Here is a 57,124-nt window from a genome sequence, read left to right as displayed (position 1 = left end):
TACAGCGCGCCGGTTTCGCCGAAATACGGATGCGCGACCCGGTACGCAACCCAGGGCAGCAGCAGGTTGACGAAGAGTTCGAGAATCAGGCCGGCTCGCGGTTTCACGGTACGCAATCCCACGCAGGTTGGGGCGAACGCGCGGCGGGCGTGGTTGCCCGCGGTTGCCCCGCAAAGGGTTCGGTCCAGTATATCGAAGAATCGCGTCGGGATGCGATGCCGCAGCGGCTGCCTGCACCGGTGCGTGCGTCACGCATTCTCGGCCGCTGGCAGCGTGATCGCGACTGTTCCGGCGCTAACCCTGCCCATTGCAGCGATCGTCGAAACGCATCGTTGCGCAACTTTCCCTTTACTTGAAGTGAACTTCAATTTGTATCATGTGCGCCAGTCCGATCGCGGCCGCGTGAGACATCCCATTGCACGCGGCGGCCCCCACGGAGAGGGAAATGACCGAATCGCCTGTCGCGGCCGCCGTCGCCGGTGCGGCGATCGGCCTGGCGCTGCTGCGCGAACCGATGGGCCGGCGCTGAGCGAGGCGCCGCTGCCGTTCAACCTGCACGTCAATCCGCCAAGCATGCCGAACATCATGGAAAGCCTGATCTGCGAAGAAGACCTGTCGTGCGATGCGCCGTCGTTCGGCGAACACGATGCGACGCCGCTGCACGTCGGCGGCGTCGCGCATCCGCTCGTGGCGATCGGCCGCGCGCCGGGTCCGGAGCACGCGTCGGCCGCGGTGTCGCCGTTGCGCCCGCAACTGTTCGTCACGGTGCTGGAGGCCGGTGATGACGGGTTGCTGATTCGATGGGTCGAGAGCGGCCGTTGCCATTACGGCGAGCAGCGCTGGCGCCTGCGCGTCGCGTTGCAGCCAGGGCGCTGCGCGATCTCGGGGCGGCCGATCGAGCCCGGCGAGCCGGTGTTCCGGCCGGTGCGGCGGCCCGTGCCCGCGAATGGCGATGAAATGATCTGCCCGGCATCGGTGCCGAGCGCGGCCGGCGCGGTGGCGACGGACGTCGCGTCCGTGCACGACCGTGCGCGGGATCCGGCCGACGTTCTCGACTGAACGCCGGCCGGCCGCGGATCCGCGTTACTTCTTCAGATCCTTCCGGTACTGAATGAACCCCGCATGGTTCGCGAGCCTGTCGTACAGCGCGCGTGCGGTCGTGTTGGTTTCGTGCGTGAGCCAGTACACGCGGCTCGCGCCGGCTTAGCGGGCATGTTCGTACACGGCCTCGATCAGCGCGCCGCCCGCGCCTTGCCCGCGTGCGTCCGCTGCGGTGTACAGGTCCTGCAGGTAGCAGTACGGCCCTTCGGTCCAGCACGAGCGGTGGTAGATCGAGTGCACGATTCCGACCAGCGCGCCCGATGCGTCGAATGCACCGAGCACGAACATCGGCTCGGCGGGATCCATCAGGCGCGCCCACGTCGTCGCGAACACGGCATCGCTCAGCGCGGTGTCGTAGAACTTCTGATAGCCCTGCCACAGCGGACGCCATTCAGCTTCGTCGGCGGCGACGAGCGGGCGCACCGTGACGCGCGTCGCGTCGTTCGCGCGGGCCGCCGCGTCGCGCGCGTTCGCCTGCGCGTGACGGATCGCGATGAGCGACTGGCGCTGCCCGCCCTGTGCGTCGAAGTTCTCCGGCGCGAGCCACACTTCGAACGCGGCGCGCACGGCCGGCCATTCGCCGTCGGTGATCGAATACCACGCGGTGTCGCGGCTGCGGCCCTTGTAGACGATCGCCTGCCGGAACGTGCCTTCGTAGCGGAAGCCGAGCCGCGCGGCCGCCTTGCGCGACGGCGCGTTCAGGTCGTCGCACTTCCATTCGTAGCGCCGGTAGCCGAGCGTGTCGAACGCGTACTTCATCAGCAGGTACTGCGCTTCGGACGATACGGGCGTGCGCTTGAGCAGCGGCGAGAACGTGACGGAGCCGACCTCGATCACGCCGTTGGCCGGATCGATGCGCATCAGCGCGAGCGTGCCGACGGCGCGGCCCGTGGCAATGTCGATCACCGTGTAGTGCAGCGGGTCGGCGCTCGCCTGGGCGCCGCGCGCGTAGTCGCGGTAGCTCGATTCGTCGGCGTACGGGCCGTGCGCGAGATAGGTCCAGTCGCTGCCGTCGGGCGCCTGTGCGTAGGCGGCGTACAGGTCGGCCGCGTGGCGCTCGGCGTCGAGCGGTTCGAGCCGGCAGTAGCGGCCTTCGAGCACGATGCGCTCGGGGCGCGGGCGCGCGGACCAGTCGGGAACGGGGTGGCCGATGGGTTGCCGGAAGGCGTTGGTGAGCGTGGACAAGGTCGATCTCGCTTCGGTTGGCGGCCGGCGACATGCCGGCATGCAGACGATCGTAGTCGCGGCGAGGTACCATGAGAAGCGCCAGAGATCGGCAAATTTATGGTGCCACGATTCGGGCGCCACGCGCCACTCGCCACTAGCCGTGCGCCACTCGCCGTGCGCCACGTTCCGACACTTTCACGCTGCGATGTTCCGATGACGACTGCCATTCCTTCCGGCGACTCTCTGTTGCTGCCGCTCGACGCGCCGCTGGCGCGCACGCCGGGCGCGCCTTCGCTGCAGCGCCAGTTGCTGCGCCGCGTGCGCGACGCGATTCTCGGCGGCGCGATGCCGGCCGGCACGCGGCTGCCCGGCACGCGCGCGCTGGCCGAGACGCTCGGCGTGTCGCGCAACACGACGGCCGCGGTCTACGAGCAACTCGTCGCCGAAGGCTTCCTGCAGTCCGACCGCCGCGGCACGCGCGTCGTCGGGCTGTCGCGTCCGGCGCCGCCGCGCCGGCGTGCCGCGCCGCCGGCGGTTGCGCAGCGGCTCGGCCGGATTCGCCCGAGCCTCGTCGGCAGCGGCGAATCGGAGGGCTTTCGGCCGGGCGTGCCCGCGCTGTCGCATTTCCCGGTGGATGCGTGGCGGCACGCGATCGACCGCGCGCTGCGCAGTGCCGCCCGCGACTTGCTCGCCTATGGCGATCCGCTTGGCGAACGCGCGCTGCGCGAATCGATCGCGCGCCACCTGGCCGTGACGCGCGGTGTGCGCTGCGATCCCGAGCAGATCGTGATCACGGAAGGCGCGCAGGGCGCGATTGCGCTGTGCGCGCAGTTGCTGACGAATCCGGGCGAGACGGTATGGGTCGAGGAGCCCGGCTATCGCGGCGCGCGCACCGCGATGCAGGCGGCCGACCTCGATGTCGTGCCGATGCCGGTCGACGCGGAAGGGCTGCGTGCGGAAGAGAACGACTGGCGCGAGCGGACGCCGCGCCTCGTCTATACGACGCCGTCGAACCAGTTCCCGACCGGCGCCGTGCTGTCGATCTCGCGGCGGCTCGCACTGATCGATGCCGCGCGCCGGCATCGCGCATGGATCATCGAGGACGACTACGACAGCGAATTCCGTCACACCGGCGAGCCGATCGGCGCGATGCACGGGCTCGCCCCCGATTCGCCGGTCGTCTATCTCGGCTCGTTCAGCAAGACGATGTTTCCAGCGCTCCGTATCGGCTTCCTCGTGCTGCCCGAGGCGCTGCTGGCCGCCGTGCGGACGGTGTTGCCGGAGATGCTGCGCGGCGGGACGCGCCACGTGCAGCTCGCGCTGGCCGATTTCATCGAGACGGGCGAATACGGCCGGCATCTGGGGCGGATGCGCCGGCTGTATCGCGATCGGCGGCGGTCGCTGCTGGCCGCGCTCGACGGCAGCCTGAGCGTGCCGCATCAGGTCGAGGGCGGGCCATGCGGACTGCATCTTGCGCTGCGGCTGCCGGCGCGGTACCGCGACCGCGCGATCGTCGACGCGGCGCGCTCGCACGGCATCGGGCCGTTTCCGCTGTCGGGTTTTTCGATTCATGCGGAGTCGGCGGCCAACGGGCTCGTGCTCGGCTTCGGCAATACGTCGGCCGATGCATTCGAGCCGATGTTGCGGACGTTGTCGGCGATTGCGGAGCGGGTCGGCGGGGAGTGAACGGTCGCCGGACTTGTGCGGATTGACGAATCGCGCACTTTGTCCGGAACGAGCGCCGTCGCGGCTCCGCGGCCGCCGTACCACCCGGCATGCGGGTTTCGATTCGTATGTTCGAACGGCCGTGTGGACTATAAATGGATGCGTGTACCGGTGCTTGTCGGGTGCCTGCGCGTCTCGCGCAAGTCGGCGCCGCGACTGCCGGGGGAGGTGCACTGTGGTTCGCCAGACGCTTGCTCGCGCCGTGCTTCGCACCGCGTTGATCGGGGGCGTGTTCGCGGGTTTTTTGCTGTCGCCGCCAGCCGCCATTGCGGCGACCCTCGCGCCGCCCGTCAAACCGGCCGCCGTGAAGGAAAGGCCGGCCGCCGCGCCTTACGCGATGCCGGTCGATTTTCCGGCCATCGTCGATCGTTACGGACCCGCGGTCGTGACGATCATGACCGCGCTCGATCAGCAAACCGGCGGGCCGTCCTTCGCGATCCTCGATACCGACGATCCGCTCGCCGCGTTCTTCCGGCGCGGTGTGCCGCCGCCCGCGCAGGGCTTGCAGCCGCCGACGCCCGACCCGGTGCTGCGCGCGGTGTCGGGCAGCGGCTCCGGCTTCATCGTCAGTGCGGACGGCCTGATCCTGACGTCTGCGCACGTGGTCGACGATGCGAGCGACGTGACGGTGCGGCTCACCGACCGCCGCGAATTCAAGGCGACGGTGCTGGCCGTCGATTCGCAAAGCGACGTCGCCGTGTTGCATGTCAGCGCGACGAAGCTTCCGTTCGTGCGCCTCGGCGATTCGGCGAAGGTGCGGGCGGGCGAACCGGTGATGACGATCGGCGCGCCGGACGGATCGGGCAACACGGTCACGGCCGGCATCGTCAGCGCGACGTCGCACCGGCTGCCGGACGGCAGCGCGTTTCCGTTCTTCGAAACCGATATCGCGCCGAATCCCGACAACTCGGGCGGCCCGGTGTTCAATCGCGCGGGCGACGTGATCGGCATCGCGGTGCAGGTCTATACGGGCACCGACCGCTACGCGAGCATGACGTTCGCGATCCCGATCGCGTTCGCGGCAAAGGTGCGCGCGCAGCTACAGACGCAGATGCAGGCGCAGCAGGCGCAGCAGGCGCAGCAGGCGCAGCAGGCGCCGGCGCAGGGCGCGCCGTCCGGCAACGCGTTCGGCATCGACGTGCAGGATGTCGGCATCGGGCTGGCCGCGGCGTTCGGACTGCCGCGTCCGGCGGGCGCGCTCGTCAACGGCGTCGCGCCCGGCTCGCCGGCCGCCGCGGCCGGCGTGAAGCCCGGCGACGTGATCGTGAAGCTGGGCGACAAGGCGATCGGCCGCTCGGCCGAACTGAACGACCTGGCCGCCGCGCTGTCACCCGGCGAGAAGGCGTCGCTGCGATTGATCCGCAAGCGCGCGCCGGTGACGCTGACGATCACGGGCGCCGACGACGGGGCGGGCAATGCGGGCGCGACAGTCGGGATGGCTGCACCGAAGGCCGTTGCACGGCCGGGGCCGGGGCCGGGGGCGGCGGCTGCGCCGGCTGACGGTGGCGACCGTCTCGGGCTGACGATGCATGCGCTGAGCGACGACGAGCGCCGCGCGACGGGGCTCGCGGTCGGGATGATGGTCGACGCGGTGCACGGCCCGGCCGAGCGCGCGGGCATCCAGCCAGGCGACGTCGTGCTGGAGATCAACGACACGCTGCTCGAGACGCCGGACGACGTGCAGTCGCTCGAAGCGAACGGCGGCAGCGTGATCGCGGTGCTGATCCAGCGCAACAACGCGAGGAAGTTCGTGTCGGTGCGCGTACGTTAGGGCGTTGACACGCCTGACATCGTCCGATATCGCTGGCAGTCAGTCAGGCATTCAGGAGCCATTCCGCATGAAAGCGGCATTCTTCATCGTAGTAGTACGCAGGCGCAGGGTCCGGTAGCGGCACCGCGCCGGCACCCATGCGCCCCCGACTCGTTCGGGGGCTTTTTGGGGGGCTTCGTAGATTTACGGGGATATCTGTCGGTTAACGACCCGTTCCTGCCCCTCAGCTAGTTTCTGCGAATGTCACCACCGCGCTCCGGAGCGGCCGTTCCGCCCCCGCTGCCCCGTCGGATTTAACTGGAGGGGTCCGGGGTACCTTGCACAAGCTCCTTAAAGATGTCGGGAGGGAAAGCCGGGCGAGGTGCCCGGTTTCCCAGCTGCTTTCGCGGCCTGCTGAGTCACCTGTACCGGATTATGTAATCGACATTGATGTTCATTGGGCGGGACTCGGCGTCACCGCCCGTGACGACGACGTGGCTGTGGCTGCCCGCTACCGTGGAGGAGGTCGGATTGTTATTGTTCTCAGCTAGGTCCACGCCCATGACCACGTCGATGACGTGGGTGTCGGTGGGAATACCGGTGACCTGATGGGTATGGTCCCCAACCGGCGTCGTCGCGAAAGGCGTCTCCGGCTGGCCGGTCAGCGACTGCGCCGTCACCGTTCCGATCGTCTTGCTGCCGCCGGCCCCGACAACGAAATAACCGCGCAGATCGGGCAGGGCGAATGTCAGGTTATCCTGACCGTAGATGCCGTCGATCAGGTTGTATAAGGCTTTGTAGTTCGGGTCGCTCTTCTTGAGGCGCTGCCCGATGCATGGCAGCCAGCCGGCAGCGAGCAGATTGCTAAAGATGTCGATCGACGTGACATCGCCGCCGAATGCCAGGATCGTCCCGATCGGCGGCGCATCAGGGATGACATCGTCGGCGATTATCCAGTCGAGATAGATGTTCACCGGGCGCGTTTCCTTGTCGCCACCGGTGACGCTGTGCGTATGGGTGCCGGCGCTGGTCGTGTTCGTCCAGTCGTCGGTCCATTTCATGCAATAGTAGGCGGCCGGCCCTGACGCGCCCCACGCTGCGTGATGATCATTAGCGGGCACAAGGGTCCGAGCATGGGTATGCTCTCCAGCCGTGGCGACAACCAGAGGGTTCTGGCCTGAACCGGTGGCAAAGCCTTGGGCAGAGCCAACCCCATCTCCGGTGTTCCCGCCCGTCATCAGGGCATAGCGGCTCGCGGCGTTCGGGTCGCGGCCGGTGTTGTGGCTGGTGCCCCGCAGGAATTGGCCACGCAGATTGGGAAGAGTGAGGACTGTTACGCCATCGCCGCCGAAATTTGAGCCGATGGCATTCGCCAGATTCGTGCTGTTGGACCCGATCGCTACGGCCTGCCCATTGCAGTAGAGCCAGCCCGCCGGCGACTGCGCGGCGGCGCTGGCCCCGAAGGCGCCTAACGCGCCGGCCGGCGTCTGGGCCGCCGGTGTCCCGCTCGTAGCTCGGATGATCCAATAGAGCGCGACATTGATCGGTAGCGTGACGGGATCGCCGCCCGACATGCTGTGGAAATGCTCGCCGGCGGCATCAATGGTGACAGTGGTTGCCGAACGCGCCATGCGGTCAGTGCTGCCGGACCAGGCCTCATGCCTCGCCGAGGTCAGATGCTGGTAAGCATGATAGTGGTCGCCGTCCTGGGACAGAACCCACTGATTCTTTGGAAGCGCGGTGGCGCTCTGTTGGAGCGATCCCACGGCGTGGCCGGTGGCACCGCCGGACTCGGCGGCGGTGCGGCTGCCACCGTCCGGGTCGTCGTTGCTCGAATAGTTTGTTCCCCTGGGTAGGCGGTCCGTCAGCTTCGGAACGTTGAAGCTGGTACCGGCGCCGCCATGCGCCGAGCCAATCGCGGCATAGAGTTCGGGATATTGCGCCTGGGTGTAGGAAGCTCCGTCACAGGGCACCCAGCCAGCGGCGATTAACGCGGCTTTCGCGGCGGAATTCGAAAGGTCGCCTGCAAACATTGCGACGCATCCGACAGGTACGTTATTGGTTGACGTCATTATTTGTCTCTCTGTTGAAGGAACACGAAGTCTTGGGGTAACCCAAACGCCACAGCTCCATGATCGTCTTACCAAGCTAACTATTGTCCGGGTGAGCAATCCGTCGAAGGTGCGCCACCGTTATGCAAGGCTATTAGTCATACAATAGGATAAAAATGTAAAAGATCTCCCTTTTTTACGCTTCGTGCAGCCCGCGTCAGCGGGCAATATCCGCTGCCGGCGCTGTGCAAGGTCCTGTCGGTCAGCCTGAACGGCCCTCGCGGATGGAAACGCGGCGGCATGCCTGAGCGACGGGCAACAAGTTGATTCGGACTCGCCATGCCGAAGTCAAGGGCGCCAGGGCCACCGGGCTAGATGAGGCTGCCGCCCGCCTCCGATTCCCACAGAACGTAGAGTGCACTCGCTGCCCAGCAGGCGGGAAGCACCCTAACTGTGTCAATTTCCAACTTGTGGGCACGTTTTGCATTTGCGTATCCGATTTTTCTCGTCCCTTCGCCAAAATGACGGGTCGCTGCTTATCAAGAGACGTTCGTCAGTCGACTGCAAAGGACCGCTCCTGGCCGAACGCGGACAAATGGTAGCGCGCTCCCCGGAAGCCCGCGATGAGCTTTTTTTGCATTGCGCGGCCATGCGGCGCGCGCGCGGAGGGCATTCGCTTGCAACCGAACCTGCCGATCGATTCCTCTGCGGCGTCACCGCGACACGCGACGCTGATCCTGCTGTGCGCGTTCTCGGTGCTGCCGCTGAGCCTGTATCGGCCGTCGCTGCAGGCGATCGCGCTGGCGGCCGCCGTCTGCGTGCGCGTGTTCGATGCGCGCGACGCAGCGCAGTGAACGCGGGTGCGGCCCGCTACCGTGCGGCGCGCGATTGGCGGACAATCCTTCGAATGCCGGGACACGACAAACCATCCGCGACGCGTATTTCCCGACGCGCGCGACGGGCGACTGGATGAGGATGCGATGACCGACTTTTCCGATTTTCAGCGGGAAATCGCCGACGCCGCGCGGGCGACGTTCAAGGCGCTGCGGGCGTTGCACCCGGACGAGCATTTCTACGCGTTCGCGCTTTATACGGACAGCGGCGCGATGACGGTGGTGCCGGCGGCCAATTCGATCGAAGGGCTGAGCCGGGTCCGCGCGCAGCAGGCGGTTGCGGACGACGATCCGGATCCGTGGTACGCGTGGGGCTTTTCCGAATGGGCGTACGCGGCGGCGGAAGCGTCGCCGTTCAATGCGATCTGCGGCAAGCTGGCCGACGAAGTGCTGAGCCCGCAGTTTGTCCGGTCGAGGTTCGCGGAATTTTCCCGCCAGCTTCACACCGACATGATCGAGGCGTTGCGGCTGCTCGATCGGGACGGCCTGTTCGGCTCGGGCGACGCAAGGGAAGCCATCACGCTGTTCGTGTCGATCAGCGACGACGACGCGGCCGAGGCACTGGAAAACGAATCGGCGAAAGCGCTGAATCCACCGGCCGTCGTCGACAAATTCCTGCGCCGGTACGACTGAACAACCGGAATGCCGTTGCGGCTGGCCAGAGCCGCAATGCGCAACGCGCAACGCACGGCGGGCGCTGCATCCGCCCGCGTGCATGCTTGTTCGACCCGTTACGGCTTTGCGCCCACGACGAACTCGAAGGTCGCGACGCCGTCGACGCCGCCCGTCACGCGGTCGCCCGGCTGCAGCGCGCCGACGCCGGCCGGCGTGCCGGTGAAGATCAGGTCGCCGGCCTTCAGCTCGACCGAGCGCGACACGTATGCGATGACGTCGGGCACGGCCCAGATCATGTCGGCCAGATCGCCTTGCTGGCGCGTTTCGCCGTTGACCGCGAGCCAGATGCGGCCGGCTGCCGGGTGGCCGGTGGCCGTCGCCGCGCGCAGCGCGGTCACGGGGCCCGACGCGTCGAAGCCCTTCGCCCAGTCCCACGGACGGCTCAGCTTCTTCGCTTCGGCCTGCAGGTCGCGGCGCGTGAGGTCGACGCCGACGCCGTAGCCCCACACGTGCGACAGCGCGTCGGCCGGGTCGATCGACCGGCCGCTCTTGCCGATCGCGACGACCAGCTCGATTTCGTGATGGAGATCGCTCGTCAGCGGCGGGTACGGGACGGTACCGCTTGCCGGGACGATCGCGTCGGCCGGCTTCGTGAAGAAGAACGGCGGCTCGCGGTCGGGATCGGCGCCCATTTCGCGGGCGTGGTCGGCGTAGTTGCGGCCGACGCAGAATACGCGGCGCACCGGAAAGCGCGCGGACGACTGTTCGACTTCGACGGAAGGACGCTCGGCAGCGTCGATGACATAGGCAGACATCGGATGGCCTCGTTCGGTAGGAAGACGGATGCCGGCGCCCGTGCGGCGCACGGGCCGGCATGCATGCAACGATACCGGACGCGCGTGCGGCCGGATGCGACGCAAGTGCGTTTTACCGGGACAAAACTACGCGTCGACGGTTGCGGGCGCGTCGTCGCCGTCCGGCAACGCGGCGTTCGCGTCGCGGTACGCCTTCGGCGACACGCCGACCCGCGCGCGGAAGCGCCGCGCGAAATACCCTTCGTCGCGAAAGCCGACCGAGCGCGCGATGTCCGCGATGCGCCGGCTCGTGTGGGCCAGCAGCGATTGCGCGAGCGCGATCCGGCGCTCGGTCACGAGATCGGTGAACGTGCTGCCGGTTTCCTTGCGGACCAGGTGCGCGAGGTAGTTCGGCGACAGGAACGCGGCCTCGGCGGTCGCGGCGAGCGTCAGGTCCTCGCGGGTCAGGTTCGCGCGCACGTGCCGCAGCACGCGCGCGAGCGCGTCGCGCCGGCCCGCGCGCTGGGCGCCGCGCTGCGCGAGCTTGTCGAGCGCGCCCGCGTACTGCGTGCAGACGAGCCCGATCAGTTGCAGCAGGTAGCCGCGCAGCAGTGTGGTCGAGCCGAACGTGCGCACGCGATCGGTGTCGAGCATGCACAGCGCGAGGCGGCGCGCTTCGTCGTACGTGTCGCCGGTCAGGATGAAGTCGAGGTGCTCCTGGAAGCGGAACGGCGTCAGTTCGGGAAAGCGGTGCGCGGGCACGTCCTCGAGGTCGAGCGGATCGACGTCGAGATCGGCGCGCAGGAACGCCTGGCTGAAGTTGATGACGATGAAGTGCGCGCCTTCGGGATGCGGGATCAGGTGCTCGCGGTGCGGCAGCACGAAGGCGAGCGCGCCGCGCGGAAACGGCCGCGTGACGCCGCCGATCCGCTGCTCGGTATCGCCGCCGAGGTTGAACTGGATCTGGAAATACGCGTGCCGGTGCGGCTCGGTGATCGCCTGGCGCGACGCCTGGTCGCGGATGTAGAAATCGAGCCGGTCGCTGCGTTCGGGCATCCCGTACAAGCGCGGCGGGGCGGTGGAGGGCATGAAGGATTCTGCGGTTCGTGACGCGGTGGAGCCGCGATGGTACAGCGAACCGGGCGCGGCGGGGATGGGCGGGGCCGCGCCCGATCGCGATCAGGCGTCCGGATGGAAGCCGAGATAACGGGTGTGCGGGCCTGCCACGCTGGTGGCGAGCCGGCTCGACGCGTCGACCGACGCGAGCGTTGCCACCGTCGCCGCCCGGTTCGACACCAGCGTCCATGCGCGCGTGTCGTCGTCGGCCGCCGTCGACGCGGCGCGCACGCCCGTCAGCGCGGCGAGCAGCGTCGCGGCGGGCGGCGCATGCACGACGTACCCTTCATTGGCGACTGCCGCCGTGTCGATGCCCAGCGCCGCGCACAGCCGCGCGCGCAGCGGCGTCTCGGCCTCGCTCGCCGCACGCGAGCGAGCGATGTCGTCGCGCGTCGCCGCGTCGACGAGCGTGCCGCCACGCATGAGCGGCGCGTGTTGCCACGCGTCGGGCGGGCATTGCTTGCCGCCGGGCATCAACGGCACGAACGGATTGACTTCGGCCGGGTAGATCCGGCACACGAGCGGGCGTTCGTCGTAGATCCCGCAGCGCAGGTCGTCGCGCAGGTTCGGGCACGGGCCGGCATGCGACGCGGTGAGCACGGTCGTGATGCGCACGGGCAGCGAACCGCTCGTCGCGGGCGTCGATCGCGCCCGCTTGTACGCGGCGAACGCGTCGCCGGACTCGGGTTCGACCGGCCACGGCATGGCGTCGCACAGCAACTCCACGTGCCCGCCGCGCCGCAGCCACGCGATCGCCTCGTCGAGTGTCAGCGGAATGCGCAGGTCGTGGCAGCATGCGCCGCAGCCGGTGCAGGCGAAGTTGATGTCGAGGTCTGTCGAGGTAGCGTTCATGGCGGTGTTGCCGGGGCATCGGGCGTGTCGTGAAGCATCGCGATGCCGCCGGCGAAGTCGTTCATCGGTCGAGCAGCGGTGCCACCAGGCGGCGGAGTTCGGGCACGACGTCGGCGTCGAACCACGGATGGTGCTTGAACCACGCCTGGTTGCGCGGCGACGGATGTGGCAGCGGCAGCACGCCGGGGCCGTAGTCGCGCCATGCGTGCACGGTGTCGGTCAGCGTCGCCTTGCGCGCATCGCGCAGGAAATGCCGCTGCGCATACTGGCCGATCAGCAGCGTCAGCCGGATCGACGGCAACTCGGTGACCAGCCGGTCGATCCACAATTGCGCGCATTCGGGGCGCGGCGGGTTGTCGCCGCTCGCGCCGCGTCCCGGGTAGCAGAAACCCATCGGCACGATCGCGAAGCGTGTTTCGTCGTAGAAGGTATCGGCATCGACATCGAGCCAGCCGCGCAGCCGCTTGCCGCTCGCGTCGTCCCACGGGATGCCGCTTGCATGGACGCGCGCGCCCGGTGCCTGCCCGACGATCAGGATCCGCGCGTCGCGATGCGCGCGCACGACCGGCCGCGGGCCGAGCGGCAGCTCGGCTTCGCATGCACGGCACGCGCGGATTTCGGTAAGCAGCACGTCGAGCGGCGCGTGCGTTCGTTTCGGCATCGATTCGGATCGGGGACGGAGTGGCAAGGCAGTGTCGTCCGGGCGGCGCATGCCGGAACCCGCCGGGTGGCCCGGATCGGCGTGGCGCGGCCCTGGCGCGCGCGCCGACTGCGTCGCACGGCGCGCATCACGCCCGCGACGGGCCCGCCGTGCCGCCTTCGGCGACCGCAGCATCATACAACGCGGTCTGCGCGATTGCCGCGGCGATCTCCACATCGTCGCGCGGGCCGTCGAGCATGCCCCAGCGCCGGTATTGGGCCAGGAACCACCGGCCGTCGAGCGGATCGGGCCGGTTCACGGCGCCGCCGTCGTGGAAGCGGATCGGCAGCGGCGGCTCGGCGAACGGCCCCGCGCCGTAGTCGCCGAGCAGGCGCGGCGCGATCAGCCGGGCCGGCACGCCGAGTGCGTCGGGCGACGCGAGCCAGTCGGCCGCCTCGACGCGGTGCGCGGCGCTGTCGAGCCACGCGCATGCATCGACGAGCGTGCGGATCAGCGCGCGTGCGGTGGCCGGATACAGCGAGACGAAGTCGCGCCGGGCCGCGAGCACCTTCTCCGGATGATCGGGCCAGATCTCGCTCGTGACCGCGACGGTGCGGCCCGCGTGGCACGCTTCCGCGACGGCATGCCACGGTTCGCCCGCGCAGAAGCCGTCGAGCTCGCCGCTCGCCAGCGCGGCGACCATCTCGGGCGGCGGGATCACGACGCTGCGCACGTCGCGCAGCGGATCGACGCCGTGCGACGCGAGCCAGTGGTTCAGCCACATCGCGTGCGTGCCGGTCGGGAACGTCTGCGCGAGCAGCGGCTTGCGGCCGAGCGTCGCGAGCGCCGCGCGCACGTCGCCGTGTTCGCGATACGCGTCGGCGAGGCCGCGCGACAACGTGATCGCCTGGCCGTTGCGGTTCAGCACCATCAGCGCGGCCATGTCGGTCTGCGGGCCGCCGATGCCGAGCTGCAGCCCGCAGACGAGCCCGTACAGCGCGTGCGCGGCGTCGAGCTCGCCGCTCAGCAGCTTGTCGCGCACGGCGGCCCACGACGGCTGGCGGTTCAGTTCGAGCGTCAGGCCGTGCGGCGCGCCGAGGTTCAGGCGCTGCGCGACGATCAGCGGAGCCGCGTCGCTCAGCGCGACGAACCCGAGGCGAAGATGCGCGCGTTCCGGCGCGGCGGGAGGGGAAGTGTTCATGGCATTCATTGAGGTGACGCGTCGAGCAACTGCCGCGCAACGTCGACGATGCGCAGGCCCTGATCCATCGCGCGCTTGCGCAGCGCTGCATACGCATCGTGCTCGGACAGCTTGCGCTGGTCCATCAGCACGCGTTTCGCGCGGTCGATCAGCTTGCGCTCCGCGAGTTCGCGCTCGACGTCGGCGAGCCGGCGGCGCAGCGCATCGTCGTGCGAGAAGCGCGCGAGCGCGACTTCGAGAATCGGCGCGAGGCGCTCGGCCGACAATCCTTCGACGAGATAGGCGCTGACGCCCGCGCCGACCGCTGCGCGGATCAGCGCCTGGTCGCCGTCGTGGCTGAACATCAGCACGGGGCGCGGCGCGGTCGCGTTCATCACCGCGAGCTGCTCGAGCGTGTCGCGCGACGGCGAATCGGTATCGATGATCACGACGTCGGGGCGCTGCTCCTCGACGGCCGCCGGCAGGCGCGCGGGTGTCGCGACGTCGTTCAGCATCTCGTAGCCGAGGCGCGCGAGCGCGTCGCCGAGCTCGCCGATCGGCTTGTCGGTGTCGGTGACGAGCAGCACGCGCAGGCGGGCGGACAGGGTGGGCGAACTCATGAGGCAAGCGGGTGCGGCAGAAGGCCGGCGCGACGCGCGAACGGCGTGTGACGGCCGAGTCGAGATGGGGGCCGGATACCGCGCGTGCGCGACCGGCGACCGGCGCGAACGCGGCCGATGGATTCGGAAGAGGCTGGCGGCCGGCGCCGCGTGATGCAGCGCATGTTATGCGGCCCGGACCAGCGCCGCGTCGCGCGTGGCATCGTCATGCTGCGCGGCCGCTTCGCCGATCGCGCCGCCGACGAGGATCACGGCCGGGCTGCCGAGCCGCGCTTCGTCGATGCCGCGCGCGAGATTGCCGAGCGTGCCGGTCCAGCGGCGCTCGTCGGGCGTGCCGGCCCATTGCACGGCCGCTGCCGGCGTCGACGCCGGCAGCGCGGCGAGCAGGCCCGTCGCAATGCTGTCGACGCGGCTCATCCCCATGTAGATCGCGAGCGTGGTGTCGGTCGCCGCGAGTCGCGACCAGTCGGGTTCGCCGTGATCCTGCCGGTGCGCGGTGACGAACGTGACGCCCTGGCAGTGCTCGCGGTGCGTGAGCGAGATGCCGAGGCTCGCGGCGGCCGCGAATCCCGACGAGATGCCGTTGACGATCTCCACCGGAATCGCGGCGGCGCGCAGCGTCGCGAGTTCTTCGCCGGCGCGCCCGAACAGCAGCGCGTCGCCGCCTTTCACGCGCACCACGTGCGCGCCGCGCTGCGCGTAGCGGCGCATCAGCCGCTCGATGAACGCCTGCGGCGTGGAGCGGCAGCCGCCGCGCTTGCCGACGCGGATCACGCGCGCCTGCGGCGCGAGTTCGACGATGCCGGGCGCGACGAGATCGTCGAGCAGCAGCACGTCGGCGGCGGCCAGCGCCTTAACGGCCTTCAGCGTGAGGAGATCGGGATCGCCGGGGCCGGCGCCCAGCAGCGTGACTTTGCCAGTCGTCATATCGTGTTCCATTGCCGCGTGTGTGCGGCCGTCGATAGCGCGTGGTCTGCGCGGCGGCGGCGGGCGGTCGAAACAGTCCGGCATCCGGCCGTGCCGCGCACGGGGGGACGTCGTTGTCCTGAGGGGCCCGCCGTGATCGACGGGCGTGGTTTGTGGGGACAGCCCACCGGCGCCGTTGCCGGTGTAATGCATGAGGTTCAGCAATATCCGGGCCAACCGGTGCACAGCGCGGCGGGAGCCTGGCCTGATGGCCGCGCGCATGAATGCGGACGCAGCGCGCGCAGAGATGCAATGCCGCATCGGCGTGCATCGTGCCCCGTCAGTACGCACCGCGATGTCGCACGGCGACAGTGCTGCAGTGCTCCACATCTGTGCCTCGCTGCATCGCGGCGCATCGTGCCCCGTGTGACGGAACGCCGCGCGTGCTGGCCGGCGAGCCTTGCGCGGTGGGGCTGGCGGCACGATTCGGGCGGACATGGCACGGCGCTTGCGTAAGTTGGTTCGGACGCGTCAATGGCGATTCGTCCGCAGTACCGATTACAGACGCGCCCGGCAACGGGCTTCATGGGCAACGGCGTCCTACGCATCGGGTCTCGACGAGACCGGGTGCGCAGGACGCCGTTTTTCGTTTGGCGGATGACATGACCGACAAAGCTACCCGTATCGATCTCTTCAGCCTCCGCACCGCGCCGATGCGCGTGTTCCACCTGACGTGGATGGCGTTTTTCGTGTGCTTCTTCGCGTGGTTCGCGTGCGCGCCGCTGATGCCGCTGATCGCACGCGAATTTCATCTGACGGCGGCACAGGTCGCCAACATCAACATCGCCGCGGTGGCCGCGACGATCGCCGTGCGGCTGCTCGTCGGCCCGCTGTGCGACCGCTTCGGCCCGCGCCGCGTCTATGTCGGCCTGTTGGTGCTCGGCGCGATCCCCGTGTTCGCCGTGTCGTTCACGCACGACTACCTGTCGTTCCTGATCTGCCGGCTCGGCATCGGCGCGATCGGCGCGGGCTTCGTGATCACGCAGTACCACACGTCGGTGATGTTCGCGCCGAACGTGGTCGGCACCGCGAATGCGACGACGGCCGGCTGGGGCAACGCGGGTGCGGGCGCGACGCAGGCGCTGATGCCGCTGCTCGTCGCCGCCGGCCTGATGCTCGGTTTCGGCGAAGACTCGTCGTGGCGCGTCGCGCTGGTCGTGCCGGGCGTCGCGATGCTCGTGATGGCCTGGGCGTACTGGCGCTTCACGCAGGACTGCCCGCAAGGCGACTTCGTCGCGCTGCGCAAGGAAGGCGTAACGGTCGACAGCGGCAAGAAGGGCGGCTGGGCGAGCTTCGTCGCCGCATGCGGCAACTATCGCGTGTGGATGCTGTTCGTCACGTACGGCGCGTGCTTCGGCGTCGAGGTGTTCATCCACAACATCGCCGCGCTGTACTACGTCGATCACTTCAGCCTGTCGCTGAAGGATGCGGGCCTCGCGGCCGGGAGTTTCGGGCTGCTCGCGCTGTTCGCCCGCGCGCTCGGCGGCTGGCTGTCCGACAGGATCGCCGCGCGCCGCAGCCTCGACGTGCGTGCGGCGCTGCTGTGCGCGCTGATCGTCGGCGAAGGGCTCGGGCTGATCTGGTTCTCGCATGCGCAAAGCGTCGGCATCGCACTGGTCGCGATGCTGACCTTCGGCCTGTTCACGCACATGGCCTGCGGCGCGACCTACGCGCTGGTGCCGTTCATCGACCGCAAGGCGCTCGGCGGCGTCGCGGGGATCGTCGGCGCGGGCGGCAACGTCGGCGCGGTCGCCGCGGCCTTCCTGCTGAAGGGTGTCGGCGACGTGCAGCACACGCTGAGCCTGCTCGGCCTCGCCGTCACCGCAACCGCACTGTGCGCGATGGCCGTGCGCTTCACCGAAGAACACAAGGCTCGCGAGGCCGAGCTGCGCGACCGCGCGCTGGCCGCCGCCGCGAACGCCGCCAACTGATCGAGCGAAGGAAACGTCATCATGAAACTCATCGTCATCGGTCACGGGATGGTCGGTCACAAGCTGCTCGAATGCGTCGCGGCGGAAGCGGGCGCATCGGCGGCGCTGCAGGTCACCGTGCTCGGCGAGGAACCGCGCCCCGCCTACGATCGCGTGCACCTGTCCGAATTCTTCGCGGGCAAGTCGGCGGACGACCTGTCGCTCGTCGAACCCGGCTTCTTCGAGCGTCATCCGCAATTCGACCTGCGCCTGAACGCGCGCGTCGCATCGATCGACCGCGCCGCGCATACGGTCACGCTCGCGTCGGGTGAAACGCTCGCGTACGACAAGCTGGTGCTCGCGACGGGCTCGCGCCCGTTCGTGCCGCCGATGCCGGGGCACGATCGCGCCGGCTGCTTCGTGTACCGGACGATCGAGGATCTCGAAGCGATGCAGGCGTGCGGCACGCACGCGAAGCGCGGCGTCGTGGTCGGCGGCGGGCTGCTCGGCCTCGAATGTGCGAAGGCGCTGCGCGACATGGGGCTCGAGACGCACGTCGTCGAATTCGCGCCGCGGCTGATGGCCGTGCAGGTCGACGACGGCGGCGGCCGGATGCTGCGCGCGAAGATCGAGGCGCTCGGCGTGACCGTGCATACGGGCAAGAACACGCTCGAGATCGTCGACGGCGAGGAAGGCACGCACCGGATGGCGTTCGCCGACGGCACGCACCTCGATGCCGACATGATCGTGTTCTCGGCCGGCATCCGTGCACGCGACGAGCTGGCGCGTGCATGCGGGCTCGAAGTCGGCCCGCGCGGCGGCGTCGCGATCGACGACGCCTGCCGCACCAGCGACGCCGACATCTATGCGATCGGCGAATGCGCGGCGTGGAACGGCATGGTGTACGGCCTCGTCGCACCCGGCTACGACATGGCGCGCGTGGTCGCGAAGCAGCTCGGCGGCGACGTGAACGATGCACCCGCGTTCGCCGGCGCCGACATGAGCACGAAGCTGAAGCTGATGGGCGTCGACGTCGCGAGCATCGGCGACGCGCACGGCACGACGGCCGGCAGCCGCACCTACCAGTACGCGGACGAGCGCCGCCAGGTCTACAAGAAGCTCGTGGTGTCCGACTGCGGCAAGTTCCTGCACGGCGCGGTGATGGTCGGCGACGCAGCCGAATATGGCACGCTGCTGCAGATGATGCTGAACCGCATCGAGTTGCCCGAGTCACCGGAATTCCTGATCCTGCCGTCGTCGGACGGTGTCGCGAAGCCGGCGATCGGCGTCGACGCGCTGCCGGACGGCGCACAGATCTGCTCGTGCAACAACGTGTCGAAGTCGCAGATCTGCACGGCGGTCGCCGACGGCGCGACGAGCCTCGGCGCGCTGAAGTCGTGCACGGGCGCCGGCACGTCGTGCGGCGGCTGCGTGCCGCTCGTCACGCAGATCATGAAGGCCGAGATGAAGAAGCAGGGCCTCGCGGTCAACAACCATATCTGCGAGCACTTCCCGCATTCGCGCCAGGAGCTGTTCCACCTGATCCGCGTCGAGCGCATCACGACGTTCGACGAACTGCTCGCGAAGCACGGCCACGGTCTCGGCTGCGACGTGTGCAAGCCGGCCGTCGCGGGCATCCTCGCGTCGTGCTTCAACGAGTTCGTGCTGAAGAAGGAACATGCGGGGCTGCAGGATTCGAACGACTACTACCTCGCGAACATCCAGCGCGACGGCACGTATTCGGTGGTGCCGCGCATGCCGGGCGGCGAGGTCACGCCGGAAGGGCTGATCGCGGTCGGCCAGGTTGCGCAGAAGTACGGGCTCTACACGAAGATCACCGGCGGCCAGCGTGTCGACCTGTTCGGCGCGCGCGTCGAGCAACTGCCGTCGATCTGGGAAGAACTGATCGCGGCCGGCTTCGAATCGGGCCACGCGTACGGCAAGGCGCTGCGCACCGTGAAGTCGTGCGTCGGCTCGACGTGGTGCCGCTACGGCGTCGACGATTCGGTCGGCCTCGCGATCGACTTCGAGAACCGCTACAAGGGCCTGCGCGCGCCGCACAAGATCAAGTTCGGCGTGTCGGGCTGCACGCGCGAATGCGCGGAAGCGCAGGGCAAGGACGTCGGGATCATCGCGACCGAGAAGGGCTGGAACCTGTACGTGTGCGGCAACGGCGGGATGAAGCCGCGCCACGCGGAGCTGCTCGCGTCCGACCTCGATCGCGACACGCTGGTCCGCTACATCGACCGCTTCCTGATGTTCTACGTGCGCACGGCCGACCGCCTGCAGCGCACGAGCGTATGGCGCGACAACCTCGAAGGCGGCCTCGACTACCTGATCGACGTCGTCGTGCACGACAAGCTCGGGATCGCGGCCGAACTCGAAGCCGACATGCAGCATGTGGTCGACACCTACGAATGCGAATGGAAGAAGGCCGTGACCGATCCCGAGACGCGCAAGCGCTTCCGCCACTTCGTGAACAGCGACGCGCCGGACGCGAACATCGAATTCGTCGAGACGCGCGGCCAGATTCGCCCCGCGACGCCCGGCGAGCGCGTGCGCGGCAAGCCCGTGACGATTCCCGTCGTTGTCGAAGGCGCGACGCAGCCCGTGACCGAATCCGCAACCGTTTGACCCTGACCGACACCAGCGTCTTTTCCAAGGAGCTCATCATGAACGATCGTCTTCCGCTGTCCTGGACCCGCGTGTGCCCGCTCGACGACATCGTGCCGAACACCGGCGTGTGCGCGCTCGTCAACGGCGAGCAGGTCGCGGTATTTCACGTCGCGCATGCCGACGGCGGCGTGTTCGCGATCGACAACGTCGATCCCGTGTCGCAGGCGGCCGTGATGTCGCGCGGGCTGATCGGCAGCCTCGGCGAGCGCGTCGTCGTCGCGTCGCCGCTGTACAAGCAGCATTTCGACCTGCGCACCGGCGAATGCCTCGAAGCGCCCGAGCAGTCGGTGAGCGCGTATCCGTCGCGGGTCGAGGACGGCTTCGTGTGGATCGCGGCCTGACCGCCCCGGAGCGCGCATGACCGCCACCCCCGTCAAGAGCGTGTGCCCGTACTGCGGCGTCGGCTGCGGGATGGTGCTGCACGTCGAGGATGGCGAAGTCGTCAAGGTGTCCGGCGACTCCGACCATCCGACCAACTTCGGGCGGCTGTGCACGAAGGGTTCGTCGGCGCACGTCGCGTTGCGCCGCTCGGGGCGGCTCGACCGCGCGTTCGTGCGCCGCGCGCGCGAGGACGACCTCGTGCCGCTGCCGGCCCGCGACGCGATCGCCGAGACCGCGCGCCGCCTGCGCGCGGTGCTCGATGCGCACGGGCCCGACGCGCTGTCGTTCTACGTGTCGGGGCAGATGTCGATCGAGGCGCAATACCTCGTCAACAAGCTCGCGAAGGGCTTCGTCGGCACCAACAACATCGAGTCGAACTCGCGTCTCTGCATGGCGAGCGCGAGCACCGGCTACAAGCAGTCGCTTGGCGCGGACGGCCCGCCCGGGTCGTACCAGGACTTCGATCGCGCGAACCTGTTCTTCGTGATCGGCGCGAACATGGCCGACTGCCACCCGATCCTGTTCCTGCGGATGATGGATCGCGTGAAGGCCGGCGCGAAGCTGATCGTCGTCGATCCGCGCCGCACCGGCACGGCCGACAAGGCCGACCTGTTCCTGCAGATCCGGCCCGGCACCGATCTCGCGCTGACGAACGGGCTGCTGCACCTGCTGCATGCGAACGGCCGCACCGATGCCGCGTTCATTGACGCGTACACCGAAGGCTGGGACGCGATGCCCGCGTTCCTCGCCGACTACACGCCCGAGCGCGTTGCGGAAATCACCGGGCTCGCGCAAGCCGACCTGCGCAAGGCCGCGCAATGGATCGGCGATGCGCGGGAGTGGATGAGCTGCTGGACGATGGGGCTCAACCAGAGCACGCACGGCGTGTGGAACACCAATGCGATCTGCAACCTGCATCTCGCGACCGGCCGCATCTGCCGCCCCGGCAGCGGGCCGTTCTCGCTGACGGGCCAGCCGAACGCGATGGGCGGGCGTGAGATGGGCTACATGGGCCCCGGTCTGCCCGGCCAGCGCTCGGTGCTGTCCGACGACGACCGGCGCTTCGTCGAGAACCTGTGGCGCGTGCCGGCCGGCACGCTGCGCAAGGAGACGGGCCAAGGGACGGTCGACCTGTTCTCGCGGATGGCGGCAGGCGACATCAAGGCGTGCTGGATCGTCTGCACGAACCCGGTCGCGACCGTGCCGAACCGGCAGAACGTGATCGCCGGGCTGCAGGCCGCGGAGCTCGTGATCGCGCAGGACGCGTTCCTCGATACCGAGACCAACCGCTACGCGGACATCCTGCTGCCCGGCGCGCTGTGGGCCGAGGGCGACGGCGTGATGGTCAACTCCGAGCGCAACATGACGCTGATGCACGCGGCGGTCGCACCGCCCGGCGACGCGCTGCCCGACTGGCGCATCGTCGCGGAAGTCGCGCGCGCGATGGGCTTCGGCGAAGCGTTCGACTACGCGTCGGCGGCCGACGTGTTCGACGAGATCGTTCGTTTCTCGAATCCGGCGACGGGCTACGACCTGCGCGGCGCGAGCCATGCGGCGCTGCGCGACGGCCCGGTGCAGTGGCCGGTCGCACCGGGCACCGCGCGCGAGCGGCACCCGATCCGCTACCTGAACGACGGCGTGAGCCAGACGTTGCGCACGGCGGCCGACGGCAGCGATGCGCCGCGCATTGCATTCCCGACGCCGTCGGGCAAGGCGCGCTTTTTCGCTCGGCCGCACGTCGATCCGGCCGAGCTGCCCGACGACACGTTCCCGATCGTGCTGAACACCGGGCGGCTGCAGCATCAATGGCACACGATGACGAAGACGGGCAAGGTCGCGATGCTGAACAAGCTGAACCCGCGCCCGTTCGTCGAACTGCACCCGGACGATGCGAGCGCGCTCGGCATCGCCGCGAAGGACAGCGTCGAGATCCGTTCGGCGCGCGGCCGCGCGGTGCTGCCGGCCGTCGTGACCGAGCGCGTGCAGCGCGGCAACTGCTTCGCGCCGATGCACTGGAACGACGTGTACGGCGACGACCTGTGCATCAACGCGGTGACCAACGACGCGATCGATGCCGAATCTCAGCAGCCCGAACTGAAATACTGCGCGGTTGCGCTGCGGCGCGTCGAGACCGACGCGTTCGCGTCCGCCGACGACGAGACGGCGCAACCCGATGCATGCGCCCACGACGTACGGCCCGCGCCGGCGATGGTGCAGGCCACTGCTTCACAGGAATCCGACATGGCAGACATCGACACTTTCGCGACCGCGCTCGGGCTGACCGACCTCGCGCCGCCGCCGTTGACCGACACCGAACGGCTGTACGTGGCCGGCCTCGTCAGCGGGCTGAAGGCGAGCGCCGGCCGGCGCGAGGGCAGCGTGCCGGTGCTGCCGGCCGGCGCGCCGCTTACGCCGCCGGTGCGGTTCTGGCTCGACGGGATGCTCGCGGGCCTGTTCAGCCGTTCGCTGCCTGCGAGTTCGCAGGTTGCCGTTGCATCGGTTTTGCCGGCCGATACCGCCGCACCCGGCGGCGTGCGGATCGTTCGCACGCGCCCGAAGGTCGCGCTGTTGTGGGCATCGCAGACCGGCAACATCGAATCGCTGACCGAGGACTACGCGACGAAGCTGATGAACGCGGGTTTCGAGATCCGCACCGCGTGCATGTCCGACTATCCGGTCGCGTCGCTCGCGAGCGCGCAATACGTGCTGCTGATGACGAGCACGTTCGGCGACGGCGATGCACCCGACAACGGCAGCGAGTTCTGGGAGGCGCTGCAGGCCGGCAGCGCCGCGCGCCTCGACGGCGTGCACTTCGCGGTGCTCGCGTTCGGCGATCGCAACTACGACCAGTTCTGCGGCCACGGCCGCCGGCTCGATGCGCGGCTCGCGGAACTCGGCGCGGCACGCCTGTGTGCGCGCGTCGATTGCGACGTCGAATTCCAGAACGATGCGGATCAGTGGCTCGAACGCGTCGTCGCGCGGATCAAGGAGGCCGATGCCGCGCTGCACGCGGTGCCGTCCGGCGGGATGAGCCCGTCGGGGCTGCTGCCGTCGAAGGCGCATCCCGCGCCGTCGAAGCTCGTCGCGAACCTGCGGCTCAATCGCCCGGGCGCCGCGAAGGACACGCGCTATGTGTCGCTGTCGACCGAAGGCGCGAACCTCGAATACGAAACCGGCGATGCGCTCGGCGTTTGGCCGACCAACTGCCCGGAGCTGGTCGACGAGCTGCTGTCCGTCACTGCGTTGAAGGCCGATGCGCCCGTGTCGGTGGCGGGCGTCGGCGACCTGCGCCTCGGCGATGCGCTCGCGCGCCACTTCGACATCACGCGCCCGCATCCGGACACGCTCGCGTTCATCGCGTCGCGCAGCGCGAACGGCGCGCTGAAATCGCTGCTCGGCGACGACCGCAAGGGCGACCTGAAGCAATGGTTGTGGGGGCAACAGCTTGCGGACGTGCTGCACGAGTTCCCGGTCGACATGTCGGGCACGGAGCTGGTCGGGATGCTGAAGCGGCTGCAGCCGCGCCTCTATTCGATCGCATCGAGCCCGAGCGCACACCAGGGCGAGATTCATCTAACCGTGTCGGCCGTGCGTTATCACAACGGCCGGCGCGCGCGCAAAGGCGTCGCGTCGACGTTTCTCGCCGATCGCGCGGACGACGGCCGCGTGCCCGTATTCGTGCAGAAGTCCGCGCATTTCCGGCCGCCGGTGAACGGCGACGTGCCGATCGTGATGGTCGGCCCCGGCACCGGCGTCGCGCCGTTCCGCGGCTTCCTGCACGAGCGGCAGGCGCGCGGCGCGCGCGGGCGCAACTGGTTGTTCTTCGGCGAGCAGCACGCGCAGACCGATTTCTACTACGGCGACGAGCTGGGCGCGATGCACGGCAGCGGCTTCCTGACGCGGCTCGATCTCGCGTTCTCGCGCGACCAGGCCGACAAGATCTACGTGCAGGACCGGATGCGCGAGCAGGGCGCCGAGTTGTTCGCGTGGCTCGAGGAAGGCGCGCACTTCTACGTGTGCGGTGACGCGTCGCGGATGGCGAAGGACGTAGATACGGCGTTGAAGGCGGTCGTCGCCGAGCATGGCAGGATGTCGGACGACGATGCCAACGACTATGTCGCGCGGCTCGCGAAGGCGCGGCGCTATATGCGGGACGTGTATTGAACGCAGGCGGAGCGGCTTGACGCAGCTCCGCCGGATCGGTGGCTGGTACCGTGGCCGGCAAGCCGGCAAGCCGGCAAGCCGGCAAGCCGGCGGTCCGGGCTGCCGGCATGGCCGTCAATGGCGGATGCGGTGTGAGCCGTCTACCGCCGCCGGCTTACGTCACTGCTGCCGATCCCACGCGCGCGCCTGTTCGGCGCGCACGAACGCTTCCGACGACTGCGGCAGCAGGTTGCGGAATGCGCCGCCGTCGCTTTCGATCACGTCGACCATCTTCGCGATCATTTCATCCGGATCGTGCTGTTCGAGCGGGAACGTCAGGCGTTCGGGCGTTACCGTGTGGACCGCAGGATCGAGCCAGCGTCGCGGCGTTTCCATCATCCGGTCGTTGAAGCCCGTGCTGTACGGGCCGGGGTTCACGACCGCGACGCGGATCCCGTGCGGTGCCAGTTCCGCATGCATCGCCTCGGCGATCGATTCGACCGCGTGCTTCGACGCGCAATAGGCGCCGGTGAACGGCCCCGTGATCAGGCCCGCGATCGACGACACGAACACGATCTTGCCGTGCCGGCGCGCGAGCATCCCGCGCGCGATGTGCTGCGTGAGTTCGAGCGGCCCGAACACGTTGACGTCGAACAGCTCGCGCGCGATTTCGACCGGCAGGTCGACGAGCGCGCCGGCTTCGCCGACGCCCGCGTTGTTCACGAGCACGTCGAAGTCGAGATCGGCCGCGCGGGCGCGGTCGTGGGCCGACGTGACGTCGAGCTTGACGGCGCGCAGCGCGGTGCCGCGTTGCGCGGCGGCGGCCGTCAGGTCGTCGATCTCGGCGGTGGCGCGCACGCCGGCCGTCACGTCGTGACCGCGTTCGGCGAGCCGCAGCGCAACTTCGCGGCCGAAGCCGGTGCCTGCGCCGGTGATGAGGATGCGTTTCTGAGCCATGTGCCTACCTTGTGGAGTGGAGGGTTGCCTGAAAGCGGTCGCGGCAGTGCCGGGCGATCGCGGTGTCTTCGTCGACGCTGCCGCCCGAGACGCCGATGGCGCCGACGCAGCGGCCGCTGCCGTCGACGAGCGGTTCGCCGCCGCCGAACGTGACGAGCCCGCCGTGACTGTGTTCGATCCCGCGCAGCGGGCCGTCGCCCGACATCGCGCCGAGCGCGCCGGTCGATGCGCGGAAGCGGACCGCCGTTTGCGCCTTGCGCTGCGCGAGATCGATCGCGCCGAGAATACAGTCGTCGGTGCGCACGAACGCGAGCAGGTTCGCGCCGGCATCGACGATTGCGATGGCGACGCCGGCGACCTTCAGCGACTCGGCATGCGCGAGTGCTGCTTCGATCGTGACGCGGGCGGCTGCGAGCGGCAGCGCGGCGGTGAGCGGGTCCATGCGAGGCTCCGGTGGGACGACAGGGCCAGTGTAGGCAGTTGCGGTATATGGGAGAATCCGCATTCCGCTCGTAGGAGCTTCAAGTTTTTTTAATGATGGGCAGACGCGATCCGATGGCCGGGCTGCACGTGTTCATGACCGTCGCGACGGCCGGCAACTTCACGCGGGCGGCCGCCGCGCTCGGCCTGACGCCGGCGGCCGTCAGCCTCGCGATCGGGCAGCTCGAGGGCGAGCTGAACGTGAAGCTGTTCAATCGCAGCACGCGCGGCGTGAGCCTGACCGAAGCCGGGCAGCGCTACTGGCAGCAGACGGAGCCCGCGTACCGCCAGGTCATGCAGGCGCGCGGCGAGCTGAAGGATGCACGCAGCGAGCCGAGCGGGCTGTTGCGCGTCACCGCGCTGCCGCTGGCGCGCACGCTCGTGATCGCGCCGGTTCTTGCCGCGTTCCGCGAGCGCTATCCGAAAGTCCGGCTCGAGATCCGCTACGAGAACGAGCTGGTCGACATCGCGAAGGACGGCTTCGACGCGGGGATCCGGCTCGCCGACCGGCTGCAGCCGGGCATGATCGGCGTACGGATTGCGCCGGCGCTGTCGTGTGCGCTGGTCGCGTCGCCCGGTTATCTGGCGCGGTACGGCGCGCCTGCGTCGATTGCGGAGATCGAGCGTCATGCGTGCATCCGCTTCCGGTTTTCGGAGAGCGGACGGCTGCATAAGTGGCTGCTGAGTGACGGGCGCCGCGACGTCGATCTCGATCCGGACGGTGTATTCGTGACGAACGACGCCGACGCGGTGATCGATGCGGCGCGCGCGGGTGTCGGGATCGCGTTTGCGTTCATGCGCGAGCGGATCGAGCAGGACCTGCGCGACGGCACGCTTGTCGAGGTGCTGCCGGGTGCGTGCCGGACGTTGCCCCCGATGTGGCTGTATTACGTGAATCGCAAGCACGTGCCGGCGAAGCTGCGCGCGTTCATCGACGTGCTGCGCGAGCGGGCCGGCGCGGACGTGGCGTAGTCCCGTCGTCAGGTTGCGGCACGGATTCCTGTCATTCGGCTTCCAGGTAACGACACGGTTTCGATGATGGGGATTGGATACGCAACCGCGACCCGTTACGGATACGAACTACATCCACCTTGACCCGACCCGTCCCCCATTACAAAACACCGCCGCGGACTTACCGTTTGTCCTCCACCGTGCGGCCGCGCCCGGCAGATTTCTCCCAAATGCATCACAAGTCATTCATCCGATGAAAAAACCGCCCCGGATCCCGGTATGATGCGCACCTTGCGTTGATCGGCCGCACGATTTTGATGCGATGTTTACGCGCCCCGCGTGCCACAAAACCGCACAATGCGGCCCCGAAAGATTCTGTAATATAAATTCCGTATACTCGTAAGTTCTGATCCAGGCGCCACCTGCCGCCGTCTTCGGCCGACCGCCCACGCAGAACAACCAGATATGTCGCCGCCGGGCCAACCCGCGCCGCGACTCGCTATGCACCACCACTGAACAACCTATGTCTTCCCGCCACCCTGGGTCGCCGGGCCGTGCCGCGGCGGCGATCGCCCGTGTCTCGGCGCTGGTTCGCAACGAGCGCGTGCTGTCGCCGCTGCTCGCGTTCGGCATCGGCCTGCTGCTGATCGTGGTTTTCCAGCATCTGTCGGAATCCGTCGACTACCGGTCGGTGATCCGCCAGTTGCGCCACATGTCCGTCGGCGAATGGGGCGCGTCGCTGGCCGCGACGGCCCTCAGCTATCTCGCGCTCGTCGCCCGCGACGCGGTCGGCCTGCACTATGTCGCCGCGAAGGTGCCGCGCGCCGCGCTGTGGATCGGCGCGATCGCCGGATCCGCGCTCGGCAACGCGACCGGATTCGGCGCGCTGACGGGCGGTGCGGTGCGCGCGCGCGTGTACGGCGTGTCGGGCGTCACGCCCGCGCAGATCGGCCGGATGACGGTGTTCACGAGCGGTACGCTGGCGCTCGCGATGGTGCTGATGACGGCAGTCGGCATGGTCTGCGTGCCGGAGGCGCTCGCCGTGATGCTGCATGTCGCACCCGGCGTGCTCACGTGGAGCGGCGCTGCGCTGCTGGTGGTGCTGGCCGCGCTGGTCGCGATGTGCGGCAACACCGCGCGACCGGTCGTCACGCGCTTCAAGTGGCTGTCGTTCGACGTGCCGGCGCGGCGCGATCTCGTCATGCAGGTGGTCTACGCGGTGCTCGACGTCGTCGCGGCGGGCCTGACGCTGTGGGTATTGCTGCCGGCCGCGCCGGTCGGCTTCCCGACCTTCATCACCGTGTACGCGGCCGCGCTGCTGCTCGGGATGATCGGCCACACGCCGGGCGGGATCGGCGTGTTCGAAGCCGCAATGGTCTTCACGCTCGGCCGCGAAGTGCCCGCGCACGCGATGGTTGCCGCGCTGATCGCGTATCGCGCGATCTACTTCGGCGTGCCGCTCGTGCTGTCGGCTGGCCTGCTGGCCGGTTTCGAGGGCCGTGCGCTGCGGCGCCGTCTCGTGACGCGGCAGGCCGTGCGCGTGTCGCAGCTCGCGCCGCTGTTCCTGAGCCTCGTGACGTTCGCGGTCGGCAGCATGCTGGTTATCTCCAGCGCGACGCCCGCGTTCTGGCACCGGATCGCGATCCTGCGCCACCTCGTGCCGCTGTGGGTGCTCGAAGGCTCGCAGGTGATCTGCAGCGTGCTCGGCGTCGCGCTGCTGTTCGTCGCGCGCGGGCTGCTGCGCCGCCTCGACGGCGCATGGTGGATGACCTTCGCATTGACGCTCGCGAGCCTCGCGCTGTCGCTGGCGAAGGGCCTCGCGTTCGTCGAGGCCGGCGTGCTCGGCACGCTGCTGGTGCTGCTGCTCGTCAGCCGCCGCCGCTTCAACCGCCATTCGTCGCTGCTCGCCGAGCGTTTCACGGTGAGCTGGTTCGTGTCGGTGACGATGGTGCTGATGCTGGCCGTGTGGGTGCTGTTCTTCGCGTTCCGCGACGTGCCGTACACGCGCGAGCTGTGGTCGCATTTCTCGTTCGACGCGCGCGCGCCGCGTGCGCTGCGCGCGACGCTCGCGGCCGGCGTGTTCGTCGCGATGTTCGCGCTATGGCAACTGCTGCGCCCGGCGCCCGGCCGTTTCGTGAAGCCCGTGCCGCAGGACCTGTTCGACGCAGAACGGATCATCCGCGCGCAGGAGTGCAGCGATGCGGGCCTCGCGCTGATGGGCGACAAGTCGTTCCTGTTCTCCGAATCGCGCCAGGCGTTCCTGATGTACGCGAAGTACGGCCGCACGTGGGCCGCGCTGCACGACCCGGTCGGGCCGCGCGAAGAATGGCCGGCGCTGATCGGCAAATTCATTGCGCTCGCGCACGCGCACAGCGGCCGCGCGGCGTTCTACCAGGTGCGTGCGAACGCGCTGCCGCTGTATCTCGATGCAGGGCTCACGCTGATGAAGCTCGGCGAGGAAGCGCATATCGCGCTCGACCAGTTCGACCTGAAGGGCTCGAACCGCTCGCACCTGCGCTACGCGCTGCGCCGCGGCGACAAGGACGCGCTGACGGTCGAGGTGATCGCGCCGGGCGACGTGCCGGTCGCATTGCCGGCGCTGCGCGACATCTCCGACGGCTGGCTCGACAGCCGCGACGCGCGCGAGAAGAGCTTCTCGGTGGCCGCGTTCCACGACGGCTATCTCGCGACGCAGTCGGTGATGCTCGTACGGCAGGCCGACAAGCCGATCGCGTTCGTCACGTTCATGACGACCGACCTCAACACCGAGGCGACGGTCGGCGTGATGCGCCATCTGCCGGACGCGTCGCCGTACGCGATGGAGTATCTGTTTACGCAGCTCGCGCTGCATCTGAAGGAAGCGGGTTTCCGCAAGCTGAGCCTGGGCATCGCGCCGTTCTCGGGGATGGGGGCGGCGAAGATGCCGTCGCCGTGGCACCGGTTCGGGCTGATGGTCTGGCGCTTCGGCGGCCGCTTCTACAACTTCCGCGGCTTGCGCGCATTCAAGAGCAAGTTCGAACCGCACTGGGAGCCGCGTTACCTCGCGGCCTCGGGCTCGGTCGGCGTGTTCGTCACGCTGGCGGATCTGTCATTGCTGGCTGGAGGTCGGCGTTCATGATGTCGAAGAACGGAATCGCGCGGGCGGCAGCCGCCTGCGCGGGAATGATGCTGGCCGGCGCCGCGTGCGCCACGCAGCCGGCCGCGGTGAAGGCCGAAACCGTGTCGGGCGGCCGCTACGGGCCCGTTACCGTGACCAAGCCGAGCGGGCCGCTGCGCGGCTTCGTCGTGCTGTTCTCGCGTGAGGCCGGCTGGAATGCCGCCGATCAGCAGGCCGCCGACGCGCTCGCGAAGGCCGGTGCGATGACGGTCGGCGTCGATTCCGAGCGCTATGCGATGAACCTCGCCGCGAAGCAGGAGACCTGCCACCACCTCGACGGCGACGCCGAGGCGGTCAGCCACCAGCTCGAACGCCTCGCGCAGTCGTCGCGGTATTTCACGCCGATCGTCGCGGGCGTGGGCCAGGGCGGCGCGATCGCGAAACAGATCCTGTCGATGGCGCCGGAGAACACGATCGCCGGCGTCGTATCGGTCAACCCGGCACCGAAGCTCGATCCGCGCTTCAAGCCGTGCCCGCCCGATCCGACGATCGTGCGCCGCGCGATGCCGGGCTTCGTCGAAACGGCTGCCGCGGGCGACACCACGAAGCTCGTGTCGCTCGTCACGTCGCATCTGCGTGACAGCGGCAGCAGCGGCGACGAACTCGACGTGTCGGACCTGCCGCTCGTCGAACTGCCGGCCAAGGGCGGCAGCGACCGGCTCGCGATCGTGATCTCGGGCGACGGCGGCTGGCGCGATCTCGACAAGACGATCGCCGAGGCGCTGCAGCGCGACGGCGTGTCGGTGGTCGGCATCGACAGCCTGCGCTATTTCTGGAGCGAGAAGCCGCCCGCGCAGGTGAGCCGCGATCTCGCGCGCGTGATGCGCACGTACATGGCGCGCTGGCATGCGAACCGCGTCGCGCTGGTCGGCTATTCGTTCGGCGCCGACGTGATGCCGTTCGCGTACAACCGGTTGCCGGCCGACCTGCGCGACAAGGTCGCGGTGATGTCGCTGCTCGGCTTCGCGCCGTCCGCCGATTTCCAGATCCGCGTGACGGGCTGGCTCGGCATGCCCGCGAGCGACAACGCGCTGAAGGTCGCGCCGGAAATCGCGAAAGTGCCGCCGCAGCTCGTGCAGTGCTTCTATGGCGCGGAAGAGAAGGACACGATGTGTCCGGCGCTCGCAAACACCGGCGCCGACGTGATCAAGACGCAGGGCGATCACCACTTCGGCCGCGACTACATCGCGCTCGAGAAGAAGATCCTCGGCGCGTTCGGCAAGCCGGTGGCGGCGCGCTGAACGCCGGCGCCCGCGCTTCGCGGCGGGCGCCGGCCGGTTTGCTTCCGGTTCATCGTACGGGCGGCCATCGTGCCGCCCGTTTCATTTTCCGGCTTGCGTTGCCGTGTCCTGCGGCGGCGTTGCCGTTCTCGCATCGCGCTGATAGAAGCCCGGAAACCGGTCGAGCTGCCGCCGCGCGGCCGCGATGTCCGTGTCGTCGCCGAGCACCGCGCTCGAAAACCCCGTGCGCTCCATCAGCAGCAACTGGTCGATCAGCACGTCGCCGGTTGCGCGCAGGTCGCCGGCGAAGCCGAAGCGCTTGCGCAGCAGGTACGCCTGGCTGTACGCGCGACCGTCGGTGAACGACGGAAACTGCAGGTCGATGCGGGCGGCCTGCGCGATCCGCGCGGCAAGCGGCGGCAATTCCTCGTCGTTGCCGATCGTCAGCGTCGCGTCGTCGTGTTCCTGCGCATCGCCGGCATGTTCGGCCGGCGTCAGCAGCCGGATGCGTGCGTTCGTGCTTGCGTTGTCGCTGGCTTGCTTCATGCGTGCTCCGCCTGGTGGCGCGCGTCGTTCGCGGCGGCCTTGAAGGGTTCCGCGCCGATGCGGCGCACCGTGTCGATGAATCGTTCGCTGCGGCCGTCCGCATCGATCCGCGCATCGAGATACGCGTTGACGATCGCGTCGACGACATCGACGATCTCGTCCGCCGAGAACGACGGGCCGATCACCTTGCCCGGCCGCGCGGGGCCGCTCGCGGTCGAGCCGTCCGACCCGCCGAGCGTCACCTGGTACCACTCCGCGCCGTCCTTGTCGACGCCGAGGATGCCGAGGTGGCCGCTGTGATGGTGGCCGCACGAGTTGATGCAGCCGCTGATGTGCAGGTCGATGTCGCCGACGTCGTGCAGCAGGTCGAGATCCTGGAAGCGCTCGGCGATCGCATCGGCGATCGGGATCGAGCGCGCGTTCGCGAGCGCGCAGAAGTCGCCGCCCGGGCACGCGATCATGTCGGTCAGGAGCCCGACGTTCGCGCTGGCGAGCCCGATTGCGCGTGCGTTCTCCCACAGCAGGAACAGGTCGTCGACGTGCACCCACGGCAGCACGACGTTCTGCGTATGCGTGACGCGCGCCTCGCCGGCCGAGAAGCGGTCGGCGAGATCGGCAAGCGCGTCGAGCTGGTCCGGCGACGCATCGCCGGGCGCCTGCAGGCGGCGCTTGAACGACAGCGTGACGATGCGCAGCGCCGGATCGCGGTGCTCGGCGATATTGCGTGCGAGCCAGCGCGCGAATGCCGGATGACGGCTTGCCTGCGCGGACAGGCGCGCATTCGCGTCGTGCAGGTCGAACGTGCGCGGCTCGAGCCGCGGCGGGACGAACGATGCGGCGACGCGATCGAATTCGGCCTGCGGAATCGTGTGCGGGCCGCCGTCATGGTCGACGATCTGGCGGAACTCCTCCTCGACGTCGTCGATGTAGCGTTGCCCCTCGGTCTTGACGAGGATCTTGATCCGCGCCTTGTACTTGTTGTCGCGCCGCCCGTAGCGGTTGTACACGCGGACGATCGCCTCGATGTAGTTCATCACGTGCCGCCACGGCAGGAACGCGCGCAGCAGCGTCGCGATCATCGGCGTGCGGCCCATCCCGCCGCCGACGCTCACGCGAAAGCCGAGCTCGCCCGCGTCGTCGCGCACGAGCTTCAGCCCGACGTCGTGCCAGTCGGTCGCCGCGCGGTCTTCGGCCGCGCCGGTGATCGCGATCTTGAACTTGCGCGGCAGGAACGCGAATTCGGGGTGCAGCGTCGTCCACTGGCGCATCACTTCGGCGAACGGGCGCGGATCGGCGATCTCGTCCGGCGCGACGCCCGCGCGCTCGTCGCACGAGATATTGCGGATGCAGTTGCCGCTCGTCTGGATGCCGTGCATGTCGACGGTCGCGAGCAGGTCCATCACGTCGGCCGCCTTCGCGAGCGGAATCCAGTTGAACTGCACGTTGGTGCGCGTCGTGAAGTGCGCGCTGCGGGTCGGCAGGCGCAGCGTGCCGAGCAGCGCCTGCGCGTCGCATGCGGTGCGGTAGGTGGCGTCGTCGGGCACGTCGTAGTCGTGCGCGATCCGCGCAAGCACGCGAAGCTGCGCGCTCGACAGCTCGCCGTACGGCACGGCGACGCGCAGCATCGGCGCGTGACGTTGCACATACCAGCCGTTCTGCAGGCGCAGCGGCCGGAACGCGTCTTCGCTCAGCGTGCCGTGCTGCCAGCGTTCGAGCTGGTCGCGAAACTGGGCGGCGCGGCTGTGCACGAGCGCCCGGTCGAAATCGGTATATCGATACATGACGTGATACGCGAGAGGAGCCGCGGCGCGGCATGCGCACGGCTCGGAGGGACGTTGCGACGGATGTCGGTCAACGGAAGACAGCGTAGGGAACGCGGTGCGGCGGGACAAGCAGCAGATCGGAACGAAAAGGGCGCAGCAGTTGGCGGACGCGGCGCCGGCGCGGGCCGGGCATGCGTGGATGCCCGTGGCCGGTCGATGGGTCTTATGCGTCGGCGTCGACGATGAGCGCCGGATCGAGCGCGCGAATGCGCTGGTCGATGAAGTAGCCGCCGCCTTCCTGATAGCGCAGGAACAGGCGGCCGCACGAGCGGCAGCGGCTGACGTTGCAGCGGTTGTACGGGAAATGGCGCAGCGCGATCGGCGCGTCGTCCGATGCGTAGCGCGTACCCGCCGGATGATATTCCGCATAGGTCGGCTCCGCATCGCCGGGCGGCGCGAGCGTGCCCACTTCGGTCAGTTGCGTGTCCTGCAGCGACAGCGGCAGGCTCGTCCATCCGGCGAGCGAGGTGTTCGTGCACGTGCACGGCTGCGTGACGTGTGCCGCTTCGGCGGTCAGTTTCGACAGCGCGTCATGATCGAGGTAGGGCAGTTGGCTCATGGGAAATCGTGAAAAAGCGGCGAGACCGGCAATGTAACCCGCGCGCGGATCGGCTGCATGGCCGTGGCGCTGGCGGCGCGTACCGTGCACGGCGTGTGCGATCAACCGCCCTTGCGGACCGACGGCTGCGCGACCAGTTCGCCGAGCACACGGATCGCGCGCTCGATGTCGCGGCTCCACGGATGGCCGAAGTTCACGCGCACGCAGCGCTCGAAGCCGTGCGCGGCCGAAAACAGCGGCCCCGGCGCGAAGCTGATCCCGCGCGCGATCGCCTGGCGATGCAGTTCCATCGCGTCGATCGCGTCGGGGAACGCGAGCCACAGGAAATATCCGCCTTCGGGTCGTACCCACTCGACGCCGGCAGGCAGCCAGCGCCGCAGCGCGTCGTCCATCCGGTCGAGCTGCGTGTGCAGCGCGCCGCGCAGCTTGCGCAGATGGCGGTCGTAGCCGCCGTGCTCGAGATAGTTCGCGATCCCGACCTGCGCGGGAATGCTCGCCGACAGCGTCGTCATCAGCTTGAGCCGCTGCACCTTCTCCGCGAACCGGCCGGCTGCGGCCCAGCCGATCCGGTAGCCGGGTGCGAGCGTCTTCGAGAACGAACTGCAGTGCATCACGAGGCCATGCCGGTCGAACGCGCGCGCGGGCAGCGGATAGTCGGGGCCGAAATGCAGTTCGCCGTAGACGTCGTCCTCGATCAGCGGCACTTCGCGCGCCGCGAGCATGTCGACGAGCGCGCGCTTTTTTTCGGCGGACAGCGTGACGCCGGTCGGATTCTGGAAATTGGTCATGAACCAGCACGCGCGGATGTCGTGCCGGTCGAGCGCGTTCGCGAGCGCATCGAGATCGAGGCCCGTACGCGGATCGACGGGGATCTCGACCGCGCGCAGGTCGAGCCGCTCGATCGCCTGCAGTGCCGCGTAGAAGCCGGGCGCCTCGACGGCGACGACATCGCCGGGCCGCGTGACGGCCATCAGGCACAGGTTCAGCGCTTCGAGCGCGCCGTTCGTGACGACGATCTCGTCGATCGGCTGCGACACGCCCGTCGCGAGATAGCGTCGTGCGATCTGCTGGCGCAGCGCCTCGTTGCCGGGCGGCAGGTCGACGACCGTGCTCCACGGGCTGACGAGCCGCGTGGCCTGCGCGAGCGACTTCGCGAGGCGCGGCAGCGGAAACAGTTGCGGCGACGGGAATGCGGAACCGAGCGGCACGATGCCGGGCTGCGTGGCGGCATCGAGGACGGAGAACACGAGGTCGCTGATGTCGACCTTGCGCGATGCGCCGGCGCGGCGTGTGCGGCGCTTCGCGGCCGGGCCTGCCTCCGGCGTTGCGCCCGGTGCGACGTAGTAGCCCGAGCGTTCGCGTGCGCGGATCAGCCCCCACTGTTCGAGCAGGTAGTACGCGCGAAACACCGTCGACTGGCTCACGCCGTGCTGCGCGATGATCTGCCGCAGCGACGGCAGGCGCGTGCCGACCGCGAGGTTGCCGTTGCGGATGTCGTCGGCGATCGTGTGGGCGAGGGTTTCGTAGCGTTTCATCGGCGTGGACGGGGCGCGTCGCCACCGCGCGCGGGCCGGAGTGGCGCCGCGCCGGCGGGCGCGGAGCATTGTCCGATGCGCGGCCAGAAAAGGAAAGCGCGGGCGGACGGCGGCGGACCGGCGCAATCGGCGTCGACGGTCGCAGGGGCGCGTGCGACGCAAGCGGTGCGTGGTCATCGCAACTGTCTTCGCGATGCGAACCGGCCGATGTCCGGCAACGTGCTTTCGTCCGATCATTCGTCGCCCGGCTTGCCGCGTTCTTGTGCGCGCCTCGATTCCGGATCGACGCTGCGCCGCGCATATCGCCGTCTGCATGCGCAACGCCTGCCGCGTGCGGCTATTTCCAATTGCGCGCCAATACTTTTTATGGTCTCGTTGCGTGATATCGCATCGACTCGAAAAAGGATAGTCGAATGCAGCCGAGCGATTCACACGGGGTCCGATTGATCAGGGGAATCGGCGCGCGTACGCGTGCTCGCGGCGCCGTGCGCAGGCTGCTCATCGTATTGACACTGGGCTTGCTTGCGCCCGACCTGTCGGCCTTCGCCGACTCTCCCGAAACCGTCAACGACAACGACAACGTGCTGCGCGTGCTGGCATGGCCCGGCTATGCGGACCGCGACGTCGTCAGCGCATTCGAGGCGCAGTTTCATGTGCGCGTCGAAGTGACGTTCGTCGATTCCGACGAAGCGCTGTGGTCGCGGATGCACAGCGCGGCGCCGCCGCCTTACGACTTGCTGGCCGCGAACACGGCCGAGATCCAGCGCTACGCGCACGAACGTCTGCTCGCGCCGATCGACCTGGCACGCATCCCGAACCGGCGGCGGCAGTTGCCGAACTTCCAGCAGCTCGCGACGATCGGCGGGCTCGTGCAGGGCGGCGCGACCTACGCGATCCCGTTCACGTATTCGTCGATGGGGCTGATCTACGACCGCAAGCAGGTTCCGGCCGCACCGCGCTCGATGCGCGAGCTGTGGAATCCGCGCTACCGCGGCAAGGTGCTCGACTTCAACAGCGCGCAGCACAATTTCTCGTTCACTGCGCTGGCGCTCGGTTATCCCGATCCGTTTCGCCTGTCGCCCGCGCAGACGCTCGACGTCGCGCACAAGCTGATCGACCTGCGCCGCAACCTGCTCACGTACTACACGCTTCCTGAAGAGGCGACCGCGCTGTTCGTCCAGCATCGCGCGGCGCTGATGTTCGGCAACTACGGCACGCAGCAGGTCGAGCTGCTGCGTCGCGCCGGCGCGGACGTCGGCTATGTGATCCCGGACGAAGGCGCGCTTGCATGGCTCGATTGCTGGGCCGTCACGCGCGGCGCGCAACGTCCGGAACTTGCGTTCGCGTGGATCAACTACATGCTCGAACCGGCGATCGGCGCGTTGCTGACCGAGCGCCAGGGGCTCGCGAACACGCTCGAGCCGCCGCCGGGGCTCGATACGGGCCACGAGCATCTCGTGTGGCTGCAGCCCGTCGAGGACATCGCGCGGCGCGAATCGCTGTGGAGCCGCATCGTGTCGGGCGACCGGCCGGAGCAATTCGAAAAATGATCCGGCTCGGGCTCACGTCGAAGCTGTCGGTGCTGTTCGCATGCATCGGCGTGGTCGCGTCCGGCACGACCGGCTATTACACGTATCGCGCGAACCGCACGATGCTGGTGCAGGAAGCGCAGCACAGCCTGCTGATGTCGACGCAACTGCTCGGGCAGCGCTTCACGACCGCGCTGTCCGACGTCGCCGACGATGCGCTCGTGCTCGCGCAGTTGCCGTCGTCCCCGATCGTCGCGGGCAGCGACAACCCGGACAGCGCGCGACGCAAGCGGCTCGAGCAGGTGTATTACAGCTTCATGAGAAATCATCCGGAATACCTGCAGATTCGCCTGATCGCGAGCGGGCATTTCGGGCTCGAACGCATTCGCGTCGATCGCGACGCGCGCGGCATCGTCGTGCTGCCGGAAAGCGTGTTCCAGGAGAAAGGACAGTTTTCCTACGTATTCGACACGCTCGCGACGGCGCCCGGCCACATCTACCTGTCGCCGGTCGCGATCAACCACGAGACGGGTCCGAATGCGGCCGAAGGGTTGCCGATCCTGCGCGTGGGCACGCCGGTCGTCGACGCGTCGGGCCAGACGGTCGGCGCGCTCGTCGTCGACGTCGAGCTGTCGCGCGTGTTCGACCGGCTCGAACGCGATCTGCCGGACGACTATGCGGTGTATCTCGCGAACGAGTGGGGCGATTTCCTCGTGCATCCCGATCCATCGCAGGCGTTCGGCTTCGATCGCGGCCGGCGCGTGCTGATGCAGGACCGCTTTGCCGCCACGCGCGAACTGTTCGACAGTGCGCGCACGAACGTGACCCTCAATGGCCTTGAGCGGCCCGACGAGGCGCCGGGGCAGATGTTCGCGTTTGCGCGCACGCCGTTCGGGCACGACGAGGGCAACCGCTTCGTCGTGCTCGGGATGGCGCGTCCGCTAGCGGACGTGCTGGCGCCGGCCAGCATGCTCGGCGAACGGATCGTCCGGATGGTGCTCGTGTCGAGCCTGCTGGCGGTGATTCTCGCGATCCTGTTCGCGCGCGCGATCACGCGGCCGCTGCAGATACTCGCGCGCGCGGCGACGCACGTGTTCGACGATCCGGCCGCCGAACGGCTGCCGGTCGGGCGTGCCGACGAGATCGGCGTGCTCGCGCGCTGTTTCGACAGCATGCGTGTCGAGATCCGCACGCAGGTCGCGATGCTGCGCGCGAAGCAACTCGAACTCACGCACCTCGCCGGACACGATCCGTTGACCGCGCTGCCGAACCGCCTGCTGTTCATGGAGCATCTCGATGCCGCGATCCGGCATGCGGCCGCGGTGCGCGAAGGGCTGGCCGTGATGTTCGTCGATCTCGACCGCTTCAAGCAGATCAACGACCAGCACGGGCACTCGGCCGGCGACCGCACGCTCGTCGCGGTCGCGAAGCGGCTGAGCCTCGTGCTGCGCAGCGGCGACATGGTCGCGCGGCTCGGCGGCGACGAATTCGTCGTGCTGATTTCGGACGTGCGGTCAGCGGAGGTGATCGACGACGTCGCGTCGCGCATCCAGATCGTGATGGCCGAGGAACTGGAGTTCGGCGACCGGCGTGTGGCCGTCGGGGCGAGCATCGGCGTCAGCGAGTTTCCGGCCGACGGCGCGTCGGCCGAGGAACTGCTCGTCAAGGCCGACGCGGCGATGTACGCGGCGAAGGCGTCCGCGCAGTGTCCGTGCGTGCGCTATCAGGACCTGGTTGGCGGCGCCGCCGCGCCGGACGAGGCCGGCCGCGTTGCTTCGGGCGGCAGCCGGTGACGGCCGGCCGGTAACACACGCGATGCAGGTGCGGACTGCGCGCGGGGCGCGCAGCGGCAACCTTAGTGACCGAAGTAGACCGAGTCGCGCGGGCGTTGCACCTTGGCGGCCGGTGCGCCACCCTCTACGGTCGCGGCCGGTTGCGTACCGTAGCCGGTATTTTCCGCGGCGTGCACGCGGGCTTGCGCGGCCTGGATGTCGGCCGGGTAGTACGGGCTCGACTGGCTCGGCTTGTAGCCGGCTGCTTCAAGCTGGACCAGTTCGTCGCGCACCTGCGCGCGGGTCACGGTGCTTTGCGCGAATGCGCCGAACGACGCGGACAGGGCAACAGCGGCAACGACTGCGGAAACGAGCGATTTCATGATGACCTCCGATGTTTGTGTTGGCTTTCCGCGTTCGACACCATGTCGTAAGCGGTTGATTACATCGTAGGCGTCGGTCGACCTAGGGTAAACGTGGATTTCGGCGAAAGATCGTTGTCGTCGAGGTAATAATCCCGGGACAAATGCCTTCTGTCCCCATTCGGTATTGCCGGATTTGCAAGGGCGCGGTGGTGCGGGCGGGTGCCGCGCACGGGCGGGCGCCCGGCGACGACGGGGGAGACGGCGGAGGTGCAGATGACGCGGGCGGGCCGCGGTGCGGCCGGATCAGACGCTGTCGTCGTCGATTTCCTTGCGCTCGCGGCGTTCCTCGTTGCCGCGGCGCGCGCGCAGGCGTTGGCGCGACAGGACGGCGATCACCTGCTGGGTCGGCGCGCCGGACGGCAGTTCGTTGCGGATGCGATCGGGCACCATCGGCAGGCCCGCACGCTGCCGGCGCAGCGCCTTGGCGATTGCCCGGCGGCATTCGTCCCCGTGGCAATCCCATTCATCGCGGATTCTCTGGCAATAACGGCATTGTTCCATCGGAACAGTCTAACGCGTCTTCGGGAACCGGGCAGCGCGCGGGGCCGAACACGTCACGCGCCGGGCGCGGCACCGGCGAGCGCTTGCGCATGCGACTGGAAGCGGCGGTGCTCTTCCGGCGGAACGAGCGAGCCGCCCGTCGCCCAGATGACGTGCGTCGACCGGCGCAGGTCGATCGCGTGGCGACGCACGTAATCGCGGCCGGCGGATGATCGCGTCAGCCAGCCGGGCCCGCCGACGGCAGCGGCGGCCGACGGCTCCAGTTCGACGCCGGTGGCGCGCCGGACCGCCAGCAGTTGCGCGTAGAGCTGCTCGTCGCTGACGGTGAAGACGCCCGACAACTTCGATGCCATCAGCGGACCGACGAGATGCGAGGCCTGCGCGACCGCCAGGCCGTCGGCCTCGGTCCGGTTGTCGAGCCCCACGTCGTAGACGGACACCGGCGTGTCGACCCCGGCGGCAAGCTGGACCAGCATGCATGGCGATGCAACGGGCTCGGCGAAAAAGCAATGCACGTGCCGGCCGAACAGCGCGGCGAGGCCATAGGCGATGCCGCCCGGCGCACCGCCGACCCCGCACGGGATATGGACGAAGAGCGGATGCGCCGCATCCACGATGCGGCCCGACGCGGCGAGCTGTGCGGCGAGATGTCGAGCGCTTGCGGCATAGCCCAGGAACAGCATCAGCGAGCCTTCGTCGTCGACGAAATGGCAGCGCGGGTGAGTGCGCGCCTGCGATCGTCCGGCCGCGACGGCTTGCGCATAGTCGCCGTCGTGCTCGACCACGCGAACGCCGCGCCTTCTCAGGCGCTCCTTCTTCCATGACTTTGCGTCGGTCGACATGTGAACGACCGATTCGAACCCCAGCGCGGCGGCGATCACCCCGATGCTCAAGCCGAGATTGCCGGTGCTGCCGACGATGACGGTGTGCGTCGCAAACAGCGCGCGTGCGGCGGCCGACGCGAGGATTCGCCGGTCGCCCGCGGGGTCGAGCAACCCGTGTTCGATCGCGATCGACTCCGCGAGCGCCAGCACTTCATGAAAGCCGCCGCGCGCCTTGATCGAACCGGCGATCGGCAGTGCGTCATCGCGTTTGATGAACCAGGCGCCGTGCTCGTCGGCCGGGTGCGACAACGCGCGCTGCAAGTCGTCCGCCGGCATCAACGGCGACTCGATTTTTCCCGCGGTTGCCGCGAGCTCGGGAAACAGCTCGGCCATCAGCGGCTCGCATCGCGCCAGCCTCGCTTCTGCCATTGCAATGGCGTCGAACGACGGCGCGTCCTGCGGCAACGGGCTGCCGGCACGGGGATTCAGCCACAGCAGTGGACGACGGGACTGAAGTTCGGCTAATAGATTGGCGGGTTGGAGCGTAGTGAGCACGGATCGGCCTTGGTGTCGTTTGACTGAATGATGACGGGCAATGCTACGATTCCGGCGGACGGCGCGAAAGCGCCGATTTCTAATGGAAGCATTAGCGTGGCTTATATCAATGCGACTGGACGGTTCGATTCTCGGTGCGTTGCTGTGCTTTGAAACCGCAGGCCGGCTGCTGAGCTTCACGAAGACGGCACAGGCGTTCAACCTGACACAAAGCGCCGTGAGCCAGCAGATCCGGCATCTGGAGGACCGGCTCGGCTATCCGCTGTTCGTGCGTCAGGCACGCGGGCTGAAGTTGACGGAGAAAGGCGCGCTCCTGCTCGGGACGATGTCGGGCGCGTTCGGCGACATCAATCGCACGCTTCAGGCGCTCGGGATGCCGAACGCGCCGCTGCAGGTGAGTTGTCTGCCGTCGCTTGCGCTGCAATGGCTGATGCCGCGCCTGTCCGAGTTTCACCGGCAACAGCCGAACGTGTCGGTTCGCGTGAAAGCCGAGTTCCAGCTGCTGGACCGGCGGGCAATGGAAACCGACGACATCGACGTGGCGGTGCGCTACGACCCGGTGCAATACAGCCGGCTGCATGCCGACGCGATCCTCGACGAAACCCTGTTTCCGGTCGCGACGCCTGCGTATCTGGCGCAGCATCCATCGTTCGCCAGCGGGGAGTCGCTCGACGGCGTCGTGTTGCTGCACGATGCCGCGCCGTGGGTCGGCGCGCCCGAGTTCGTGGAGTGGCGCACGTGGCTGGAGGCGGTCCGTCCGGCGTGGATCGCGCATCTGGACGGTCCGCAGTTCAATTTCTCCAGCCTGGCGATCACGGCCGCGCTGAACCACCAGGGCGTGGCGATGGGCCGCGCAGCGCTGGTGCATGACGAGATCGTGAGCGGACGGCTGGTCGACGTGTTCGGCAGGCACGTGCGCGCGCCGGCGCGCTACATGCTGCTGTCGCGCAATCCCGACGATCCGCGGACCGCGGCCTTTTCCGAATGGCTCAAGGCCGAGTGCGCGCGCTTCGACGAAGCGCGGTCGCAATGGCTTTCGAGCAGGACTGGATGCCGGTGAACGAAGTTGCCGCGATTGCGCGGTGCTTTCGTTGCGGAAGGTTCGACGACGGCTGGTTGAATGGGACTGCGAAGCAATCGGGTGGCGGGCGTTGCCCGAGACTACAATTCACCATCCTTTTCCATACGGATTCCTTGCGGATGATAGGAACTCGAGCGGCTTACCTGAGCGACCAGATTCCCCAGATGGCGATCAACAGGCCAAGGCCGAATCCGCAGCCAAGCAACACATAGGTTTCCATTTCGTGCCTTTGAAAACGGGGCAGCGCCGACGTCGGCATCGGCGTGCGAGCAGCAAAGTCGGTAACGTGTCGTCCGCGCCGTCGGGCGGAGCGATACGCCGGGTCCGCGAATACTACGCTTTGCAGCTTTCAGAACGCATGCGCGATCGATGGCGGCGGGCCGACCGTCATGGCTTGCCCGCGTGCCCGTTGTCGACGTGCGCGACCGGCGATCCGCCGTGCCTGAACACGCCCGATTTCCAGATCATCTGCGATGCCGCGGCGAGCACGAACAGCAGGACGACCATCCGGAAGATTCCCGGCGACATCTTGTCCCGCAGCGGGCGGACGAGCCACATCCCGGCAATGGCCGGCAGGCTGGCCGCGGCCGAGATGGCGAGGTCGGCGCCGCTGGCATGCGCGGCGCCGCTGAACGTCGTGATCAGCGTGACGATCGACACCACGAGGATGATTGCGATCTGCTTCGTGAATACGCGTCCGGTCGCGCCCGACGAAATCAGGTAGGTGGCGAGCAGCGGGCCCGGAACCGACGCGATGCTTTCCATCAGCGCCGCGCCGAACCCGAGCGCGAACCCGACGGGCTTCTGCCACGCGTCCGGCAGGTTGAGCTTCGGTGCGGCGAGCATCAGCGTCGCGGCAACGATCAGCAGTGCGCCCGATGCCGCCTGCGCGTGCGCCGGATTGAGGGAGAGCAGGATCGCCACGCCGACGATATTGCCGATGACGGTGCCCGCGATCGGTGCGGCGATCTTCCGGGCCGTTGCCAGCACCTGGCCGCCTTCCAGCGCCTGCGGAATGTTGCCGAGGATGATCGGCATCGACAGCAGCAGCACCGCATGCCGGATCGGCAGGAACTGGCTGAGGATCGGCATCGCGATCAGCGGTACGCCGATGCCCGTGATCCCCTTGGCCATGCCGCCCAGCAGCAGCGCGACGGCGATGCCGGCCAGATCGAACGCGGTGAGCCCCTGCAGGCTGGAGACCAGCACACCTTCAGTCAGATTGAGATGGATCATGGAGTGGCATGTCGCGGCATATCAGGCAGCGAGCGCGGTCGATGGAGCACGCTGCGGTGGCGTGCGTTCTGCACGCATTCGTTCTGGTGTGGCTTGAACCGGCCATTCGGTCGCATCGCACCGCCTGTTGTGCGGCCGGCGGGCGCGCAGCCCCGATTCAGGCCGGCAGGTCGTACCGGCAAGCATGAGCAACGCGGTGGCGTGGTTCAACATGGATTCTCGGCCGCCGGCCGGTGCGCATGCAAGCGACGCGGCGGATCGAGCGTGCATCTTACCTGAGCGCCGCCGACGACGTTCGACTCGATCGCGGCGTAGCGCGCGGTCTGCTGTACTGGCGGTGCGTTTCAATATAATTCATGATGTTTGACCGCCTCATGCGCGGCATACATGCCATGAAACAAGGAGCCCCGATGACGCTTGCCCAGTTGCAGGCACTGGCCGCCGTAGTCGAACTCGGCTCGCTCACGGCCGCGGCCGACCGGCTCAGTCGCAGCCAATCCGCGATCAGTCACGCATTGACCGAACTGGAAGAGATCACGCAGGTCAAGCTGCTCTGGCGCGACCGGCAGCCGGTCGTCCTGACGGCGGCGGGCGAACGTCTGTGGCCGTACGTGCAGAGCGTGGTGCGGGAAGCGCAGATGCTGCGCCAGCAGTTCAGCCTGTCGCGCGGCAAGCTCGAAGGAAAGCTGGTGGTCGCGTCGCTGCCGAGCGTCTCGCTGGCGTTCGTCGTCCCCGCGCTCGAGGCGTTGAAGGAGATGCACCAGGGCGTGTCGGCGGTGCTGCTCGAAGGCACGGACAGCGAAGTCGAAGGGTGGATCGACGACGGTACGGCTGACGTCGGCGTGGTGGCCGGCGCCAAGACGTTCGCGCACAATCTGCCGCTGCTCGACGAGGATTTTGTCGCGGTGGCCGCGGACGGCATGTTCGACGGCCGCAAGAGCGTGTCGGCAAAACAGTTGTCCGCGGCGCCGTTCATTTTCTCGAAGGCAGGGTGCGGGCCGCTGATCGCGGATTACTTCGCGCGCGGCGGTGCGCCGCTGCGGGCCGCGTTCAACGTGGTCGAGATGCGGACCATTCTTTCGATGGCGGAAGCCGGCATGGGGGTATCGATCGTTCCGCGCATCACGCTCACGTATACGCCGTTCGGCGGCCGCGTGCTGGAACTGTCGCCGAGGCTGCATCGTTCCGTGCGGTTGTCGTGGAACGTGGCCGGCAACGCAGTCACCGACGAGTTCGTGAGGCTCGTCGATGCACAACGCGCCAAGGCCGGGAAGGCGATCCGGACACGCGCGACCAAGGGCAGGTAACCCGCGACCCGCACGATGAAAAGCGCTCATGAGCGGCTTGCAGCTTATTCATGTTGAAGATGGTCGAGATGCAATACATTGTTCGAACTTCATCAACTTGACTGTTCTGCCGCGAAGGAGACTGCCGTGCCGGCCTTGCCCACCCTGTTTGCGTTCGGACTCGTGTCGCTCGGCATGGTGCTGACGCCCGGACCGAACATGCTCTACCTGGTTTCGCGTTCGATCTGCCAGGGCCGCCGCGCAGGGCTCGTGTCGCTCGGCGGCGTCGCGCTGGGGTTCGTGTTCTACATGTTCTGTGCGGCGCTCGGCATCACCGCGCTGGTGCTGACGGTGCCGTATGCGTACGACGCGCTGCGCTTTTCCGGCGCGCTCTATTTGTCGTACCTGGCCTGGCAGGCGCTCAAGCCGGGCGGTCGCTCCGCGTTCCAGGTCAGGCAGTTGCCGCACGACAGCCGCGTCAGGCTCTTCACGATGGGTTTCGTCACGAACCTCGCGAATCCGAAGATCGCGGTGATGTATCTGTCGCTGCTGCCGCAGTTCATTTCACCGGGGCACGGCAGCGTGCTCGCGCAATCGCTGGCGCTCGGCTGCGTGCAGATCGCGGTGAGTGTCAGCGTCAATGCGCTGATCGCCTGCATGGCCGGTTCCATCGCGGGTTTTCTGGCGGGCAGGCCGCTCTGGGCGTCGGTCCAGCGCTGGTTGATGGGTACCGTGCTGGCCGGATTGGCGGTGCGTATCGCGCTGGAATCGCGAAGCTAGCGATGGCCGGATGAATGGCGCAAGCATCGCGTCGATGCCTGCCGACGTGCAACACAGGATTCGGCTAACGCCTGCCGGGCGGCGGAACCGACGTTCCGCTCGCTATGCGTGGCGCTTGGGATTCCATGCCTTATGGACGAACTCGAGACGGTTGCCGTCGAAGTCCGCCACGTTGGCGGCGTAGTAGCCGGGGGCGAAGTAGGTGCGATCGGCCGGTTTTCCCTCGTCGGTGCCGCCGGCTTCGATGGCAGCCGCGTAGGCGGCGTCGACCAGTTCGTTGCTGTCGCAGACGATCCCGAGGTACAACCCGGTCTCGCCGGGCTTGCGTTGACGCAGCCAGATGCTCGATCCGACCGCCGTTCCATTGCCGTACATGTCGTCGCCGATGCCGTAAAGATCGGGGACGCCCGCCGGACCCGATGCGGAGTCGTAGTTGCCGAACAGGCGCCAGCCGAGGGGTTTCAGTGCGGCAGCGTAGAACGCCAGCGACTTGTCGATGTCGGTGACGGAGAGGTAGACGTGGTCGATCATGGGGTGGCCTTCGACGTGGGGGATGCGTATCGTTTGTTCATGCCGATACCTGACTCGGCAAATCGGTGGATGCGCTGCATGAACCCGGATCCACCGCGTTTGCTCGTCTGACCGGAAACTGAACACGTCGCGACGCCAATCTAGCAGCCCGACGCGAATCTGGCGAGCGCGCAACGAGCGGCATCGTCACCCGTGGCAATTGCCCTCGGCATCCTTCGCGACCCGCACCGGCGCTGGCTTTTCGCTGCGCCGGCTGCGCGTCGAGAGCCAGCACAGGATCGATCCGCCGCACACCATCGATGCGCCTTGCCAGAATTCGACCGACAGCGGCGCGTGCAGCAGCGTCGCGGCGAGCGCGGCGGCGAGTACCGGCGTCAGGTACGACGCGCCGACGATGATCGTCACGTTGCCGTGCATGATGCCGGTGTTCCATGCCGCATAGCCGAACCCCAGCGCCGATGCCGCCAGCACGATATAGACGACCGCGTGGAGGCTGAACGTCATGGCGCCGCCGCCTTCGATCGCGAATTTGATCCAGAGCGCCGCGGCGACCAGCATGAAGAACGGCGTGACGCCGTTCTTGCCGTCGGCAAGGCGTGCCGTCACCGTGCAATAGCCGGCCCAGATCAGCGCGCCGACGAACGCGAGGCCATAGCTCAGCGGATTGTCCGCGACGTTGCGCAGCATACCGGCCGGATCGAGGCCCTGGTCGCCGCCGAGCACCCAGCAGATGCCGAGCATCGACAGCAGGACGCCCGGCACGACCAGCAGGTTGGCGCGCTGCTTGTTGAACACGATGGCCGCGACCAGCGTCAGGCTCGGCCACAGATAGTTGACCATCGCGACTTCGATCGCCTGCCGGCCGTTGCTCGCATACCCGATCGACAGCGCGAGGCACAGCTCGTACGAGACGAACAGCAGCCCGCCCCACAGCAGGTAGTTTTTCGGGAACTTGCTCAGGTCGGGGAAGCCGATCGTAAACAGCAGAAGCACGGACGCCACCGTGTAGATCATCGCGGCGCCGCCGGTCGCACCGAGACTTTCGCTGACCCCGCGAACGAGGGCAACCACCGAGGCCCACAACAGCACCGCGCCGAGCCCGACGAGCGTTGCGTTGTTCCTGTTCTTGCGCTTCATGCTTCCTGCCTGTTTCAACATTCAAATTCGATTTCGGATGATTCGGTCCCGCTCGCGTGTGCCGTCATCGCGAACGGAAAAATCCGGTTGCGGCCGCCACGCAGTGCGGCCGCCGCAACCGGCAATGCAATTCGGCAATTGCGCCGGACCTGCGTAGTTTAAAGGGGCCGCGCCGGAGCGACCGAGCGGCGGACGTTGGCGGGGGAACAGTCGGGCGTGTGCGGCCGATTCATGCGCGGGTGCGGAACGCGGTAGCCGGTCATGCGTCGTCGATGCGCCACGCCGCACCGATTGCCGACAACGCGCGTCCGATCGAGTCGAGCATGGCGTCACGCGTCGGCCCGACGCGTGACGAGGAAGAACCCGTCTTCGTCGGTCGACAGGCCGATCAGCGGCCAGCCGCCGGTGTCGTCGCGAATTTCAAGCTGTCGTCGGTCGGGATCGACGTCGATGTCGCCATGCGTTTGCCGTAGGGCATCCGCGATTGCATCGAATGCGCTGGCCGACGGGGGCGTGTCGATGTGGTATTCGAAACTCATCTTCATGGGCCGGGTGCGAGGCGAGCAGTCTAACCCGCTTCATCGCACGCCCATACCCGGATGGCGATGCAACCGGCGCCCGCCGCAGCGGGCGCCCGGCCGATCACCGCTCGTGCCGCTTCTTGCTCAGCTCGATCGTCTCGAACAGTTCGTACTGCGCGGTCGGGTGCTGATCGGCGCCCGGCGCATGGTAGTAGCGCATCGTGATCGTCGTGTGCCCGCCCGGCTTGCCCGGGTCGTGATCGAACACCGCGATCCCGTAACCGGTGCCCGTATCGCGGCGCGCGGACCAGATCGCATCCTCGAGCGCATCGGCCGGGTGGCGCACGAACGTATTCGGCGCGGTGCCCGGCACCGGCCGGTTCGGCTTCGTGAACACCTTTGCGCGCGCAAAGCCGGTCGACGGGTTCTCGCCGTACACGTCGAGCGGCGCGCTGGTGCCGCCTCCGCCGAGGATCAGGTGGATCGTGCCGTGGCTCGTGTCGAACGTCGTGCGGTCCGGATCGTTCGAGCCGACCGGACGCGGCTGCAGCGTCTCGACCACTTCGCCCGTCGTCGCGTCGACGCCCGCGCGGTGATTGCAGCCGCGCACCGGGTAGCTGCGCTCGTAGTCGTGATCGTGGCCGCACAGCACGAGGTCGACACCGTAACGGTCGAACAGCGGCAGCCAGGCCTCGCGAATGCCTTTGTCGGAACCGTTGCCCGTCTTCGACGAACTGAGCGCGTCCTGGTGCATCTGCACGACGATCCAGTCGATGTCGTCGTCGTGCGCCGCATGGCGCAGCGTGTGTTCGAGCCAGCGCGTCTGCTCGCCGTTGCTGTAGCCGCGCACGTAGAACGACGTGCCGGGCTCGATCGGCGGGCGGCCCGTGCTCGCGGCCGGCACGAGCGGCGCGGGGCCGCCGACGAACGCGGCGGCGTCCTGGTACACGACGTCATCGGCGTCGAGCGACACGAACAGCACCGAGCTCACGCGGAAGCTGTACCAGCGGCCCGGGAAGTGCGTGCCGTTCTCCGGCAGCGTATAGCGCGCGAGATACGAGTCGAGCCCTTGCGGACCGTTGTTGAACTCGATCTCGTGATTGCCGGGGCACGGCATCCACGGGCGATTCGCGGCCGACGTCTGGTTGTTGTTGCCGAAGTCGCGCCACACCTCGGGCTGGTGCGCGGGGTTCAGGTTCGCGTAGCAGAGGTCGCCGTTCAGCAGGTGGAACAGCGGCTGGAACTGCTCGACGGCCTGCACCGCGAAGCGGCTCTGCGGCGACGACAGCACCCATGCGCCGTTCGGCGTCGCGAGATCGCCGTAGCTCGTGAAGCGGAACGGCGCGCGGCCGCGCGGCGCGGTCGAAAAATTCGCGGAGAACGGCTGCGCGGCGTTGCTGTCGTTGTCGGCCGTGATCTCGTAGCGGTAGCGCGTATCCGGTTTCAGTCCGTGCACGCGCGCGTGGTACGCGAACACGGTTTCGCCGTTCAGGCCGTCGGTGTACAGGCGCTGGACCCCGTGCACCGTGCGCGGCGGCTCGCCGTCGGCGACGATGCGCGCGCGCGGATTGACGGCCGGCGCGAGCGACGCCCACGAGATCACGACTTCGGACGTCGGGTCGTTGCCCCACGTCAGGTGGACCTGTTCGGGCGTGCCGTCCGGATTCGACGCGGCGGCCCGGGCGGCCGCGAGCCCGCCGGCAGCGGTGGCAAGGCCGGATACGCCGGCCAGTTTCAGGAAGCCGCGACGAGACACCGAGGCGGCCGGCTCGTTCGGCTGATCAGGGAGATGGTCCTGGTTCGACATGGTCGTAGTTTTCGTTGATGGGGGCGCGAGAGATGGAACCGAGCGGCCATGCGCGAGCGCGGCCGGGGCGTGGGCCGGAAACGAGCGGGATCCCGGTGACACGCATTGTCGAAGGGCAGTTTTGCCGGGTTGTGACAGCCGGGCAACCCTGCGTGTGCGGCGGCCGATACGCAGACTCGTGCATTGCGCGGCATCCGGTCCGCGCCAACGCGCGTTCGGTCCACTCGAAATTTATTCGGCAACACCGCGACGGATTTCTGTTGCTCGCTCCGTTTAATGCATGAACGACCGCTTCCGGTCGATGCCCGTTACTTCGGAGTCTTTCATGAAACTTTCTGTTCCATTGCGGTTTGCCGCCGGATGCGTGGCTGCGCTGGCGGCGTCCGCCGCATTCGCGCAGGCCGTCATCGTCGCGCCTTACGCACCGCCGGCGCCGCGCGTCGAAGTGATGCCGGCGCCGCGCGCGGGCTACGTGTGGGACCAGGGCCACTGGCATTGGCAGCAGGGCCGCTACGTCTGGATTCCGGGCCACTGGCAAGTGGTGCGCGTCGGTTACCACTGGGTGCCCGGACACTGGGCCGCGCGCGGTCCGGCCTGGCGCTGGGTGCCGGGCCACTGGGCCTGATGCGCACGCCGTCGCGCAGGGCATCGTGCCGGCGCGGCGGATCCTTCACGCAACGTCATGAGTCGAAGCCATGCCTTTTCGAACCATCGTGATCCTGGCGGCCGCGGCCATCGTGCTGGCCGGCTGCATCGTGGTGCCGGCGCGTCCGGTGTATTACCGGCCCGCGCCGGTCGTCGTATATTGAACGCGCCGGCCGACTGCCGCGCGACCGGGCGACGCGTGACCGGCCGACAGGATCGATATGCCGCGCGACACGGATGTCGATGAAACGGACATGGCCGACGCCGTGTGCGACGCCGCGCACGATGCGCACGGCGCCGCCGAACAGTCGGCGTGGCGCCGTGCGGTGATGGCCCGACGCATGCAAGGAGAGCACGACGATGAGCTTCAGCCGGGCGGCGGGCACACCTGCCGGCACGAGGCGGCGCATGCGCGCTGCGCGACGGAGCAGGCGGCGTTGAGCGATCGCGGCGACCGCGATCCGGACGCGGAACTCGTCGCGCGCGTCGGCGCGCGCGATTCGTCGGCGGTGCGCGTGCTCGTCGCGCGCAAGCTGCCGCGGCTGCTTGCATTGGCGACGCGCATGCTCGGCGACCGGAACGAAGCCGAGGACGTCGCACAGGAGACGTTCTTGCGAATCTGGAACCAGGCGCCGCGCTGGCGCGAAGGCGAGGCGCGCTTCGACACGTGGCTGCATCGCGTCGTGCTGAACCTGTGCTACGACCGGTTGCGCGGCCGGCGCGACGAGCCCGTCGATACGTTGCCCGACGTGCCGGACCCGCAACCGGAGCCGGCCGCGCAGGCGGAGCTGCGCTCGCGCGATGCGCGCGTGCGGCAGGCGCTTGCCGCGTTGCCGCCGCGGCAGCGGGAAGCGCTCGTGCTCCAGTACTATCAGGAAATGTCGAATGTGGAAGCGGCCAACCTGATGGGCATCACCGTCGATGCGCTGGAAAGCCTGCTCGCCCGCGCGAGGCGCAACCTGCGCGCGCAACTGGCCGGCGACCCACCTAGCGAGGACAAGCGATGACACCCGAACGATTTCGTACCATCGTCGCCGCGTACGGCTCGGACGCGCGGCGCTGGCCGGACGGCGAACGCGCGGCGGCCGAGGCGTGGGCGCGTGCGAATCCGCGCGACGCGCTGCTGGCACTGGACGATGCCGCCGATCTCGATGCATGGCTCGCATACGACACGGTCATGCCGCCCGCGCCGGCGCTCGTCGAGCGCATCGTCGCGACGGCACCCGCGCCGCAGCGCGCGCGGCGGCGCGGCACCGTGTGGTGGTCGGGCGCGGCGTTCGCGGGCGTCGGCCTGGCCGGTGCATTGGCGGGCGCGGTGGCCGTGTCGATGCTGATGCTCGGCAGCGTGCCGACGTCGCCGCACGAGCCGGACTATCTGACGACGACGTTCGGTGGCCCGAGCGTAGATTGGGGTATTGAATGAGCGAACGTGGCTGGAAATTCATTCTCGCCGGCTCGGTCGTGCTGAACGTGTTCATGCTCGGCGCGATCGGCGGCGGCGCGTATCAGTGGTTCTCGACGCATCGCGACCTGCGCGCCGAGGGCGCGCCCGCGCAGCGCACCGCGTTGCGTTTCGCGGCGGACGAATTGTCCGATACGCGGCAGCACGAGTTTGCCGCCGCGCTGAAGGCCGCGCGCAAGAACGGCCGCGATTTCGCGCGGGAAGGGCGCGACGGCCGGATCACCGTGCTGGACCTGCTCGCCGCGCCGCAACTCGATCGCGCAGCGATCGACGCCGCACTCGACCGCACGCGTGCGGCCGACACCGCGATGCGTGCGCAGGTCGAGCGCAGCGTCGTCGATTTCGCGGCGACGCTGACACCCGAAGAGCGCGTGAAGTTCGTCGACGGGTTGCAGCACAGCGGCAACTGGCGTTTGCCGCCGAGACTGCAGAAGAAGCCGGACGCGCCGGCGAGCGAGTAAGCAAGCATCAGGCAGGGCGACACGCGATATGTGTGTCGCCGACATTCGCGTTCGGTCACGCGCAATGCGCGCACCGGATGAATCGTTTCGCTGTTGCGCGTCGATGACTCGCGCCATTGCAGTGCATCACCGCCACCGACTCTCCCGTTCCCCGCTTCCCCGATCCAGAAAATATTCGCCATCCCCGCGACGGATTTCCCTGCGTGCCCGCGTTAAACGTGGGTACGCACCGCAAGAGAGCCCGTCATGGACCACCCGAACGACTCCACGCCGGCCGCGATCGCGCTGAACCGCTTCGGTCTCGGCGCGCGGGCCGACGAAGCGCCGCCAGCCGACCCGAAGGCGGCGCTCGTCGCGCAATTCGACCGTTACGACGCGCGGCCCGCCGCGTGGGCCGGCGAACCGGACGCAGTCGCGCTCGCGACGCGCTTCGCGAACGCGCGCAATGCGATGACAGGCGACGACGCGGCCGCGAAGCGCGCGACCGCGCAATCGATCCGGCGCGACGGCTACGACGCGTATCGCAGTGCCGTCGCTGCACGGTTGAACAGCGCGTTGAACACGCCTGCGCCATTCGTCGAACGTCTTGTGCATTTCTGGGCGAACCATTTCGCGGTGTCGGTCGACAAGGGGCAGGTGGCCGCTTACGCGGGCGCGTTCGAACGCGATGCGATCCGTCCGCACGTGCTCGGCCGCTTCGAGGACATGCTCGTGGCCGTCGAACAGCATCCCGCGATGCAGGTCTTCCTCGACCAGGCGCGCTCGGTCGGCCCCGACAGCCCGGCCGCGCTGCGCGCGGAAGCCCGCAATCCGTCGGCGAAGCGCGGGCTCAACGAGAACCTCGCGCGCGAAATCATGGAGTTGCACACGCTCGGCGTGCGCACCGGTTATACGCAAGCCGACGTGACGGAATTCGCGCGCGCACTGACCGGCTGGAGCATCGCGGGCGGCAAGGGGCCGCGGCCGGGCGACGCCGCGCCCGGCGCGTTCGTGTTTCGCCCGAACCTGCACGAGCCGGGCACGCGCACGGTGATGGGGCGCACCTACGACCAGCCGGGCGAAGCGCAGGCGCGTGCGATCCTGCACGACCTCGCGCGGTCGGACGCGACGGGACGGCATATCGCGTTCCAGCTTGCCCGTCATTTCGTCGCCGACAATCCGCCGCCCGCGCTGACCGACCGGCTGGCCCGCGCGTTCGACGCGAGCGGCGGCGACTTGCCGACCGTCTATCGCGCGCTCGTCGATGCGCCCGATGCGTGGTCGCCGGCCAACCGCAAGTTCAAGACGCCGTGGGAGTGGGCTGTGTCGTCGCTGCGCGGGCTCGGCTGGCGCGAGATGGACGATCGGGGCGACCTGAAGGCCGCGCCGCTGCTCGCGCAACTCGGCCAGCCGGTGTGGCGGCCGGGCTCGCCGGCCGGCTATGACGACGTCGCCGCGAGCTGGGCCGCGCCCGATGCGCTCGTGCGCCGCGTCGAGATCGCGCAGCGCCTGGCCGCGCGCACCGGCGACCGGCTCGACCCGCGCACGCTCGGCAACACGCTGCTCGCCGGTTCGATGAGCGCGCCGACCGCGACCGCGCTGGCGCGAGCGGAAAGCGCGACCACGTCGCTCGCGCTGCTGCTCGTATCGCCCGATTTCCAACGGAGGTGAACATGGACCTGTCCCGCCGACAATTCCTGAGCGTTGCCGCCGCCGGCGCAGGCGCGATCCTCGTCGCACCGCGGATCGTGTTCGCGAACGTCGAGACCGACCGGCGCTTCGTGTTCGTGATCCAGCGCGGCGCGGCCGACGGCCTGAACATCGTCGTCCCGTATGCCGAACCCGCGTATGCGTCGCTGCGCGGCGCGCTCGCGATCGATCCCGCGGCCGCGACGCGGCTCGACGGCACGTTCGCGCTGCATCCGTCGCTCGCGCAGACCGCGCAGTTGTACCGCGACGGGCAGGCGCTGTTCGTCCATGCGATTGCGTCGCCGTATCGCGATCGCTCGCATTTCGACGGGCAGAACGTGCTCGAGACAGGCGGCCGCGCGCCATATCAGGTGAAGGACGGCTGGCTGAACCGGCTTGCCGCGCTGCTGCCGGCGACGCGCGAAAGCGCGATCGCGTTCGCGCCGACCGTGCCGCTCGCGTTGCGCGGCACCGTGCAGGCCGCGTCGTACGCGCCGTCCGGTTTGCCGGCCGCGCCGGACGATCTGCTCGCGCGCGTGTCGGCGCTTTACGAGGCCGACGCGCAGCTCGGCCCGCTGTGGCAGTCGGCGATGGAAGCGCGCGGCCTCGCCGGCGACGCGCATGCGCGGCAGGACCCGGCAGGCGTCGGCAAGCTTGCCGCGACGTTCCTCGCGCGCGACGACGGCCCGCGGATCGCGATGATCGAGACGGGCGGCTGGGACACGCACAGTGCGCAGAACGCGCGACTCGCGAATCAGCTGAAGGCGCTCGACACGATGCTCGCCGCGCTGCGCGACGGCCTCGGGCCCGCATGGCAGCAGACCACGGTGCTGGTCGCGACCGAGTTCGGCCGCACGGCCGCGGCGAACGGCACGGGCGGCACCGATCACGGGCAGGCGTCGGTCGCGATGCTGGCGGGCGGCGCGGTCGCGGGCGGCCGCGTGATCGCCGACTGGCCGGGGCTGCGGCCGGGCGACCTGTACGAAGGCCGCGACCTGAAGCCGACCGCGTCGCTCGACGCGCTGATCTCGGGCGCGGCCGCCGAAAGCCTGCGGCTCGATCCGCGCCGCACTGCGTCCGTGCTGTTCGCGGAAAGTGGTACGGCGCGGGCGATGACCGGGCTGATTCGCGGGGCCGCGTGACGCGGGGCGTTGCTGCGCTCGTCCCCGCGAATCGATTACACAACAAGGGAGAATCGAAGATGAAGATCCGAACCGTTTCGCTTGCCATGCTGGCGTGTGCGAGTGCCGTGCTGATGTCCGCCTGCGTGGTGGAACCCGTGCGCCCGCCGCAACCGGCGCCGCTCGTCGAAGTGGCGCCGCCGCCACCGGCACCCGGCTATCGCTGGGCGAAGGGGCATTACCGATGGGCCGGCAATCACTGGGCATGGGTGCCCGGGCATTGGGTAGCCGTGTACTGAGCGTGCAAGGCGTGCCGCGCGATTCGCGTAGCGCCTACCACCCGATCCGGTGCTTCTCCTCCGTCTCGCGATGCCGCCAGTCGTCGTCCGCGTGCAGGTACTGGCTCGTCGTCGTGAGCGACACGTGGCCGAGGTTGTCGCGCACGAGCCGCAGGTCGACACGGCCGTCGGCCATATGCGAGCCCGCGCTGTGGCGCAGCCAGTGCGCGGACGCCTGTTCGAGCACGCGCGCCTGTTCGTCGCCGGCCGCGCCGTTCGCGCGCAGCCGGTCGGCCGCGTGCCGGAACACCTGCTTCACGATCCGGTGCAGCGCCGCGCGCGTGAGCGGCTTGCGCGCCTGGCCGAGCGGCAGCACGAGCGGCGTGGGTTCGCCGTCGGACGGCAGCGCGGGCAGGCCATGCGCGCGCCGGTAGCGCGACAGCTCGGTCATCATCTCGTCGGTGGCCGGCACGAGCCGCTGCCGGCCGCCTTTGCCCGTCACGTCGAGCCACCAGCGGTCGTGCCCGTTCGCGTCGCGCCGGCAGAAGAACTGGCCCATCGTCGCGTCGGCCGCTTCGGTGATGCGCAGCCCGCCGAGGTACAGCAGCGTGAACAGCCAGCGCGCGCGATCCGCGTGGAAGCACGCGCGCGCGTCGTCGCGCGGCATCGCGGCGATCGCGTCCTTGACCGACTGCCACAGCGGTTGCCCGAGATGGCGCGTGACGCGCGGCGCGGGGCGCCGCTGCCGTTGCCGCGACAACGCGAGCGGATTGCCGGCGAGGTAGCCGGCCTGCACCAGCCACGAGAACATCACGTTCAGGATCACCAGCGCCTGCCGCTGGCTGGCCGGCGACAGCGGTCCGTAGAACGGCCGCCAGCGCGGGTCGTCGCGCGGATGCTTGCGGCCGCCGTTCGCGCACCACAGGTCGGCCGGCGCGGGCGCGAGCAGGAACTGCCGGTAGACGACGAGATCTTCATGCGTGAGCGACGACAGTGGCTTGCCGCACGCGATCACGGACCACAGCAACAGGCGCTCGGCTTCCTTGCGGTAGTTCTGGAACGTGGTCGGCGTATCGACGAAGCGCGCGAGCCAGGCGCGCACGGCGTCGAGATCGTTGGTCGCGGCGATTTGTGGGTGCGCGCTGCTTGAGCGATTGGTGCCCGCGCGTCCGTCGAGCGCGGCCGGCACGGTCAGCGTATCGATCGGCAACGGACGCAGTGCGGCGTCGGACGGAACGGGTGAGGTCATGCGAAGCGGGGGGCGCTGCGTGGGCCGCACGGGCGTGGCGGGCGCGCACGGGGCCGGGGCGGACGAGGGCAGCGCGACAGAGCGTATCGGGAAGCGCCGATGGTACACGATCGATGCGCGGCGTTGCCGCCGTCGACGACGATTGCCCGGCCGGTGACTCCCGGCCAGTCCATGCAGCGTCGCGCACCTCACCCCAGCGACAGCACGCTGTTCAACAACGTCCGCACGAGCGTCGCCTGCCGCGTAACACCTGTCTTCGAAAAAATCGCGCGCAAATGCGAGCGCGCGGTGTTCTTGCTGATCGCGAGCTCGTCGGCCGCTTCCTCGAGCGTCTGCCCGTTGACGAGCGCAAGCGCCAGCGCGGTTTCGGCCGGCGTGAGGTCGAACAGCTTGCGCACGATGTCGTGCGACGCCTGCGACTTGCGCTCGGCATCGCGGATGAACACC

The 57,124-nt window shown here is 68.7% G+C and carries 49 protein-coding genes and 2 pseudogenes (2 of these 51 cut by a window edge); 25 read left to right on the top strand and 26 right to left on the bottom strand.

Annotated features, from left to right (window positions below; genetic code table 11):
* Positions 1-107: the start of a VC0807 family protein gene (locus LXM88_RS24210; protein ID WP_262544981.1), read on the bottom strand. The gene continues 550 nt to the left of window position 1, outside the view; only the first 107 of its 657 coding nucleotides appear in the window; the start codon lies at positions 105-107; its stop codon lies beyond the left edge, outside the window.
* A gap of 466 nt (positions 108-573) precedes the next feature.
* On the opposite strand from LXM88_RS24210, the gene LXM88_RS24205 reads away from it, so the two are divergent.
* Positions 574-1,059, top strand: a complete 486-nt coding sequence (locus LXM88_RS24205) for a DUF3331 domain-containing protein (protein WP_262544980.1) — start codon at positions 574-576, stop codon at positions 1,057-1,059.
* A gap of 24 nt (positions 1,060-1,083) precedes the next feature.
* Here LXM88_RS24205 and LXM88_RS24200 read toward each other — a convergent pair.
* A pseudogene (locus LXM88_RS24200) lies at positions 1,084-2,328 on the bottom strand (GNAT family N-acetyltransferase).
* 153 nt (positions 2,329-2,481) lie between these two features.
* Between LXM88_RS24200 and pdxR the strand changes: the two are divergent.
* Positions 2,482-3,954, top strand: coding sequence for a MocR-like pyridoxine biosynthesis transcription factor PdxR (gene pdxR, locus LXM88_RS24195; protein ID WP_262544979.1), 1,473 nt, complete (start codon positions 2,482-2,484; stop codon positions 3,952-3,954).
* A 214-nt stretch (positions 3,955-4,168) separates the two neighbouring features.
* A complete protein-coding gene (locus LXM88_RS24190; protein ID WP_262544978.1) occupies positions 4,169-5,764 on the top strand; it encodes a trypsin-like peptidase domain-containing protein in 1,596 nt (531 codons plus the stop codon).
* 398 nt (positions 5,765-6,162) lie between these two features.
* Here the strand turns inward: LXM88_RS24190 and LXM88_RS24185 are convergent, their stop codons facing one another.
* The gene (locus tag LXM88_RS24185) at positions 6,163-7,776 is read right to left on the bottom strand and encodes a phage tail protein (protein WP_262544977.1); all 1,614 of its coding nucleotides are present in this window, start codon (positions 7,774-7,776) and stop codon (positions 6,163-6,165) included.
* Positions 7,777-8,471: 695 nt separating this feature from the next.
* Here LXM88_RS24185 and LXM88_RS24175 point away from each other — a divergent pair.
* Positions 8,472-8,594: pseudogene (locus tag LXM88_RS24175) on the top strand (Bcr/CflA family drug resistance efflux transporter); the annotation flags it as partial.
* Between the two features lie 180 nt (positions 8,595-8,774).
* A complete protein-coding gene (locus LXM88_RS24170; protein ID WP_262544975.1) occupies positions 8,775-9,320 on the top strand; it encodes a DUF4303 domain-containing protein in 546 nt (181 codons plus the stop codon).
* A 98-nt stretch (positions 9,321-9,418) separates the two neighbouring features.
* Here the strand turns inward: LXM88_RS24170 and LXM88_RS24165 are convergent, their stop codons facing one another.
* The 7 genes from LXM88_RS24165 to cobA form a co-directional block, all read right to left on the bottom strand.
* Positions 9,419-10,117 (bottom strand): fumarylacetoacetate hydrolase family protein, encoded by a 699-nt coding sequence (locus LXM88_RS24165; protein ID WP_047903099.1) that lies wholly within the window; start codon positions 10,115-10,117, stop codon positions 9,419-9,421.
* Positions 10,118-10,243: 126 nt separating this feature from the next.
* Positions 10,244-11,185 carry a helix-turn-helix transcriptional regulator gene (locus tag LXM88_RS24160; protein ID WP_262544973.1) on the bottom strand — a complete coding sequence of 314 codons (942 nt, stop codon included), beginning with the start codon at positions 11,183-11,185 and terminating at the stop codon, positions 10,244-10,246.
* A 90-nt stretch (positions 11,186-11,275) separates the two neighbouring features.
* Positions 11,276-12,064, bottom strand: a complete 789-nt coding sequence (locus LXM88_RS24155) for a YkgJ family cysteine cluster protein (protein ID WP_262544972.1) — start codon at positions 12,062-12,064, stop codon at positions 11,276-11,278.
* 61 nt (positions 12,065-12,125) lie between these two features.
* Positions 12,126-12,725: a uracil-DNA glycosylase family protein gene (locus tag LXM88_RS24150; RefSeq protein ID WP_262544971.1), complete on the bottom strand. Its 600-nt coding sequence runs from the start codon at positions 12,723-12,725 to the stop codon at positions 12,126-12,128.
* Between the two features lie 127 nt (positions 12,726-12,852).
* Positions 12,853-13,905 (bottom strand): CmpA/NrtA family ABC transporter substrate-binding protein, encoded by a 1,053-nt coding sequence (locus LXM88_RS24145; protein WP_262544970.1) that lies wholly within the window; start codon positions 13,903-13,905, stop codon positions 12,853-12,855.
* 5 nt (positions 13,906-13,910) lie between these two features.
* Positions 13,911-14,504 (bottom strand): ANTAR domain-containing response regulator, encoded by a 594-nt coding sequence (locus LXM88_RS24140; RefSeq protein ID WP_096474151.1) that lies wholly within the window; start codon positions 14,502-14,504, stop codon positions 13,911-13,913.
* 165 nt (positions 14,505-14,669) lie between these two features.
* Positions 14,670-15,431: a uroporphyrinogen-III C-methyltransferase gene (cobA, locus tag LXM88_RS24135; RefSeq protein WP_262544969.1), complete on the bottom strand. Its 762-nt coding sequence runs from the start codon at positions 15,429-15,431 to the stop codon at positions 14,670-14,672.
* A 641-nt stretch (positions 15,432-16,072) separates the two neighbouring features.
* On the opposite strand from cobA, the gene LXM88_RS24130 reads away from it, so the two are divergent.
* From LXM88_RS24130 to LXM88_RS24115, 4 genes are read left to right on the top strand one after another with little or no spacing between them, the layout of a single operon-like run.
* A complete protein-coding gene (locus LXM88_RS24130; protein ID WP_262544968.1) occupies positions 16,073-17,401 on the top strand; it encodes an MFS transporter in 1,329 nt (442 codons plus the stop codon).
* Between the two features lie 21 nt (positions 17,402-17,422).
* Positions 17,423-20,014 (top strand): nitrite reductase large subunit NirB, encoded by a 2,592-nt coding sequence (gene nirB, locus LXM88_RS24125; RefSeq protein ID WP_262544967.1) that lies wholly within the window; start codon positions 17,423-17,425, stop codon positions 20,012-20,014.
* 38 nt (positions 20,015-20,052) lie between these two features.
* Positions 20,053-20,397: a nitrite reductase small subunit NirD gene (gene nirD / locus LXM88_RS24120; protein ID WP_047903106.1), complete on the top strand. Its 345-nt coding sequence runs from the start codon at positions 20,053-20,055 to the stop codon at positions 20,395-20,397.
* A 16-nt stretch (positions 20,398-20,413) separates the two neighbouring features.
* Complete coding sequence (locus LXM88_RS24115; protein ID WP_262544965.1) at positions 20,414-24,601, top strand: bifunctional nitrate reductase/sulfite reductase flavoprotein subunit alpha; 4,188 nt, start codon at positions 20,414-20,416, stop codon at positions 24,599-24,601.
* A gap of 159 nt (positions 24,602-24,760) precedes the next feature.
* On the opposite strand, the gene LXM88_RS24110 is transcribed toward LXM88_RS24115, so the two are convergent.
* Both LXM88_RS24110 and LXM88_RS24105 read right to left on the bottom strand, forming a co-directional pair.
* Positions 24,761-25,537, bottom strand: a complete 777-nt coding sequence (locus LXM88_RS24110; RefSeq protein ID WP_262544964.1) for an SDR family oxidoreductase — start codon at positions 25,535-25,537, stop codon at positions 24,761-24,763.
* A 4-nt stretch (positions 25,538-25,541) separates the two neighbouring features.
* A complete protein-coding gene (locus LXM88_RS24105; protein ID WP_262544963.1) occupies positions 25,542-25,979 on the bottom strand; it encodes a GlcG/HbpS family heme-binding protein in 438 nt (145 codons plus the stop codon).
* A gap of 95 nt (positions 25,980-26,074) precedes the next feature.
* Between LXM88_RS24105 and LXM88_RS24100 the strand changes: the two genes are divergently transcribed.
* From LXM88_RS24100 to LXM88_RS24090, 3 genes are all read left to right on the top strand, one after another.
* Entirely contained in the window at positions 26,075-26,989 is a 915-nt protein-coding gene (locus LXM88_RS24100; protein ID WP_262546913.1) for a LysR family transcriptional regulator, read from the top strand.
* Between the two features lie 502 nt (positions 26,990-27,491).
* A complete protein-coding gene (gene mprF / locus LXM88_RS24095; protein WP_262544962.1) occupies positions 27,492-30,086 on the top strand; it encodes a bifunctional lysylphosphatidylglycerol flippase/synthetase MprF in 2,595 nt (864 codons plus the stop codon).
* Positions 30,083-31,366, top strand: a complete 1,284-nt coding sequence (locus LXM88_RS24090; protein ID WP_262544960.1) for a virulence factor family protein — start codon at positions 30,083-30,085, stop codon at positions 31,364-31,366. Before mprF ends, LXM88_RS24090 begins: the two co-directional genes overlap by 4 nt.
* Before the next feature lie 81 nt (positions 31,367-31,447).
* Here LXM88_RS24090 and LXM88_RS24085 read toward each other — a convergent pair whose 3' ends face one another.
* The 4 genes from LXM88_RS24085 to LXM88_RS24070 all read right to left on the bottom strand — a co-directional run bounded on the left by LXM88_RS24085 (position 31,448) and on the right by LXM88_RS24070 (position 35,808).
* Positions 31,448-31,891, bottom strand: coding sequence for a DUF934 domain-containing protein (locus LXM88_RS24085; protein ID WP_262544959.1), 444 nt, complete (start codon positions 31,889-31,891; stop codon positions 31,448-31,450).
* A complete protein-coding gene (locus tag LXM88_RS24080) occupies positions 31,888-33,672 on the bottom strand; it encodes a nitrite/sulfite reductase (RefSeq protein ID WP_262544958.1) in 1,785 nt (594 codons plus the stop codon). Before LXM88_RS24080 ends, LXM88_RS24085 begins: the two co-directional genes overlap by 4 nt.
* A gap of 205 nt (positions 33,673-33,877) precedes the next feature.
* Complete coding sequence (locus LXM88_RS24075) at positions 33,878-34,273, bottom strand: hypothetical protein (protein WP_262544957.1); 396 nt, start codon at positions 34,271-34,273, stop codon at positions 33,878-33,880.
* 101 nt (positions 34,274-34,374) lie between these two features.
* Complete coding sequence (locus tag LXM88_RS24070) at positions 34,375-35,808, bottom strand: aminotransferase-like domain-containing protein (RefSeq protein WP_262544955.1); 1,434 nt, start codon at positions 35,806-35,808, stop codon at positions 34,375-34,377.
* Between the two features lie 75 nt (positions 35,809-35,883).
* On the opposite strand from LXM88_RS24070, the gene LXM88_RS24065 reads away from it, so the two are divergent.
* From LXM88_RS24065 to LXM88_RS24055, 3 genes are read left to right on the top strand one after another with little or no spacing between them, the layout of a single operon-like run.
* The gene (locus LXM88_RS24065; protein ID WP_262544954.1) at positions 35,884-36,255 is read left to right on the top strand and encodes a hypothetical protein; all 372 of its coding nucleotides are present in this window, start codon (positions 35,884-35,886) and stop codon (positions 36,253-36,255) included.
* The gene (locus tag LXM88_RS24060) at positions 36,222-37,358 is read left to right on the top strand and encodes an extracellular solute-binding protein (RefSeq protein ID WP_262544953.1); all 1,137 of its coding nucleotides are present in this window, start codon (positions 36,222-36,224) and stop codon (positions 37,356-37,358) included. The genes LXM88_RS24065 and LXM88_RS24060 overlap by 34 nt, the downstream gene beginning before the upstream one ends.
* Positions 37,355-39,130 (top strand): GGDEF domain-containing protein, encoded by a 1,776-nt coding sequence (locus tag LXM88_RS24055; protein WP_262544952.1) that lies wholly within the window; start codon positions 37,355-37,357, stop codon positions 39,128-39,130. Before LXM88_RS24060 ends, LXM88_RS24055 begins: the two co-directional genes overlap by 4 nt.
* Positions 39,131-39,192: 62 nt before the next feature.
* Here LXM88_RS24055 and LXM88_RS24050 read toward each other — a convergent pair whose 3' ends face one another.
* The 3 genes from LXM88_RS24050 to LXM88_RS24040 all read right to left on the bottom strand — a co-directional run bounded on the left by LXM88_RS24050 (position 39,193) and on the right by LXM88_RS24040 (position 41,414).
* A complete protein-coding gene (locus LXM88_RS24050; RefSeq protein WP_262544951.1) occupies positions 39,193-39,492 on the bottom strand; it encodes a DUF4148 domain-containing protein in 300 nt (99 codons plus the stop codon).
* Between the two features lie 285 nt (positions 39,493-39,777).
* Positions 39,778-40,035 (bottom strand): hypothetical protein, encoded by a 258-nt coding sequence (locus LXM88_RS24045; protein ID WP_174380919.1) that lies wholly within the window; start codon positions 40,033-40,035, stop codon positions 39,778-39,780.
* 53 nt (positions 40,036-40,088) lie between these two features.
* Positions 40,089-41,414 (bottom strand): D-serine ammonia-lyase, encoded by a 1,326-nt coding sequence (locus LXM88_RS24040; RefSeq protein WP_262546910.1) that lies wholly within the window; start codon positions 41,412-41,414, stop codon positions 40,089-40,091.
* Positions 41,415-41,517: 103 nt separating this feature from the next.
* On the opposite strand from LXM88_RS24040, the gene LXM88_RS24035 reads away from it, so the two are divergent.
* Entirely contained in the window at positions 41,518-42,474 is a 957-nt protein-coding gene (locus tag LXM88_RS24035; protein ID WP_262546907.1) for a LysR substrate-binding domain-containing protein, read from the top strand.
* A gap of 408 nt (positions 42,475-42,882) precedes the next feature.
* On the opposite strand, the gene LXM88_RS24030 is transcribed toward LXM88_RS24035, so the two are convergent.
* Complete coding sequence (locus LXM88_RS24030; RefSeq protein WP_262544949.1) at positions 42,883-43,731, bottom strand: sulfite exporter TauE/SafE family protein; 849 nt, start codon at positions 43,729-43,731, stop codon at positions 42,883-42,885.
* A 410-nt stretch (positions 43,732-44,141) separates the two neighbouring features.
* On the opposite strand from LXM88_RS24030, the gene LXM88_RS24025 reads away from it, so the two are divergent.
* Positions 44,142-45,038, top strand: coding sequence for a LysR family transcriptional regulator (locus LXM88_RS24025; protein WP_262544948.1), 897 nt, complete (start codon positions 44,142-44,144; stop codon positions 45,036-45,038).
* 126 nt (positions 45,039-45,164) lie between these two features.
* A complete protein-coding gene (locus LXM88_RS24020; protein WP_262544947.1) occupies positions 45,165-45,797 on the top strand; it encodes a LysE family translocator in 633 nt (210 codons plus the stop codon).
* Positions 45,798-45,899: 102 nt separating this feature from the next.
* Here LXM88_RS24020 and LXM88_RS24015 read toward each other — a convergent pair whose 3' ends face one another.
* The 4 genes from LXM88_RS24015 to LXM88_RS24000 form a co-directional block, all read right to left on the bottom strand.
* A complete protein-coding gene (locus LXM88_RS24015; protein ID WP_262544946.1) occupies positions 45,900-46,328 on the bottom strand; it encodes a VOC family protein in 429 nt (142 codons plus the stop codon).
* 186 nt (positions 46,329-46,514) lie between these two features.
* Complete coding sequence (gene yddG, locus LXM88_RS24010) at positions 46,515-47,465, bottom strand: aromatic amino acid DMT transporter YddG (protein ID WP_262544945.1); 951 nt, start codon at positions 47,463-47,465, stop codon at positions 46,515-46,517.
* 329 nt (positions 47,466-47,794) lie between these two features.
* Positions 47,795-48,010, bottom strand: coding sequence for a hypothetical protein (locus LXM88_RS24005; RefSeq protein WP_262544944.1), 216 nt, complete (start codon positions 48,008-48,010; stop codon positions 47,795-47,797).
* A 97-nt stretch (positions 48,011-48,107) separates the two neighbouring features.
* A complete protein-coding gene (locus LXM88_RS24000) occupies positions 48,108-49,793 on the bottom strand; it encodes a purple acid phosphatase family protein (protein ID WP_262544943.1) in 1,686 nt (561 codons plus the stop codon).
* 325 nt (positions 49,794-50,118) lie between these two features.
* Here LXM88_RS24000 and LXM88_RS23995 point away from each other — a divergent pair, with 325 nt between their 5' ends.
* The 7 genes from LXM88_RS23995 (at position 50,119) to LXM88_RS23965 (ending at position 55,449) form a co-directional block, all read left to right on the top strand.
* Positions 50,119-50,418 (top strand): YXWGXW repeat-containing protein, encoded by a 300-nt coding sequence (locus tag LXM88_RS23995; protein WP_262544942.1) that lies wholly within the window; start codon positions 50,119-50,121, stop codon positions 50,416-50,418.
* 241 nt (positions 50,419-50,659) lie between these two features.
* Positions 50,660-51,445, top strand: a complete 786-nt coding sequence (locus tag LXM88_RS23990) for an RNA polymerase sigma factor (RefSeq protein ID WP_412524167.1) — start codon at positions 50,660-50,662, stop codon at positions 51,443-51,445.
* A complete protein-coding gene (locus LXM88_RS23985; RefSeq protein WP_262544940.1) occupies positions 51,442-51,861 on the top strand; it encodes a hypothetical protein in 420 nt (139 codons plus the stop codon). The genes LXM88_RS23990 and LXM88_RS23985 overlap by 4 nt, the downstream gene beginning before the upstream one ends.
* Complete coding sequence (locus LXM88_RS23980; protein WP_262544939.1) at positions 51,858-52,361, top strand: periplasmic heavy metal sensor; 504 nt, start codon at positions 51,858-51,860, stop codon at positions 52,359-52,361. Before LXM88_RS23985 ends, LXM88_RS23980 begins: the two co-directional genes overlap by 4 nt.
* Positions 52,362-52,607: 246 nt before the next feature.
* Positions 52,608-54,011 (top strand): DUF1800 domain-containing protein, encoded by a 1,404-nt coding sequence (locus LXM88_RS23975; protein WP_262544937.1) that lies wholly within the window; start codon positions 52,608-52,610, stop codon positions 54,009-54,011.
* 2 nt (positions 54,012-54,013) lie between these two features.
* A complete protein-coding gene (locus LXM88_RS23970) occupies positions 54,014-55,171 on the top strand; it encodes a DUF1501 domain-containing protein (RefSeq protein ID WP_262544935.1) in 1,158 nt (385 codons plus the stop codon).
* A gap of 59 nt (positions 55,172-55,230) precedes the next feature.
* Entirely contained in the window at positions 55,231-55,449 is a 219-nt protein-coding gene (locus LXM88_RS23965) for a YXWGXW repeat-containing protein (protein WP_262544934.1), read from the top strand.
* Between the two features lie 34 nt (positions 55,450-55,483).
* Here LXM88_RS23965 and LXM88_RS23960 read toward each other — a convergent pair whose 3' ends face one another.
* Both LXM88_RS23960 and LXM88_RS23955 read right to left on the bottom strand, forming a co-directional pair.
* Positions 55,484-56,677, bottom strand: a complete 1,194-nt coding sequence (locus tag LXM88_RS23960; protein WP_262544933.1) for a tyrosine-type recombinase/integrase — start codon at positions 56,675-56,677, stop codon at positions 55,484-55,486.
* 188 nt (positions 56,678-56,865) lie between these two features.
* Positions 56,866-57,124 carry the 3' end of a helix-turn-helix transcriptional regulator gene (locus LXM88_RS23955; protein WP_262544931.1) on the bottom strand. The gene runs 917 nt beyond the window's last position, so only the last 259 of its 1,176 coding nucleotides appear in the window; its start codon lies beyond the right edge, outside the window; it ends in the stop codon at positions 56,866-56,868.

Source organism: Burkholderia sp. S-53 (assembly GCF_025560745.1).
Taxonomy (GTDB): Bacteria; Pseudomonadota; Gammaproteobacteria; order Burkholderiales; family Burkholderiaceae; genus Burkholderia; species Burkholderia pyrrocinia.
This window is presented reverse-complemented; position numbering and strand designations above follow the sequence as displayed.

Bases quoted from the DNA above. Each gene is read 5' to 3' on its own strand.
- LXM88_RS24205 (WP_262544980.1), top strand. From the start codon at position 574: ATGCCGAACATCATGGAAAGCCTGATCTGCGAAGAAGACCTGTCGTGC.
- pdxR (WP_262544979.1), top strand. From the start codon at position 2,482: ATGACGACTGCCATTCCTTCCGGCGACTCTCTGTTGCTGCCGCTCGAC.
- LXM88_RS24185 (WP_262544977.1), bottom strand. From the start codon at position 7,776: ATGTTTGCAGGCGACCTTTCGAATTCCGCCGCGAAAGCCGCGTTAATC.
- LXM88_RS24170 (WP_262544975.1), top strand. From the start codon at position 8,775: ATGACCGACTTTTCCGATTTTCAGCGGGAAATCGCCGACGCCGCGCGG.
- LXM88_RS24165 (WP_047903099.1), bottom strand. From the start codon at position 10,117: ATGTCTGCCTATGTCATCGACGCTGCCGAGCGTCCTTCCGTCGAAGTC.
- LXM88_RS24160 (WP_262544973.1), bottom strand. From the start codon at position 11,185: ATGCCCTCCACCGCCCCGCCGCGCTTGTACGGGATGCCCGAACGCAGC.
- LXM88_RS24155 (WP_262544972.1), bottom strand. From the start codon at position 12,064: ATGAACGCTACCTCGACAGACCTCGACATCAACTTCGCCTGCACCGGC.
- LXM88_RS24150 (WP_262544971.1), bottom strand. From the start codon at position 12,725: ATGCCGAAACGAACGCACGCGCCGCTCGACGTGCTGCTTACCGAAATC.
- LXM88_RS24145 (WP_262544970.1), bottom strand. From the start codon at position 13,905: ATGAACACTTCCCCTCCCGCCGCGCCGGAACGCGCGCATCTTCGCCTC.
- LXM88_RS24140 (WP_096474151.1), bottom strand. From the start codon at position 14,504: ATGAGTTCGCCCACCCTGTCCGCCCGCCTGCGCGTGCTGCTCGTCACC.
- cobA (WP_262544969.1), bottom strand. From the start codon at position 15,431: ATGACGACTGGCAAAGTCACGCTGCTGGGCGCCGGCCCCGGCGATCCC.
- LXM88_RS24130 (WP_262544968.1), top strand. From the start codon at position 16,073: ATGACCGACAAAGCTACCCGTATCGATCTCTTCAGCCTCCGCACCGCG.
- nirB (WP_262544967.1), top strand. From the start codon at position 17,423: ATGAAACTCATCGTCATCGGTCACGGGATGGTCGGTCACAAGCTGCTC.
- nirD (WP_047903106.1), top strand. From the start codon at position 20,053: ATGAACGATCGTCTTCCGCTGTCCTGGACCCGCGTGTGCCCGCTCGAC.
- LXM88_RS24115 (WP_262544965.1), top strand. From the start codon at position 20,414: ATGACCGCCACCCCCGTCAAGAGCGTGTGCCCGTACTGCGGCGTCGGC.
- LXM88_RS24110 (WP_262544964.1), bottom strand. From the start codon at position 25,537: ATGGCTCAGAAACGCATCCTCATCACCGGCGCAGGCACCGGCTTCGGC.
- LXM88_RS24105 (WP_262544963.1), bottom strand. From the start codon at position 25,979: ATGGACCCGCTCACCGCCGCGCTGCCGCTCGCAGCCGCCCGCGTCACG.
- LXM88_RS24100 (WP_262546913.1), top strand. From the start codon at position 26,075: ATGGGCAGACGCGATCCGATGGCCGGGCTGCACGTGTTCATGACCGTC.
- mprF (WP_262544962.1), top strand. From the start codon at position 27,492: ATGTCTTCCCGCCACCCTGGGTCGCCGGGCCGTGCCGCGGCGGCGATC.
- LXM88_RS24090 (WP_262544960.1), top strand. From the start codon at position 30,083: ATGATGTCGAAGAACGGAATCGCGCGGGCGGCAGCCGCCTGCGCGGGA.
- LXM88_RS24085 (WP_262544959.1), bottom strand. From the start codon at position 31,891: ATGAAGCAAGCCAGCGACAACGCAAGCACGAACGCACGCATCCGGCTG.
- LXM88_RS24080 (WP_262544958.1), bottom strand. From the start codon at position 33,672: ATGTATCGATATACCGATTTCGACCGGGCGCTCGTGCACAGCCGCGCC.
- LXM88_RS24075 (WP_262544957.1), bottom strand. From the start codon at position 34,273: ATGAGCCAACTGCCCTACCTCGATCATGACGCGCTGTCGAAACTGACC.
- LXM88_RS24070 (WP_262544955.1), bottom strand. From the start codon at position 35,808: ATGAAACGCTACGAAACCCTCGCCCACACGATCGCCGACGACATCCGC.
- LXM88_RS24065 (WP_262544954.1), top strand. From the start codon at position 35,884: ATGCGCGGCCAGAAAAGGAAAGCGCGGGCGGACGGCGGCGGACCGGCG.
- LXM88_RS24060 (WP_262544953.1), top strand. From the start codon at position 36,222: ATGCAGCCGAGCGATTCACACGGGGTCCGATTGATCAGGGGAATCGGC.
- LXM88_RS24055 (WP_262544952.1), top strand. From the start codon at position 37,355: ATGATCCGGCTCGGGCTCACGTCGAAGCTGTCGGTGCTGTTCGCATGC.
- LXM88_RS24050 (WP_262544951.1), bottom strand. From the start codon at position 39,492: ATGAAATCGCTCGTTTCCGCAGTCGTTGCCGCTGTTGCCCTGTCCGCG.
- LXM88_RS24045 (WP_174380919.1), bottom strand. From the start codon at position 40,035: ATGGAACAATGCCGTTATTGCCAGAGAATCCGCGATGAATGGGATTGC.
- LXM88_RS24030 (WP_262544949.1), bottom strand. From the start codon at position 43,731: ATGATCCATCTCAATCTGACTGAAGGTGTGCTGGTCTCCAGCCTGCAG.
- LXM88_RS24025 (WP_262544948.1), top strand. From the start codon at position 44,142: ATGACGCTTGCCCAGTTGCAGGCACTGGCCGCCGTAGTCGAACTCGGC.
- LXM88_RS24015 (WP_262544946.1), bottom strand. From the start codon at position 46,328: ATGATCGACCACGTCTACCTCTCCGTCACCGACATCGACAAGTCGCTG.
- yddG (WP_262544945.1), bottom strand. From the start codon at position 47,465: ATGAAGCGCAAGAACAGGAACAACGCAACGCTCGTCGGGCTCGGCGCG.
- LXM88_RS24005 (WP_262544944.1), bottom strand. From the start codon at position 48,010: ATGAAGATGAGTTTCGAATACCACATCGACACGCCCCCGTCGGCCAGC.
- LXM88_RS24000 (WP_262544943.1), bottom strand. From the start codon at position 49,793: ATGTCGAACCAGGACCATCTCCCTGATCAGCCGAACGAGCCGGCCGCC.
- LXM88_RS23995 (WP_262544942.1), top strand. From the start codon at position 50,119: ATGAAACTTTCTGTTCCATTGCGGTTTGCCGCCGGATGCGTGGCTGCG.
- LXM88_RS23990 (WP_412524167.1), top strand. From the start codon at position 50,660: ATGCCGCGCGACACGGATGTCGATGAAACGGACATGGCCGACGCCGTG.
- LXM88_RS23985 (WP_262544940.1), top strand. From the start codon at position 51,442: ATGACACCCGAACGATTTCGTACCATCGTCGCCGCGTACGGCTCGGAC.
- LXM88_RS23980 (WP_262544939.1), top strand. From the start codon at position 51,858: ATGAGCGAACGTGGCTGGAAATTCATTCTCGCCGGCTCGGTCGTGCTG.
- LXM88_RS23975 (WP_262544937.1), top strand. From the start codon at position 52,608: ATGGACCACCCGAACGACTCCACGCCGGCCGCGATCGCGCTGAACCGC.
- LXM88_RS23970 (WP_262544935.1), top strand. From the start codon at position 54,014: ATGGACCTGTCCCGCCGACAATTCCTGAGCGTTGCCGCCGCCGGCGCA.
- LXM88_RS23965 (WP_262544934.1), top strand. From the start codon at position 55,231: ATGAAGATCCGAACCGTTTCGCTTGCCATGCTGGCGTGTGCGAGTGCC.
- LXM88_RS23960 (WP_262544933.1), bottom strand. From the start codon at position 56,677: ATGACCTCACCCGTTCCGTCCGACGCCGCACTGCGTCCGTTGCCGATC.